Origin of the sequence: Catenulispora sp. EB89, from assembly GCF_041261445.1 — a bacterium.
Classification (GTDB): domain Bacteria; phylum Actinomycetota; class Actinomycetes; order Streptomycetales; family Catenulisporaceae; genus Catenulispora.
Map to the genome: position 1 here is coordinate 1 of NZ_JBGCCU010000016.1, position 57,290 is coordinate 57,290.

A 57,290-nucleotide genomic window follows, 5' to 3' on the forward strand; every position below is an offset into this window, starting at 1 on the left:
ACCCGGTACGACAAGCTCGCCTGCCGTTACCAGGCCACCGTCACCATCGCAGCCATCAACGGCTGGCTATGAACCACTTCTCAGACACGGCCTAGTAAGACTCCTGACTCAGGCGAGTAAGACCTCTTAGATATTTTCGCGCGGCCCGGGAACATTCCCGGGCCGCGCCGCCGTTGGAGCCGTTCATGGAGCCGATGGACATCATGGCCGCGCTGCTCACCGCCGAAGGCCGTGACAACCCCTATCCGCTCTACGACGAGGCGCACCGGCTCGGCGCCGTCATCGAGGCCGCGGACGGCTTCGTGATGGTGCCGTCCTACGACGAGTGCGACCAGGTCCTGCGCAACGCCTCGTTCGGGGTCTGGGACGTGGACTGGCGCGGCCGGGCCTGGGACGACGAACAACAGCGCAGGCCCTCGCTGCGCAGCATGGAGCGCTCGGTCATCTACGCCAACGCCCCCGACCACGGCCGTATGCGTGCCCTGATCTCCTCGGTGTTCACCCCGCGCCGGGTCGCGGCGCTGGAGCCGATGATCGAACAGGCCGTCGAGGCGCTGCTGGGCCGGGTGGCCGAGGCCGGGGCGGACGGCGCGGCCGTGGACCTGATGGACGACTTCGCCTATCAGCTCCCTGTTTCGGTGATCTGCGACCTGCTCGGCATCCCGCCCGAGGACCGCGAGACGTTCCGGGTGCTGGCCACGGAACTGGCCGCGGTGCTGGACTACGTCGACGACCTGAGCCGGCTGGACGGCGCCGACGCGGCGTGGCTGGAGCTGGAGCTGTACTTCGGCGGGCTGTTCGCCGAGCGCCGCAGGTGCCCGCAGGACGACCTCGTCAGTGCCCTGATCGCGGTGTGCGACGCCGACGGCTCCCGGCTGAGCGGGGCCGAGCTGCTGGGCAACCTGGCGTTGCTGCTCATCGCCGGGTTCGAGACCACGGCGAACCTGCTCGGCAACGGCGTGCGCCTGCTGTTCGAGCATCCGGAGGTCGACGCCGGCCTGCGGCGCGGGGACCTGCGCTACGCCGGCTTCGCCGAGGAGGTCCTGCGGTACGACTCGCCGGTGCAGCTGACGACGCGCATCGCACTGACCGACGGCCTGTCGGTCGGCGACGTCCCGGTGCGCCCAGGGACGGAGATCGCGCTGATGATCGGCGCGGCGAACCGGGACGCCCGGCGCTACGCGGACCCGGAGCGCTTCGACCCCACACGGACCGCGATCGGCCCGCTGAGCTTCGGGGCCGGAGCGCACTTCTGCGTGGGATCGGTGCTGGCCCGAACCGAGGCGGCGATCGGCTTCCCGCGGCTGCTGGAGCGGTTCCCGGCGCTGGCGGCGGCCGGGGCGCCGACGCGGAACCAGCGGTTTGTCCTTCGCGGGTTCGAGCACCTGCCTGTTACGGTGACTTGAGTTTTTCCGCTATCCGGGGGGGGGATGCCGCCATGACTCAGGCTGAAGGAACCATCGCCGACACCAGGCCGGACTTCGACCGCTTCGAGCCCGGCATCGTCCTGCTCTCCGGCATCGTCGGCTCCACCGCCTACGGCCTGTCCGGCCCGGACTCGGATGTGGACCGCCTCGGCATGTTCGCGGCCCCGACGCTGTCCCTGCTCGGCCTGCACACGCCGCGCGACAGCCACGTCACCTCCGCGCCGGACGTGACGTTCCACGAGGCGGCGAAGCTGGCCCGCCTGGCCCTCGGCGGCAACCCCACCGCCTCGGAACTCCTGTGGCTCCCCGACGACCTGTACGAACTGCGCACGCCCCTCGGCGACGAGGCGATCGCGCTGCGCACCTCGCTGCTGTCCGCACCGCGCGTCCACGACGCGTACCTCGGCTACGCGACCCAGCAGTTCCGCAAGCTCCTGTCCCGCGACCCCACCTGGACCCACCGCAAGATCGCCAAGCACGCCCGGCATCTGATGCGCCTGGTCGACCAGGGCCACGAGCTCTACACCACCGGCCACGTCACCATCCGCCTGGCCGACCCCGAGCGCTACCGCGCCTTCGGCGAACGCGTGGCCGCCGACCCCGAAGCCGCCCGCCCCTTCATGGCCGACGCCGAGGAGCGCTTCGCGACGGCGCGGTCGGTGCTGCCGACGGAGGCGGACACGGCGGCGGCCGAGGACTGGGTGCTGCGGGTGCGGAAGGCTTTCTGGGAGGGGTGAGCGGCCGCCGCCGGCGACCCTCATTCCTCCAGCGCTGCCATGAACTTCTGCCCGAGCCCCGGATCCTCCGGCAGGTCGAGCGCCGTGGTCAGCGCCGCCGCCCAACCGTGGCAGAACAATGACAAGCCGTCGTACACCCGCAGACCCCTCGCAGCAGCCTGCGATCGCGCGACCCGCAGCATGTGCAGGTCGCCGCGATAGTTCAAGTCCCACACGGTGCTCCGCGCCGGGAACTCAACCGCATCCGTCACCGGCGACCCTGGCCGGTCCTTTCCCGCACCCGTCGCGTTGACGACCAGCGCGCCGGGCGCCAGCGCGGCGACCGCCGCGTCGAACGGTCCGTCGCCGACCTCGGCACCGACCAACGGACTGTCGACCACAGCACGCAGCCGCGCGACCGCCGCCGGATCGCGGTCGACGAACCGCAGCCGGCCGCGGTGGCCGCGCCTGAGCAGGTACTCCCCCAGCGCGATGGCCGTACCGCCGCTGCCGAGGCACAGCAGGTCGCCGTCCCGCTCGGGCCAGATCTCCTCGATGACGCGTCCCACCGAGATCGGATCACGTGCGTACCCGTGCAGCCGTCCGCCGTCGTTGCGGATCGAGTTGATCTCCCGATACTGCCGCGCCAGCGGGTCCAAGGACTCGAAGGCGTCCGAGGCCGCGGCGAACAGCCCCACCTTGTGCGACGTGATCACCGCGCCGAGCACCGAAGGCTCCCGCAGCGAGTCCAGCACTGACCGGTACGCCTCCGCCGAGGCCCCGGCGGGCACGTCGACTCCGACGACCTCCGCCTCGACCCCTACGACCCGGGCCCAGCGCGGAAAGGCGGTGTGGATGCGCGACGCACCGGTCGAGATGCCGACGAACTTCACCACGCCCCCGGCGGAATCCGACCCGCTCACCTCGCCGACCACCTCCGCCTCACTCACCGATGCGCCGTCAGAATCGGCTGGTAGTACCCGGAATCCAGCGGCTCGATCCACTGCACGTCCCGGAACCCGGCCCCCGTCGCGAACTCCGCGAGCTGCGCACGCGTCAAAGCCCAGTACGTGGCGCGCCGCACCCGCACATCCCACTGATCGCCCCCGGACGGCGCCAGCTGGAAGTGCTCCAAGTCGTAGCGCTCGCCGTCGGGGTGCCAGTGCCACAGTTGGAACGCGATGGCGCGGCCGGCCTCTTGCTCGGAGACCTGCGGCGAGGTCGTCGCCGGACGCCTGGCACGCAGGTCGTCGTAGTCGCGCACGGTCAGGACCAGCAGGCCGTCGGGGCGCAGGACGCGGCGCATCTCGGCCAGGCCGGCGGTCAGCGCGTCCGGCGTCAGCAGGTGCGGCACCGAGTTGTCGGCGCTGAGCACCACGTCGAACACGGCCTCGGCGAACGGCAGCGCGCGCATGTCCGCGGCCGCGGTCGGCAGGCTCACGCCGCGCGCCGCGGCCTCGCGCCCGGCCCGGGTCGCGGCGCGGGGGCTCAGGTCCGTCCCGATCATGCTCGCGCCGCCGAGCCGCGCCAGGCCGATGGCCTGCGTCCCGATCCCGCACGAGCAGTCCAGCACCCGCCCCGCCGACCGTTTGGTGCCCGCCTCGATCACCGCGGACAGCACCGAGGCCTGGTACTCCATGCTGACGTCCCAGTCCCGGAACATCAGGTGGTAGTCGTCGGCCATGTCGTCGTAGAACGAGCGCATCTCAGTAGCCTGCCAATGCCGTCCGGTGGTGCCCCAGCGGTGCTCCATTCGTCGGCGACCGCAACCCCCACAGCCTCACACCAAAGGGACCGGATCGTCCAACGCCCCCTCGCTGCGCCACCGCTTCATCTCCGCGGCGGCGACGCGATGCCGTTCGGCCTGCGCCTGCGCGCTCGACTGCCCGGGCCGCACGTCGGCGCGGTCCGGGTCCAGATGGGCACCGCGGCCCGACCGGACCCCGCCGACGCGCCCCGCCGACCGGGCCGCCACCCGGCGCGCCGCCGCGGCCGCCGCCTTGTCCTCGCGGACGGCCGCGAGCATCGGCTGCGCCGTACCCTCGGCCATCGAGGCCCGGACCACCGGCATCATCCGCTCCAGCGAGCCGGCGCGGTTCAGCTCGACCGCCCACGCGACCTCCGGCGCGGACAGCTCGGCGAGCCGTACATACGCGCGCAGCCGGGTGGCCGGCGTCAGGTCGGGGCCGGCGGCGGCCACGACCGAGCGCACCCACGCGGCCTGTTCCTGGGGCGCGGCCTCGACCATCTCCAGGAAGGCCTCCTCCCCGCACAACCGCAGCATCGCCCGCAGCCCTCGCAGCACCGCCTCCGGCTCGTCGCGCACCGCCTGGAACGCCAGTCGGCGCGCCGTGCCGCCGGCGAACTCGTGCACCTGCACCGCGCGCGTGACCTCGGGCTCGGTGTCGTGCTCGCACGCCAGGCGGGCCAGCACGCTGTCCGGGGTGAAGGGGTTCTCGGCCAGCCGCATCCGCAGCGCGGTGTCCCCCAGCGAGCCGAACGCGTGCCCGACCAGCTCCCGGCACAGCGGCGCCTGCGAGGCCATGTCCAGGATCAGCGAAGCCTGCTCCCGCAACGCGGTCCGCTCCGCCTCCGACGGCTCCTTGTGCATCGTCGCGACCGAGGCCAGGAACGCCCGCGCGGCCAGCGGCGGGGCCAGCGCCAGCACCACGTTCGCCGCGCGCCAGCGCTGCCCCGACATGTCCGCCGCGGCGCGCTCGTCCTGCGCGGAGCGGCGCAGCCCGCGGGCCATGACGCCGCGCCCGGAATCGGGCCGGGCCTTCACCAGCGCGGCCAGCGGGGCGCGGGCGGTGTCCACCTCGCGCACCATCCGGGCCCAGTACTGCGGTCCGGCGCTGTCGCCGCGCAGGATGGCGCGCGCGACGGCGTCGCCGACCGTCACGATCTCCGGCTCCATCACCAGCGTCACGGCCACCGCGGCCGGCCGCACGTGCCGCACGATCTCCGCCGGCCGGATCGTGCCCAGCCGGGCCCCGACCAGCGCCACCTCGCGCAGGTAGCCGAACTCCACGGCCGGGTTCGGGCTCTGCCGGAAGGCCGCCACGGCCCGCTCGTAGTCGTCGATCGTGGGGTGCGAGGGCAGCGGCGGCGCCGCCGGCAGGCCCTGGGGGCGTCCGGGGCGTCCCCGGTCCTCGACTCGGTTCACGGCTCCCCCTCCGCAGCCTCCCCGGCACCGCCGCCGACCGCCTGGACCAGATCGACGAGCTGCGCGTATTCCAGGGGGCCGGCCTCCATCAGCCGGCGCACCATGATCCGCCACCGGTGTGCGTCGTTGTCAAGATGCTGCCGCACCGCGTTTTCCAAAGGCCAGCGTGCGGGATCGTCGGGATGCGGAGTGTACGCCAGATCCGGGTCCGGGACGGTCACTCCCGGGATGTCCAGCTCCGAGACCACCCCGGCGCCGGCCAGCAGGGGTGCGATGTCGCCGCTGGCAATCGAGGCCCGCACGAACGATCCCGCGTGCTCCAGACCGTTGGGCGCGGACATCGCGGCGTCCCAGACCGGCTCCGGTCCGGCCTCGGCCGCCAACCGCGCGTAGAGCAGCAGAGAGGTGTCAGGACCCAGATACCGGCCGAACTTCTTCAGCAGGAAGTGCAGACGCTCGGCGGTCGGCGCGGCGGCGATGAGCTGGTAGACGCCGGCTTCACCCAGGTTCGCGACGAAGTGCAGGATCTGGGGCCACGCGGTCCCGGACCGCTCCAGCATTTCCAGCGCGGCGTAGCGGAGGCCGGGGTCGGCGACGTCGTAGAGCATGGCCAACCGGGTGCCGATCGGGTCCACCGGATCGTGCAGCAGCCGCTGGAGCACCGCGACCGGCGTCACCGGGTTGGCGGCCAGGGCGCGCCGGGCGTCGAATCCGGCGTCGTCGGCGAGCGCGCGGGTCACCAGGCCGGGGGCCAACGGGCTGCCTTCCAGCAGGGCCAGCTCGAAGGGGTTCAGCTCTCCGGGGCCGTCGGACAGGACCTCCAGACCGACGTGCGGACGCGCGAAGGCGAGCAGCACGTTCGCACTCGGGACGTCTTCGACCGCCTCGTCGAGTTCGTCCTCGTCCGGGATGGCCTGCTGCGGACCGAGGACGGCGGTGGAATCGACGAGCTCTGCGACGGTGCCGGTCCAGATGAAGGAGCGGACGAGCAGGGCGGTCCACAGCGGCACGTCGTCGCCGAGCCGCCGGTCCAGCAGCGCGCGCAGCTCCTCGGCCAGGTCGGCGCGGCCCCGGGCGGCGGGCAGGATCTCGTCGGCGCGGCGTCGCCAGGCCAAGTCCAGGACAGCGCCGGCCGGGACGGCGTGCGCGATGACGTCGGACGCGGTGAGCGAGCCGAGAGACAGACCTCTGATGATCAGTTCACTGACGGACGCGCCGAACTCGGGGTCCTCGTCGAAGTCGTCCCATCGCCGCCGGAGTGTTTCCACGGCCGCGGCGATTCGGCGCAGCGTGGTGACGTCGGGCGCGCCGACGTGCCAGGCGGCCTGCGGGTAGCTGGCGAGCAGCTGGTGCCGGACGTCCGCGGGGATGTCCTCGCGCGCGGCGGCTTCGTCGAGCCCTGCGACGCGGCCGAGGAAGCGGCCGCGGTCGCCGGCCACCGCCTCGTGGTCGGCGGCCAGGGCCAGCACCTCGTCCCAGTCCAGCCGCCACGAGCGGGATCCGGCTCCGGGGCGGTCCCAGCGCTGCACCCAGGTCTGGTCGCGCCAGCCGGGCTGGTGCGCGGGGATCGGGCCGGGGAGGCCGAGGACGCGCGCCGCGGTGAGGGACAGGGCCGGGTCGTGGGCGGCGGCCAGGACGCGGAGGAGTTCGAACTCGGGGTCGCCGGTGTCGGTGTCGGCGAGGTGGTCCGGGGAGATCGGGAGGACGGCCGTGGCGAGGAAGGCGGCCAGCTTGGCGCGCAGGTCCGGCGGCACGATCGGCTCGCCGTCGGGCCCGACGCGGTCGCGCAGGATCGCCGAGCGGACCCAGGCGATGCCCACCTGCTCCAGCCGTCCGAACAGCGCGCGGTCGATGTCGGGATCGGCCAGGGCCAGCAGTCTGCGGCGGGCGGCGTCGTGCAGGGGCATGACGGACTTGGCGCGCTGAGCCTCGCGCTCGGCCTTCCGCCCGCGCTCAGCGTTCTGGTTGCCCGCGAAGGCGAAGCGCGCGGGAGCGGGCCGCGGCGGCTGCCGGAGCTGCCAGGCCAGGGTGGCGCGGGCGGTCCGCGGGCCGTGCGTGACGACGTGCTCGATCACCGCCGGCGGGAGTCGCGGGCCGAGCCGCGCGATGCCGGCGCAGAGCTCTGCGGCACTCAGGGCATTGATGATCAGCGGGACATCCGCAGGCCGCGCGACCTGCGTGAACTCCAGGACCCGCGCTGCCGCGTCCGGAACCGTCAGCGGCGTGGACCCGCCCTCGGCCGCGATGCTCATCGCCCCCGCCCTGCCTCCCGCCTGCCCACACGTGTGTGACATGACCATGATGCCGCACGCGCGGTGCGGGGACACGTAGGCGGAAGTCGTTGCGTGGTGTCAGGTGGGAGTCGGTTCGGGTCGGGGTGCTTTCAGGCGCTCCGGCCGAGCACCTCCAGGGCCTGATCGGCGATCTCGATCTCCTCGTCGGTCGGCACCACCAGGACCGCGGTCTCCGCCCAATACGGCGAGATGTAGCGCTCCTCCTTCGAATGCTGCGCGTTCCGCTTCGGACTCACCGCGATCCCCAGGTGGTCCAGGCCCGCGACCGCGCCGGCCCGCACCGTCGCCGAGTTCTCGCCGACGCCGGCCGTGAACACCACCGCGTCAACGCGGCCGAGCGCCGCGAGGTAGGCGCCGATGTACTTGCGGATGCGGTAGCAGTACGCGTCCAGCGCCAGGCGTGCGGCGTCGTCGCCCTTGGCCGCCGCGGCGTCGACGTCGCGCAGGTCGTTGCTGCCGGCCAGCGCGAGCAGCCCGCTCTCCTTGTTCAGCGTCAGGTCGATCTCCTCGGCGCTTCGGCCGGTCTGGCGGGCGATGTACGCCGAGACCGCCGGATCCAGGTCGCCGGAGCGCGTGCCCATGATCAGACCTTCGAGCGGCGTCATACCCATCGAGGTGTCAATGCTCTTACCCTCGCGGATCGCACAGACGCTCGCGCCGTTGCCGAGGTGCAGGACGATCATGTTCACCTCCTCCGGGCGGCGGCCCAGCATCGCCGCCGCGCGCCGGGAGACGTACTGGTGCGACGTGCCGTGGAAGCCGTAGCGGCGGACGCCGAGGTCTTCGCGCCAGGACTGCGGGACCGCGTAGGTGTAGGCGTGATCGGGCAGCGTCTGGTGGAACGCCGTGTCGAACACGGCGACCTGCGGCGTGTCCGGGAACGCCGAGCGCGCCGCCTCGATCAAGGTCAGGTTCGCGGGATTGTGCAGCGGCGCGAGTGGAATCAGTTCGCTGATGGCGTCGCAGACCTCGTCGTCGATCAGCGTGGGGCCGCGGAAACGGTCGCCGCCGTGCACGACCCGGTGGCCGACGGCGCCCAGCTGCGCGCGGTCCAGCTTGCCCTCCAGCTCGGTGAGCACCACGTCCATGCCGGCGGCGTGGTCGGCGACGGTGCCGGAGGCCTCGCCGATCCGCTCGATGATCCCGACGGCCAGCCGTGTGCGGTCGTCCATGTCGATCAGCTGGTACTTGATCGACGAGGAGCCGGAGTTGAGGACCAGGACCTGGTTCATCGCTGTCCGCCCGCTTCGCTCGTTTCGCCCGGTTCCCCCTGCGCCTGCACCGCCGTGATCACGATCGTGTTCACGATGTCCTGCACCAGCGCACCGCGCGAGAGGTCGTTGACCGGCTTGCGCAGCCCCTGCAGCACCGGTCCGACCGCGATCGCGCCGGCGCTGCGCTGCACCGCCTTGTAGAGGTTGTTGCCGGTGTTCAGGTCCGGGACGATGAACACCGTCGCGCGGCCGGCGACCGCGCTGCCGGGCAGCTTGAGCGCGCCAACCTCGGGGTCGGCGGCGGCGTCGTACTGGATCGGGCCCTCCAGCGGGAGGTCCGGATCGCGCTCGTGGGCCAGCTTCGCGGCCTCGCGGACCTTCTCGACGTCTTTTCCGGACCCTGATTCGCCGCTGGAGTAGGACAGCATCGCCACCCGCGGTTGCACACCGAAAGCCGCGGCGGTGCGGGCCGAGGAGACGGCGACGTCGGCGAGCTGTTCGGCGTCCGGATCGGGGATGACCGCGCAGTCGCCGTATACCAGGACCCTGTCGGCGAGCAGCATGAAGAAGACGCTGGAGACCACCGAGACGCCGGGCTCGGTGCGGATGATCTCGAAGGCCGGGCGGATGGTGTGCGCGGTGGTGTGTACGGCCCCTGACACCATGCCGTCGGCGCGGCCGGTGTGCACCATCATCGTGCCGAAGTAGGAGACGTCCTGGACGATGTCGCGGGCCCGGTCCAGGGTCATGCCCTTGTGCTCGCGCAGCCGGGTGTACTCGTGCGCGAACTCCTCGACCAGCACCGAGTCGGCCGGGCTGACCACCCGGACGCCGGCCAGGTCCAGGCCCAGGGCGTTGGCCCGGGCCCGGACCTTCTCCTCCTCGCCCAGGACCAGCAGGTCGGCGGCGCCGCGGCGGGCCACGATGTCGGCGGCGCGCAGGATCCGGTCGTCGGAGCCCTCCGGCAGCACGATGCGCCGGCGCTGCGAGCGGGCCCGCTCCAGCAGCTGCGCCTGGAACATCAGCGGCGTGACGGCCACCGAGCGCGTCACGTTCAGCCGGTTCAGCAGCGCCGAGGTGTCCACGCCGCGGGCGAAGGCGCCGAGCGCGGTCTCGACCTTGCCGGGGTGGTCGGCGGTGATCTCGCCGCGCACGGCGGCCAGGTGCAGCGCGGTCGGCAGGGTGTCCGCGCCGCTGGCGATGATGGGCAGGGGCGAGGACACGCCTTCCAGCAGCCGCGAAACGCTGGCCGGGAGGGTGAAGCCGCCGGTGAGGAAGACCCCTGACAAGGCGGGGAAGTTCGCGGCCTCGTGCGCGGCCAGCAGCCCGGGCACCAGGCCCGCGGTGCGGTCGCCGGGGGCGATGATCGCGACGCCCTCGGTGAGGCGGTCGAGGACGTTCGGCAGCGACATGGCCGCGACGACCAGGGAAGCCGCCTCGCGGTCGAGCAAGGCCTCGTCGCCGCTGATCAGCCGGCCGCCGGCGGCGCGGGCCAGGTCGCGGATGGTCGGGGCGGTCAGGCCGGGGACTTCGGGGATGGTGAAGACGAGGGGGTTCGCGGCCTGGTCGGTGGTGCTCGGTGTCGCAGCGGTCGGTGTCGCAGAGCTCGGCGTCTGCTCGCCGAAGCCCGCCGGACCGAACACCGTGGCGACCTCGCGCCGTACCGCGTCCTCTTCTCCGGGCGCCACGCGGTTCACGATCACCGCCAGCTCGGTGGCGTGCAGCCTCGTCAGCTCCTGCCGCGACACGCGCACCACGGCGGCCACGTCCTGCGGCGTGCGCTCCATCCCGCCGACCACCAGCAGCACCGGCAGCGCGAGGTTGGCCGCGACGTTCGCGTTGAAGCCGAACTCGGTGGTGTTCGCGGCGTCGGTGAAGTCCGAGCCGACCACCACCACGGCTTCGCAGCGTGCCGCCAAGGCCCGGTAGCGGTCGACGATCGTCTCGACCGCGCGCGCCGGGTCCAGGTGCACCGCGTCGTAGGTGGTGCCGACGCAGTCCTCGTAGGGCTCGTCGATCCGGTAGCGCGTCCGGATCAGGTCCACCACCGGGTCGACCGCCCCGCCGCCGGGCACCACCGGACGGAACACCCCGAGCCGCCGCACGCGTCGGGACATGGCTTCGGCCACGCCGAGCGCGACGACCGTCTTACCGCTGGCGGCATCGGTGGCCGTGATGTACAGGCCCTGTGCCGCCGTCTCGCCTTGGTCCGCTTGGTCCACGGGAGCGATGATGCCAGCGTGACCCGTCCGGCGCAGCCCAGGCGGCGGCGACAGCGGCGGACGTCACAGGCTGGAGTGGTGATCAAGAACGCGAGCAAGCCCAAAGGCCCGCTGTCCGCGAAGGACCTCGACGCGCTCAACGCCTACTGGCGCGCGGCCAACTACCTGTCGGTGGGCCAGATCTACCTGCTGGACAACCCGCTGCTGCACCGGCCGCTGACCCTGGACGACATCAAACCGCGGCTGCTGGGCCACTGGGGCACCACGCCGGGGCTGAACTTCATCTACGCGCACATGAACCGGGTCATCAAGGCCCGCGACCTGGACGCCGTCTACATCGCCGGGCCCGGGCACGGCGGTCCCGGCGTGCTGGCGAACGTGTATCTGGAGGGCACGTACAGCGAGTACTACCCGGGGATCGGCCGGGACGAGGAGGGCATGCGCAAGCTGTTCCGGCAGTTCTCCTTCCCCGGCGGCGTGCCCTCGCACGTCGCGCCGGAGACCCCGGGCTCCATCCACGAGGGCGGCGAGCTGGGCTACTCGCTGGTGCACGCCTACGGTGCCGCGTTCGACAACCCGGAGCTGCTGGTCTGCGCGGTGGTCGGGGACGGCGAGGCGGAGACCGGGCCGCTGGCCGGGTCCTGGCACTCGAACAAGTTCGTGAACCCGGTGCGCGACGGCACGGTGCTGCCGATCCTGCACCTGAACGGGTACAAGATCGCCAACCCGACCGTGCTGTCCCGGATCCCGCAGGCCGAGCTGGAGCAGCTGATGCGGGGCTACGGGTACGAGCCGTTCACGGTCGTCAGCGAGGAGGGTGCGGACCCGCTGGCGGCGCACCAGGCGATGGCCGGGACACTGGACCGGATCCTGGACCGGATCGCGGACATTCGTGCGAAGGCGGCCGGCGGCAAGGACAAGGGCGTGCGGCCCGCCTGGCCGATGCTGATCCTGCGCACCCCGAAGGGCTGGACCGGCCCGAAGACCGTGGACGGCAAGCGTGCGGAGGACTCCTGGCGCTCGCACCAGGTGCCGATGTCCGACGTGCACACCAACCCGGCGCACTTGAAGGTGCTGGAGGAGTGGATGCGCTCCTACCGGCCCGAGGAGCTGTTCGACCCGGCCGGCGCGCTGATGCCGGAGCTGGCGGCGCTGGCTCCGTCCGGGAAGCGGCGGATGGGGGCCAACCCGCACGCCAACGGCGGGGTGCTGCTGCGCGACCTGAAGATGCCCGACTTCCGCGACTACGCCGTCGACCCGGCCGGGCACGGCGTCGAACACGCCGAGTCCACCAAGATCCTCGGCACGTTCCTGCGCGACATCATGACGGACAATTCGGGTGCTGACAACTTCCGGGTCTTCGGCCCGGACGAGACCGCCTCGAACCGCCTGCAGGCGCTGTTCGAGGCGACGGGGCGGATGTGGAACGCCGAGACGGTGCCCTGGGACGACGAGCACCTGTCGACGGACGGCCGGGTGCTGGAGCCGCTGAGCGAGCACATGTGCCAGGGCTGGCTGGAGGGCTACCTGCTGACCGGGCGGCACGGGTTCTTCTCGTGCTACGAGGCGTTCATCCACATCGTCGACTCGATGTTCAACCAGCACGCGAAGTGGCTGAAGACGACACGGAACATCCCCTGGCGCGCGCCGATCGCGTCGCTGAACTACCTGCTGACGTCGCACGTGTGGCGGCAGGACCACAACGGCTTCTCGCACCAGGACCCCGGCTTCATCGACCACGTGGTGAACAAGAAGGCTGACGTCATCCGCGTGTACCTGCCGCCGGACGCCAACACCCTGCTGTCGGTGGCGGACCACTGCCTGCGCTCGCGGAACTACGTGAACGTCATCGTCGCGGGCAAGCAGCCGCAGCTGCAGTACCTGTCGATGGACGAGGCGATCGTGCACTGCACCCGCGGCATCGGCATCTGGGAGTGGGCCTCCACCGACGGCGACGGCGAGCCGGACCTGGTGATGGGCTGCGCCGGCGACGTCCCCACGATGGAGACGTTGGCGGCGGCGGACATCCTGCGCCAGCACTTCCCGGAGCTGAAGGTGCGCGTGGTGAACGTCGTGGACCTGATGCGCCTGCAGGGCAACGACGAACACCCGCACGGCCTGACGGACAAGGAGTTCGACGCCCTGTTCACGACGGCGAAGCCGGTGGTGTTCACCTACCACGGCTACCCGTGGCTGATCCACAGGCTGACCTACCGCCGCACCAACCACGTGAACTTCCACGTCCGCGGCTACAAGGAGGAAGGCACCACCACCACGCCCTTCGACATGGCGATGCTGAACGACATCGACCGCTTCCACCTCGCGATGGACGCCATCGACCGCGTCCCCGGCCTCGCCGAGCGCGCCGGGCACGTGCGGCAGCAGCTGCAGGACGCACGGCTGAAGGCGCGGCAGTACACGCGGGAGTTCGGGGAGGACGACCCGGCGATTTCGGGGTGGGTGTGGCCTTACTGAGGCGGCGGCTGACGAAGCGGCCCGAGGCTGGTGGCTCGGGCCGCCTCGTGCGGGCCGCTCGGGTGGTGGTCGATGTAGGTTCGGTGCTGTGGCGACGAACCGTGCGTATGGCTACGGGCGACCTGGTCTGCGTGTTCTGCGAAGCCGACCTGCCCGCCGCCTGGAACATCAGCCGCTGACCGCGGCCTGTTCCCCCACGCGCGGGAACTCGATCGTCTGCACCAGCACCGCGGCCATCTCGCTGACCTCGACCCAGGCCTCCATGTTGTACGTCCCCAAGGTCACGATCGCCATGAACGGCCCCGTCGGGAACGGGACGTAGACCTGGATCTGCCCCTGCACCAGCTCCGCGGCGGCGCCGCCGGTCAGGGCCGGGTCCAGGGGGAACCGGGTGACGGTGATGCGGGAGACGGCGGGGCCGGAGGGGAGGTTGAGCCAGCGGGAGTCGTTGAACTCGTCGCGGACCAGGACTTCGCGGATGGCCAGGGCCGCGGTTTCGGGGTCGGTGTGGTCGGAGGCGGTGGCGGCGATCGTGAGGTTGACGGTCGCGATGCCGCCGCGCTCGTTGTCGAAGACGCCCATGGCCGCGTACGCGACGCCGGTGGCGGCCGTCATCTCGCCCATGGCCGCGAACGCCGGGGCGTTGGTGCGCCACAGCTCCTCGTCACCGTTCGGGTAGAGCTCGCGGGCGAAGGCCTCGGCGGCCGCGGCACGGTCGGCCGAGTCCGGCTGCAACGGGAGCTCGTGGAAGCCGTCCGGGAGGACGAACAGCATCGGCGGGATGCCGGTGACGGCGCGCTCGAACGCCTTCGCCAGGTCGGCGCGCACAGCCTCGTCGGCGCCGGCTTCGTCGGCGACAAGCCCATCAGCCATGGGTTCGGCTACAGGAATCTGAGTCATGGGTTTTGGAATCCTTGGTTATGCGTCAAAAGATCAGAAAAGGCCCGCCGACCGCTCAGCCGCGCACCGGCTTGCCCTCGGCGTCCAGCGTGATGCTCCCGGCGTCGACCACCTTCTTGCCGACGTGTGCCTTCGCCTCGACCGAGACGATGCCTGCGGCCGCGTCGACCGAGTTCACCACGAAGTCCACCGGCTTCGGCAGCGCCGAGGACCAGCTGTCGACCGCGGCCTGCTGTGCGGCGTTCAGGACCACCGGCTCGGTCTGTCCGTTCAGGATCGCGACGGCCTTGGCCGCGCTGCCCCGGCTGCGCAGATCCAGCCGGATCCAGGAACCGTCGGCGAAGGTCACGCTGACGTCGGCGCCGAAGGTCGAGAAGGCGTGCTGCCGGGCCCCGGCCACCTGCTCCAGGGGCAGCTCCCACAGCACCTCGGCGGGCTGCTGCACCGAGGCGCTGCCGAGCACGAGCAGGCGCCGGTCGGTCAGCTGCAGATCGGTCCGGTAGGACCTGTTCGGGCGCCGGTCCGGGTCCAGCTGGTAGGGCGCCGAGCGGGCCGTGGAGCCCGCGGCCGCGCACATCACCGGGAAGTCCTCGACCTCCAGCGCCGGATCCACGGGCTCGGCGCCGTCGGGGCCCTTGAAGTTGATGTTGGAGCCGCCGCTCGGGCTCAGCAGCTCGACCGTGCCGGCCACCACGACCGCCGTGGCCTTGCCGAGGATGCCCAGGGTCCGGCCGGCCTTGGCCGCCTTGTCCCCCTTCTTCTTCGGCGTGGGCAGCTGCGGCCAGCCGGGAAGCTCCGCAGCGATGTCCCGGCCCTGGTCGTCACGGAACCAGCGCTTGTCCCGCACCTTGGGCGCCCGGCCCTCGGCGAACGTCGCGACATCGCGGAACAGCGGCGTCTCGCCGGATTCGGGATACCAGTCCATCAGTGGCTCCAAAGGTTCTGTGCGCCGGATACCTCCATGTCTTTACCCGAACAACGCGTGGAACGGGAAACCGGCGTTCATCTCCATGTCGTTGTGGACGCCGTGCGGCAGGAAGTACAACTTCGGCGCGACCTTGATCCCGGCGTCGATGGTCCGGCCCAGCCCGCTCATCGCGTCGATGCTGAACCTGGGCAGCTCCCGGCCGAAGATCTTGGCCCCGTCGCCCAGCATGTTCAGGCCCTTGGTGCCCAGCAGCTGGCCCGGCTTGTAGGCCTGTTCGACGATCATCTGCGCACGGCCCAGGAAGCTTCCGTCGTGCGAGATGAAGCCGCCGGCCTTGAGGCCCCAGAGCCCGATGCGCTTGCCGATCAGGATGTCCGCCCCCGAAGCGGCCTCCTTGCCCAGGCCGACGATGTTGCGGCCGATCGTGCTGACGCCCCGGAAGCCCTCGCCGAGCTCGCCGGCCCGGGCCACCGCGAGCGCCCCGTCGGCCACCTTCGCGCCCTTGGCGAACGCCCCGATGCCGGGCAGCGCGCCCAGGGCGTCCATGCCGATGCTCATCCAGCTCACGTTCGCCCCGGCGGCCTTGGCCAGCAGGTGCGTCAGGCAGGCGGCCGCGCTGGTGGCCACCGCGGCGACCGCGAAGATCGCGCCCAGCGGCTCGAACGGCGCGGTGATGATCGCCAGGATGCCCAGGATCCCGGACAGGTCGCTGAGCAGGTCGCCGATGAACTTGATCGCGTCGGCGTGCGCCTCGACCCAGTGCCAGGCCCCGGAGAAGGCGTTGCCGATGCCGTCCACGATGGAGTCGAACAGCCCCGGCTTGCCCGGCGCCATCTGGCCGGCGTGGTGCAGCTGGTCGGCGATCGTCTGCGCGGCACTGACGAACCGGTCGTGCAGCTCGTGCGCGCGCCGGATGATGTCGCTCAGACCGCTCTGGGCGTCGGTGACCGCCTGCTGGTTCTTGGTGGCGTCGGCGGCCTGCTGCGCGGCCTGCGGGCTGCCGGCCGGGGCCGCCGCCGGCTGGCCGGGCTGTCCGGGCTGGCCGCTGACCGTGGCCTTCGCCGAGGTGACGGCGCCCTGCTGGTGCTCGGCCTGCTGCTCCAGCCCGGCGGCCTCGGCCTGGAAACCGTCGAGCTGCCCGGCCCAGTTGTAGAGCAGGCTGCTGGCCTGCTGGAAGGAGTCGTGGCACTTCTGGACGGCCGGCTTGAGGTCGTCGTTCAGGTGGTCCATGAACGCGTTGGCGGCCTGGCCCTGCCAGGAGCCGCGGTCGGCGCCGGTGATGTTGGACAAGATGGTGCCGAGCTCGGTGCTCATGTCGCCCAGGGAGCGCCCCAGGTCACGAGTCTGCGATACGTCTCCGGGCGTCGGGTCGAAGCCCAGCGCCGGGAAGTTGCGTGCGGCCATGGCTGCTCCCCCTACGCCTTCGCCGGCTGCGTGAGCTGGCTCTTGAGCTTGCCGTCCAGGTCGTCGGCGGTCTTGCCGATGTTGTCCAGCATCTTCACGCAGTCGTCGGCGTGCTGGCCGATCTGCCCGATGCCGTAGTGCCACTCGTCGGCGAAGTCGTGCATGCGGTTGACCAAAGGATCCGCACCGACCCCGGTGGCGTCGGCACTTCGCAGCCGGCGGCACGCCCCGTCCAGGTCACCGCTGATTTTCGTCAGCGTCGCGCGCAGCTCGTTCAGGACCGCCGAGCTGATTTGCAGATCACTCATCGATGAGCACCTCCCCGTGTTCGCCCAGCACTATATCGATCCAGAACAGTTCCGCGGCGCGCGGAATTCACTCGATCCCCTGGTTTGGACGCCCCAGCTCTTCTGCACCGATCGCAGGGCACTTAGTTTCGAAGGCATGCCGAAGCCGTTCCAGCTGCCCGATTTCTACATGCCGTACCCGGCGCGCCTGAACCCGCATCTGGAGTACGCGCGCGTCCACTCCAAGGCGTGGGCCCGCGACCTGACGATGATCGAGGGATCCGGAATCTGGGACGAGGACGACTTCGACCGCCACGACTACGCGCTGCTGTGCGCGTACACGCACCCCGACTGCGACGCCGAGGAACTGGCGCTGGTCACCGACTGGTACGTCTGGGTCTTCTTCTTCGACGACCACTTCCTGGAGATCTACAAGAGGCCCCGCGACATCCCCGGCGCGCAGGCCTACCTCGACCGGCTGCCCGCCTTCATGCCGATCGGGGACCCGACGGCGATGCCGGAGCCGACCAACGCCGTCGAGGCGGGACTCGCCGACCTGTGGCTGCGCACGGTGCCGACCAAGACCGAGGCCTGGCGCCGCCGCTTCGCCGAGAGCAACCGGCATCTGCTCGAGGAGTCGATGTGGGAGCTGGCGAACATCACCGAGGACCGGGTGTCCGATCCGGTGGACTACATCGAGATGCGCCGCAAGGTCGGCGGGGCCCCGTGGTCGGCGCACCTCGTGGAGCACGCCAACGGCGTCGAGGTCCCCGACCGGGTGGCGGCCAGCCGTCCGCTGCGGGTGCTGAAGGAGACCTTCGCCGACGCCGTCCACCTGCGCAACGACCTGTTCTCCTACCAGCGCGAGGTCGAGCAGGAGGGCGAGAACTCCAACTGCGTCCTGGTCCTGGAGCGCTTCCTGGACTGCGATCCGCAGACCGCCGCCAACCATACCAACGAGCTGCTCACCAGCCGTCTGCACCAGTTCGAGCAGACCGCGCTGACCGAGCTGGTGCCGCTGTTCGCCGAGTACGGCGTCGGGCCGGTCGAGGCGTTGCAGGTCGGGCTGTATGTCAAAGGTCTGCAGGACTGGCAGTCCGGCGGCCACGAGTGGCACATGCGCTCCTCGCGCTATATGAACGACGCCTACGAGCCCGGCGCGGCCGCATCGACGCTTCCCGGGCCACTGGGTCTGGGAACGTCGGCGGCCCGCATCGCCGCCTCGATCGCGAGGACCATGCCCGCGCGTCTCAAGCGTCTGAGTCACCCGCTCTACGAACAGGTCGGACCCACCCCGATCCCCACCATCGAAGCCCCCTCCGAACTGCGCCTGAGCCCGCACCTGCCGGCCGCGCGCCGCCATGTCGCGGACTGGTGCCGGCACCTCGGCTTCTACGACGGCATCTGGGACGAGAAGCACCTCGTCGACGCCGACTTCGCACTCTGCTCCGCGGGCATCTACCCGGACGCCTCGTCCGAAGAGCTCGACCTCGCGACCGACTGGCTGGCCTGGGGCACGTACGCGGACGACTACTACCCGGCCGTCTTCGGGCCGACCAGCGACCGGGCCGGCGCCCGCCTCTGCAACGCGCGTCTCAGCTCCCTGATGAGCGACACTCCGCCGACCCCGGTATCAGCCCTCGAACGCGGGCTGGCCGACCTGTGGCGGCGCTCCACCGACGGCGGGTCGGCGACGGCCCGCGAGGCGCTGCGCCGGGGCACGCAGACGATGATCGACAGCTGGCTGTGGGAACTGGAGAACCAGGCGGTGCACCGGATCCCGGATCCCATCGACTACGTCGAGATGCGCCGCGCCACCTTCGGCTCCGACCTGACGATGGCACTGTCCCGCCTGGCCCACGACTCGATCCCGCCCGAGGTGCTGCGCAGCCGTCCGGTGAGCGCACTGGAGCATGCCGCGGCGGACTGGGCCTGTCTGGTGAACGATCTGCACTCCTACCAGAAGGAGATCCAGTTCGAGGGCGACGTCCACAACTGCGTGCTGGTCGTGCAGGACTTCTTCGACTGCGACCGCGACCGCGCCCTGCAGGTCGTCAGTGCCCTGATCGCCGCGCGGCTGGACACGTTCCGGCACGCCGCCGGCGTCGAGCTGCCGGCACTGGCCGACGCGATGCGGCTGTCGTCCACGACCCGCGCGGAGCTGGATCGGCACGTCCAGGAGCTGCGCGACTGGATGACCGCGATCCTCAACTGGCACCAGAAAAGCGGACGCTACCCGGAAGCGGAGCAGCACCGGCGGCGGATGGCCCGCGTCGGGCGGCCCGGCTTGGGCTCGCTCGGCAGCGGCGCCGTGCGCGTGCCGCTTCAGCACCAGCCGTCAGCTGACCGGGCCGTCAGCTGACCGGCCTCGCCGACTCGGCGAACACCCCGCCGTCCCCGAACACCAACCGAGCGAACCGTTCCCCGATCATCCGATACCCGGCCGGCGTCGGATGCAGCCCCTCCCCCAGATACTCGTCGGCCTCGTCCAACCCCACCAGCTTCAAGCCGTCGAGGTAGTGGATGTTCGGGTCCTGCTTCGCGCGCTCCGTGACGATCCGCCGCAGCTCCCGCCGCACCACCTGCAACGTCAGCGCCCCCTCGGCCACCCTGGCCGGGTCGCCGGTCGCGTACAGCACGTCGTCGCGCCACACCGTCGGCCCCGGCCGCTCCTCCAGCGCCGGGCACGCGATCGGCGACACCACCAGCAGTGGTGTGTCGGGGTGTCCTTCACGCACGGTGTCGAGGAAGCCGTGCACGGTCGGCCCGAGCGTGCGCAGCACGTAGCCGGCCTTGGCCGTGAAGTTGATCCCCAGCTTCAGGCTGATCACGTCGGCCTCGGCATCGCGGATCGAGCGCGCGACGTACGGGTCCAGGTAGCAGTTCCCTGACAGCCCGACATTCACCGGGTCCACGCCGGCGGACCGGGCCGCGATCACCGGCCACACCCCGAGCGGCGATTCGGCCTCGTTGCACTGGCTGATCGAGCTGCCGTGGTGCAACCACACGCGGCGGCCGGTCGGGGTCGGCGGCGCGACGTCGGCGTCCGCGCGCAGTGCCACGAGTTCGGTCTTCACCCAGTGCGGCAGCCAGATCTGGAGGTCCTTGACCCCAGGCGGCAGCCCCTCGAACCGCACCGTCGACGGCTGTCCCGGAACGAAGCCAGCCTGGGTCATGGTCTGGTCCATCAGCAGGACGTTGCCCACCGGGGCCGGCTGCGTGCCGCCGAAGAAGCTTTCGCTGCCGTCGTGGCCGTCCTCGAGGTCGTAGCCGTCGTACGTGATCGCGAAGGCCCCGGCGTCGTCGGGATGCGGCTCGTTCTCGGCCATCATCGGCACCGTGGTCAGCACGTCGAGCTCGATCACGGTCGCGGCGCTGCGGAACGCCAACCGCACCCCGGATCCGGCCGTGGCCTGCCGCTCCATCGAGGCGTCCGACTGCGCAACGGTCCACTGCGGCAACCGGCGCGGCAGCAGCCCAGTCTCGGTCGTGACGACCTCCAGCGCACCGCGGAGCTCGGCCGGGCCGTCGATGAGCGGCACCTGCCGCAGCACGTCTGTCATGCCGATCAAGGTAACAGCGCCGCGCGGATACGGGGGCCAGCCCTACCCCGACTCGGGTGGCAGCTCACTGACCTGGGGCACCGGCGCTCGGCGAGGGTAGAGCCATGCGAAAGACGTCAGCCCTCCTCGCCGCGACCGCGGTCGCCGCCACCATCGCCATCCCCGTCGACGCGAGCGCCGCCGCCACCCCGAGCACCCCGAGCAGCCCGAGCAGCCCGACCACGTCGACCGGTGCGACCGGCACGACCACCACCCCCGTGGTCCCGACCTTCGACTTCCGCGACTGCCCGCAGCTCCCCACCGGCGTCGACCCGACCAAGTGGCGCTGCGAAGTCCTGGTCGCCCAGGGCACCGCGACCATCGGCGGCGCCACCCTGCCGTTCGACTTCACCGCCGTCACCCACGCCGAGGGCCCGCTGCCCGACGGCACCCCCGGTCAGGTCATCGGCGGCTTCCGTGCCGCCCGCCTGCCGGTCCCGGGCCGCCAGTCCGGCGACGGCCACGGCCCCAAGCTCTGGATGCGGCCGCACCTGACCGCCGCCCCGGACTTCTACAGCCAGTCCGGCGCGATGAGCCTGACCTTCCAGCTCACCGGCCCGCGCCTCGGCGAGCACTGCTCGATCGGCACCGCTGCCGCACCGGTCCAGGTCGCTGCCGCGCGCGTCCCGGGCACCACGCAGTGGCTGTCGCAGAACCCGCCGATCATCACCTTCCAGGTGCTGGACCAGACCCTGGCCGTGCCGGAGGTGAGCGGCTGCGGCCGGGACGCCGAAGAGCTGAACCGCCGGTTCGCACTCCCCTCGCCCTCGGGCGCGAACCGGCTCAGCGGGACCGCCTTCTACTCCTTCAAGACCTACGACCAGCTCTAGAAACCCTTGCCGGGCCTCAGCCGAGCTCCAGCGTCGTCATCCCGAACACCTTGCCGTGGTCGACGTCGCGCACCGGCCCGGTGTACATCCGGGCCACCTCGAACGTCGGCTCCAGGCCCAGCGCGGCGACCATCGCCAGCGCCTCGCGGTTGGTCTCCGGCACGTCGATCACGATCCGGCCGCCGCCGGCCGCGCCGGGCCGGCCGCGGCCGGTGAACCCGGCGTCGCCGGCCGCGCCGGCGACCAGCGCGTCCAGGATCACCTCGGCGTAGACGCGGGAGTCGGCGAACAGCGGGCCGACGCGGTGGCCGTCGTGGGCGGCGCGCAGCACGCCGTAGCCGACCAGCCGGCCGTCGACGATCAGGGCCCTGCCGACGTGCCCGGGGGCGGCGAACCACTCGCGCAGGAACACCGCGCGGGGGGCCGGGAAGCACAGCGCGTCGTAGTCGGCGACCTCGGCGAACCCGGCCTGGGCCAGCGGGACCGCGGCGGCCGGGCCGGAGCCGTCGGAGGTCAGGTCGCCGACGTGGCGCACGGTGCGGTGCGCGTCCAGGAACCCGGACTTGCGGTAGTTGTCCTGCTGCGCGACCACGCCGTCGAGCCCGACGGTGCGCGCGCCGGCCCGCGGCAGGGCCGCCTTCCAGGTCGCCAGACCGTGGCCGCGGCCGCGGAACTCCGGCTTGACCAGATACAGCCCGAGGAAGGAGAAGGCGTCGCCGTAGTTCACCACGGACACCGCGGACACCGGTTCGCCGCCGATCCGCCCGACGAAGAAGCCCTCCGGGTCCTGCGCGAGGAAGCAGGGGCCGTCGTGGTTTCCGGGGTTCCATCCCTCGTCGGCGCACCAGCCCTGGATGATGGGCCAGTCGGCCAGGGACGCGCGGGTGATCTGCAGGCTGTCCGTCATGCTGACATCTTGGCGTGCCGCGGCCGCCGTGCCGGGTCCGACACGCGGGCCCCGGAAGGCGCGCGCCGGATGCCATGATGAGGCCATGACCAACCCCTGGAACGCCCTCATCACGCGCCTGGGCCGTCAGAAGTGGTTCGCGTCCGCCTTCAAGGAGGTGGCCCCGCGCGTCGACCGCTTCCTGGGCCGGGCCACCGGCGGCCGGGTGTTCATGCTCGCCGGCACCGGGATCCCGACGCTGCTGCTGACCACCACCGGCCGCAAGTCCGGGCAGCAGCGCACGGTGCCGCTGCTGTACAGCCGCCACGAAGGCGCGCTGGTGGTGGTCGGCTCGAACTGGGGCCAGCAGCAGCACCCGGCGTGGGCGCTGAACCTGCTGGCGAACCCGGCGGCGACGGTCGCGGTGCGCGGCAAGTCCGGACCGGTGCACGCGCGCGTCATCGAGGGTGAGGAGCGCGAGCTGGTCTGGAACACCCTCGTGACGAAGAACTGGCCCGGCTATGAGAACTACGCCGAGCGTGCGGGCCGTCACATCAACATCTTCGCGCTGGAGCCGGTGAAGCCGGTGACGAAGCCGCAGGACGGCCAGTGAGCGTGCGCACGCTCACCGAGCGCGAACTCAACCGGGCCACGCTCGACCGGCAGTTGCTGCTGCGGCGCTCGGACATGGACGCGGCCGAAGCCGTCGAGCATCTGGTCGGTCTGCAGACGCAGATCCCGCCGAACCACTATGTGGCTCTGTGGTCGCGGCTCACAGCGTTCGACGCGCAGGACTTCTCACGGCGTTTCGAGAACCGCGAGTTCGTCCGCATAAGCCTTCAGCGCTCGACGATCCACACGGTGACCGCGCGGGACTGCATGCCGCTGCGCCAGCTTCTCCAGCCGGTGCAGGACCGGAATCTTAAGGGCGCCTTCGGGAAGCGTCTGCAGGGCATCGACCTGTCGGAACTCGCAGAGCGCGCACGGAAGTTCGCCGAGGAAGAACCGCAGACGTTCAACGACCTCGGCAAGCTCCTCGCCGAGGCCTATCCCGACCACGACGTCCAGGCGCTCGGCGTCGCGGCGCGCAACAACCTCGCGCTGGTCCAGGTGACGCCGCGCGGGTTGTGGCAGCAGGGCGGACTGGCGAAGCACACCACTGCGGAGCACTGGTTCGGAAACGCTAAAGCGGTTCCCGCCATGGACGCCGAGGAGTTGGTCCTGCGCTATCTCCAGGCGTTCGGACCGGCTTCCGTGATGGACGCGCAGAGCTGGAGCGGACTCACCGGTCTGCGTGAGGTGTTCGAAAAGCTCCGCGCGCGCCTGGTGCTCTTCCAGAGCGAATCCGGAACCGAACTGTTCGACCTTCCTGATGCGCCGCGTCCTGGAGAGGACGTGCCGGCCCCGGCGCGGTTCCTGCCGGACTACGACAACGTCTTCATCGGGCACAAGGAACGCGGTCGCATCAACGACCCGCGGGTGCCCAAGGAGAAGGTCTTCTCCGGTAACACACCGATCTCCACCTTCACCGTGGACGGATGGATCCGTGGCGCCTGGAAGGTCGAAACAGACAAGAAACGCACTAAGGGAACTCTGAACCTCATCCCCCTGGTGCCGATCACCAAGGCGCAACGCGCGGATCTCGAATCCGAGGGAGCCAGGCTGCTGGAGTTCCTGGTGCCCGGCGCGGATCACGACCTGCGATGGCTTGAGGACGAGAACGGTTGAACCTTATGAGAACGCGTACAGCGCTGTGCGCAGGAGCGTCGGCGGCGCTGCTGCTCACCATGGCCGGCTGCGGCAGCTCCTCGTCGAGCCCGAGCGCGGCGTCGGCGGCGGCGTCCGGTACTGAGGCGAGCAGCGTTCCGACGACGCCGTCCGCGCCGGACTCCGGCTCCGCGTCGCCGCCTTCGACACCGTCGCAGACCCCCTCCAGCACCCCCAGCGTGGACCCCGGGACGCTCCCGCAGACGAAGACCATGCCGACCTCCACCGACCCGCAGTTCCAGGCTGGCATCGCGGCGCTGTGGCAGGGCATCGTGGACGACAACCCGCAGGAGGCCATGCCGTTCTTCTTCCCGAAGAGCGCCTATCTGCAGGTGAAGGCCCTCAGCAACGCCGGGGCGGACTATCAGAACCGGCTCATCGGGTTCTACGACCTCGACATCCACGCCGCGCACCGGCTGCTCGGCGCCGGGGCGAAGGACGCGAAGCTGGTCGGGGTGAGCGTGCCGGCCAAGGCCGCGGAGTGGATCCTGCCGGGCGAGGAGACGAACAAACTGTCGTACTACCGCGTGTACGGCTCCCGTCTGACGTACACCGAGGGCGGCAAGACCAAGTCCTTCGGGCTGTTCTCGCTGATCTCCTGGCGCGGGGAGTGGTACGTCGTGCACTTCGGGCCGAACCCGCGGCCGAAGCCGGTCGGGGTGGTCTACGAGCCACGTGGGTGAGCACCTTGTTCCCACCGACTACCTCCCACCTGCGCGGAGAGTAACCACCACGTAACACCCACCTGACACCCTCGCCCCGCCCTCAACAGGCGCCGCGGCTGCGCCTGTGACACTTTTGAGGAATGCGATCACCGTCGCTGCTGTCGGGCTGGCCGGGGCGGGAACGGCGCCTGCTCGGCGTCCTCACCGGCATGCTCGTGGTGATCCTGGCGGTGTTCTTCGCCTCGGAGACCATGCGCAGCGCGGCGTGGTTCGTCCTGGCCGCCTGGACGACCGCGACCATGGCCGTGGGGATCCGGGCGCACCGCCCCCCGTACGCGCACGCCTGGTACCTGCTGGCGGCCTCCGGCGGCCTGCTGATGGCCTCCAACCACTCCGACTTCGCCTACGCCCGGCACAGCCTGCCGGACTTCGCAGACTGGCTCGGGCTGTTCGGCTACCCGCTGGCGCTGGTAGGGCTGCGGCTGGTGATGAAGCACCGGCTGGTCGGCCGGGACTCGGCCGGCACGCTGGACGCGCTGATCGTGGTGTTCGCGGCGACCTACGCGGCGTGGGTCTACCTGATCGTGCCGTACTACCAGCAGGGCACCGAACCCTGGGACTACCGGCTGATCGCCATTCTGGACCCGCTCGGGGACCTGCTGCTGCTCGGCATGCTGCTGCGGCTGATCATCTCGCCGGGATCGCGCAACGTCGCGCTGTGGCTGCTCGGCGCCGGGGCGCTGTTCCAGACCGGGGCCGACGTCGTGGAGTCGGTGCTGCGGCTGAACTCCTCGAACTGGTTCGGCTCGCACGCCGGGAACATGGTGCTGGAGTTCTCCTGGCTGATGTTCGCGGCCTGCTGGGTGGCCGCGGCGCTGGTGCCCTCCGCCCACGACCTGACCAGACCGGTGCGGGAGACGGCCCGCGACGCGCTGCCGACCGCGTGGTCCCGGCCGCCGCGGATCTCCCCGCTGGTGCTGGCAGCGCTGGTGACGCCGCTCATCAACGCCGTCGAGCTGGCCCGGGGCACCCTGGCGACCGGCTGGGCCGGGCCGATGATCGGGCTCGGGGTGTACCTGATGATCCTGGCCCGGGTCGCGGTGATGGTGCGCTCGCACCGGCAGGCGCTGGCCCGCGAGTCGATCCTGCTGGCCGCCAGCGAGGGCCTGGGCGTGGCCGCCGGGAGCGGGCAGGTGGCCGCCGCGCTGGCCGACGGCGCCGCGGGGCTGTTCGCCGGGCGCGGGGCGGCGCACGCGGTGCTGGTGGCCGTGGACGGGAACGAGGGAGTGCGGGTCGCCGCGGCCGGGAGCGTGGACGGCGGGGCCGGGGACGTGCGCGCCACCGTCCCGGCTCCGCTGCCGCACCTGGAGTCCGCGGTGTGGCGCAAGACGCTGGCACAGGTGTGCGCTTCGGCGGCGGTGTTCATCTCCGAGGTGGACCTGCCCTACCGCACCGAGGCCGCCGGCCGGGCCGGGACCAAGCGGCGCGAGCACTTCCACCCGGCGAACGTCGTGCACACCACCGACCTGCCACCGCCGATGGCGGTCCGGCTGGGGCCGGAGGAGCACGCCGGGGTGGTGCCGCTGGACGGCGAGGTCGGGGTGCTGGTCGTGGCGGCGGCCGAGGAGGATCTGGCGGTGCTCGGCGGGGCGCTGGAGATCCTGGCGCGGCAGGCGTCGGCGGCGCTGGAGCGGATCACGCTGAGCCAGGAGATCACCCGGCGGGACAGCGAGGCGTACTTCCGGGCGCTGGTGCAGAACACGTCGGACACGATCCTGATCGTCGACACGGAGCTGCGGGTCCGGTACGCCTCGCCGTCCTCCACCGAGCTGTTCGGCGACCGGCCGGTGCGGGACCGGCCGCTGACCGAGGTGGTCGGCAAGGTCTACGCCGCCGAGGTCGCGGTGCGGGCGTCGGATCCGGCGCCGCAGCCGCCGGTGCAGCGGGACTGGGAGATATCGCCCGGCGGTGACGACGACGACGGTGGTCACGGCGCCCGTGACGGCGGCGGCAGCGGCGGCGGCGAGGGCGGCGTCGGGGGCAACCACGGCGGGAGCGGCGGGAGCGGCGGCCGGAACGGGGGCGGCGGCGACCCGCACGAGGTCGAGGCCACGATCGCCGACCTGCGCGCCGAGCCGACGGTCGGCGGTTTCGTGCTGTCGCTGCACGACGTGACCACCGCGCGCGGCCTGGAGCGCACGCTGCAACGGCACGCGTACCGCGATCCGCTCACGGACCTGCCGAACCGGCTGGCGTTCATGCGCGGCCTGGAGGACGCGGTCCAGCTGGCGTCGCCGAGCGTGTCGGTGACCGTGATGCTGCTGGACCTGGACCGGTTCCGGGAGATCAACGACTTCCACGGCCGCGAGGCCGGGGACGAGGTGCTGCGCGACGTGGCCGAGCGGATCCGCTCCCGGCTGGGCCCCGGCGACGTCCTGGCCCGCACCGGCGGCGACGAGTTCGCGGTGCTGGCCGTCCGGCGCGCCGAGGAGTCGCCGACGCTGCCGGTCGGGATGCCCGGCGAGGACAAGCCGTTCTACGTCGGGCCGATCGCCGTCACCACCTCCGGCGCGGTCGCCACCTGCACGGTCGGCGCCACCGGGGCCTCGCTGCTGGCCGACGCCGAGATGACCCTGCACGCGGCGCGCGGCGGCGGCCCCAACACCTGGCGCATGTACGACCCCCGGCTGCGCGCCGAGCTGGCCCGCAGCGCCGCCCGCCGCTCCGGCCTGGACCGAGCGATGGCCGAGGGCGCCTTCGAGCTCTACTACCAGCCCATCGTCTGGCTCGACGACGGCGACATCGGCGGCTTCGAGGCGCTGGTCCGCTGGCCGCAGCCGGACGGCACGATCATCCCCCCGGACGAGTTCATCCCGCTGGCCGAGGCCACCGGCCAGATCCTGCCCCTGGGGCGCTGGATCCTGCGCACGGCCACCGACCAGACGGCCCGCTGGAACGCCACCCGCCTGGCCCAGGGCCTGGCCCCGGTGAAGATCTCGGTGAACGTCTCCGCGCACCAGCTCCGCGACCCGGGCTTCCCCGACGAGGTCGGCAAGGCCCTGACCGACGCCGGCCTGGACCCGGCGTTCCTGATGGTGGAGGCGACGGAGAGCGCGCTGATCGACCGCGCGGGCACGGCGCTGGCGAACCTCAGAACCCTGACGAAGCGCGGCGTGGGCGTGTCCCTGGACGACTTCGGGACCGGCTACTCGTCCCTGTCGTACCTCCGGGACCTGCCGGTCAGCGCCCTGAAGATCGACAAGGCCTTCGTCGACGGCGTCCCCGACGAGCCCCGGCAGACCGCCCTGGTGAAGGGCATCATCGGCATCGCGAAGTCGCTGACCCTGATGGTGGTCGCCGAGGGCGTGGAGACCTCCCAGCAGCGCCGGGCACTGGCCCGCATGGGCGCCGACCTGGGGCAGGGCTACCTCTACGCGCGGCCGATGCCGGTCCGCGAGGCCACGGCGCTGATGCGCGCGGGGCGGGTGAAGCTGCCGTACGGACTCGCGGCGCTGGAGCAGGACGAGGGCTTGGACGACGACGGGCCCGAGCCGGACGACGAGGACGACGCCGACGAGCCGCACATCCACGGCACGCTGCCTGAGACGGAATCATGAGCGCCGAGCGGCCGGGCGCGGCTGACGACGGGACGCCGGTGCGGGATCGGGATCGGCGGTGGGTGGCGCCGGAGCAGCCGACCTCGCCGGAGCAAGCCGCCTCCGACCAACCGACCGCTCAGCCGCCGCGCACGATGCCAAGCCCTGAGCCCACCACCACCGAGCCGCAATCCCCCAAGCCCAAGCCCCAGCCCGAGCCCGACCACGCCGCCAGCCGCCCCGCCGACCGCTTCCCCAAAGACCCGGCCTCCCCCGCGCCCCACCCGCGGCATCGGTACCGCCGCTTCCGCCGCGCGCAGCCGCATCCGCACCATCCGTCCGTCACCGCCATCTGGGAGCGCAGCGAGCTGGAGCACCGGCGCTTCGCCACCCGCTTCGCCGGCCAGCTCCTGCTCGTCGGCGCGGGCCTGGGCACGTTCCTCACGCTCGTGCTCGGGCCGCCGCAGGGTGGTGTGTTCTCCGCCAGCTGGTTCGAGTTCCTCGGCGCGTGTGCCGTCGCGGCCGTCTGGGGCCTGGTCTACGTGCTGCTGCCCAGTCCCGCGCCCGACCTCGTCCTGCGCGCCACGCCCGCGGTGTCCGCGCTGCTCATCACGCTCACGCTGGCGCTCAACCACAGCAACGCCGCCGACGGCATGCTGCTGCTCAACTGGCCTCTGCTCTTCGCCGCGTACCTGCTGCCGCGCCGTACCGCTTACTGGACGCTCGCCATCGTCGCGGTGTGCCTCACCGTCATCCTCGCCGCGGGTTCCGGGCCCGACCGGTTCGCCACGTGGGTCGAGATCACCACCTCGATGGTGCTGACGCTGGTCGTCATCCGCCGGGTCCGGGACCAGGCCGACCGCCTCAAGCAGGCGCTCGCCGAGCAGGCCAGCACCGATCCGCTCACCGGGCTGAGCAACCGCCGGGCCTTCGACGAGGCGCTGGAGCGCGAGGTCACGCGCCAGCGCCGGACCCGCGCGCCGCTCTCGCTGCTGGCGGTCGACGTCGACCACTTCAAGACGATCAACGACACCTGGGGCCACGCCGCCGGCGACGACACCCTCGCCGCCCTCGGCGACCTCCTGCCCCGCCTGGTCCGGGCCAGCGACACCGTCAGCCGGGTCGGCGGCGAGGAGTTCGGCGTCCTGCTCCCGGACTGCCCCGCCCCGCAGGCCCGGGCCCGCGCCGACGCGCTGCGCGCCGAGATCTGGGCCGCCTCCCGCGACTGGAAGCACCCGGTGACGGTCAGCGTCGGCGTGGCCACCCTCCCGGACTCCGCCGACGCCCTCAACGACCTGCTGGTCGCCGCCGACATGGCCCTTTACGCGGCCAAGGAGTCGGGACGCGACCGGGTCCGCGTGGCTCCGAACCGGCCCCGCGACGACGTGCCCTGACACGGACACCGAGCCATAGCCGTCGCAGAAACCTCAGCTCTCAGGCTCGCGCCGGATCAAGCAGTAGAACCCCCCTCCGGGATCCCGCATCACCAGCCAGTTCGCCTGCTCGCCGACGAACTCCGCGCCCAACGACTCGTGCCACACCCGACTGGCGTCGGCGTCCGAACTGCTGACGTCCAAATGCGCCGCCGTCGGCCGCTCCTCGCCAATCCGCTGGAACAACACCCCCACCGGAAACCCCGCCATCGGCTCCAGCCAGCTGAACTCCTCCCACCTCCGACTGACCTCCACGGGCAGCCCAGTGAGATCGCTCCAGAACGCGACCTCCGCATCATGCACAGACGGCGCGATATCGATGCACACCTGATCCAACCGGCTACGCGTCCCGTCCGAAGCCACGAACGGCCGCGCCACCCGCGTCGCCCCGTGCCACGCGGTGACGCAGAGCCCGTATCCACTCGGCGACGTCACATGAGCCCACTCGCCGTCCCGCTCCACCACGGAACCGCCGAGCGCGGCGGCCCGCGCCAAGGCCGCCTCGAAGTCCTCGAATTCCAGGTCGATGTGCGCGCCGTTCCCGCTCAGCAAACCCTGCAGCTTCACCGACGCATCGCCGTCTCCCTCCGCCGGCACCAGCGTCGCGAACTCCTCGCGCCCACCCCGGCGCGCGGACAGCGTCGTGCCCGTGACCGCCGTCCAAAAACGCGCACTTTCCTCGAACGTTCGTTCCGGACGGTCAATAAAAGACCAAGCCCACTTCAGCATCCCACCAGGCTATTCCCAACCGTTGACGGGGACCCGTAATCTGCCGCAGTGCAGAGCGACGACGACCTCCCGGAACCGGCCTCGGCCACGGACGCAGCCCCTGACGCCACAACGGAATCCGACCCCCGGCCCGAACCCGGACCCGGACCCGAGCTCGGACCCGAAACCGGACCCCGCCCCCGTCGCCGCCTCCGCAAAACGAAGATCACCGCCGCCGTCCTCGCCACCCTGCTCGTGGTCCTCCTCGGCGCCGGCACCTGGTGGGTGAACACCTCGCTGCACGCTTCCTACCCGCAGACCACCGGCACCCTCCACGTCCCCGGCCTCCAGGCGACCGTCGAGGTCGACCGCGACGCCCAAGGCGTCCCCCAGCTCTACGCCTCCACCTCCCACGACCTCTTCTTCGCGCAGGGCTACGTCCAGGCCCAGGACCGCTTCTGGCAGATGGACGTCTACCGTCACGTCACCGCCGGCCGCCTGTCCGAGATGTTCGGCTCCGGCCAGATCGACACCGACAAGTTCATCCGCACGATGGGCTGGCGCGACGTCGCCCAGCAGGAGTACGACGGCCTGAGCCCCGAGACGAAGGCGTACCTGAACGCCTACTGCGATGGCGTGAACGCGTATTTGAAGGATCACAAGGGTTCCAAAGCGTCTGTGGAGTACGCGGTCCTCGGCCTGCAGACCGACTACACCCCCTACACCTGGACCCCGGTCGACTCGCTGTCCTGGCTCAAGGCCCTGGCCTGGGACCTGCGCGACAACATGCAGTCCGAGATCGACCGCGCCCTGTCCTCCCAGACGGTGACCAAGGCCCAGGTGGACCAGCTGTTCCCGCCCTACCCGGCCGACCACCCGACGATCATGCATCAGGGTGCTGTCGTGAACGGCGCCTTCGACCAGAACGCCACCCCGGCCGCCGACAACCCGCTGTCCGGCACCGCGCTCCCGGCCTCCGCGGCCAGTGCGCTGGCGAACCTCTCGCACACCGTCTCCGCCCTGCCCGGCTTTCTACAGCCGACCGTCGAAGGCGTCGGCTCCAACTCGTGGGTGGTCTCCGGCGACCTGACCACGACCGGAAAGCCGCTGCTGGCCAACGATCCGCACCTGGCCCCGCAGCTGCCGTCGATCTGGTACCAGATGGGCCTGCACTGCACGACCGTGGACGCGGCGTGCCCGTACGACGTCACGGGCTTCACCATGCCCGGCACGCCCGGCGTGGTGATCGGCCACACCCCGACCGTGGCCTGGGGCTTCACCAACGGCACCGAGGATGTCAGCGACCTGGTCCTGGAGAAGATCTCCGGCAGCACCTACGAATACGACGGCCACCAGGTCCCGCTGACCGTGCGCCAGGAGACCATCAAGGTCGCCGGCGGCAAGTCGGTCCCGCTGACCATCCGCTCGACGAATCAGGGCCCGCTGGTCTCCGACGCCGACAAGGACATCGCCAGCGCGGGCAACGGATACGCCGTGGCGCTGCGCTGGACCGCACTCACGCCGGGGCACACCGCAGACGCCTTGTTCGCCCTGGACCGCGCGACCGACTGGAACTCCTTCCGAGCCGCCGCCGCCAACTTCGCGGTGCCCTCGCAGAACATGATCTACGCCGACACCTCCGGCAACATCGGCTACCAGACTCCCGGCCAGATCCCGATCCGCAAGAACGGCGACGGCACCTGGCCGGTGCCGGGCTGGACCGACGAGTACGAGTGGACCGGCTACATCCCCTTCGACCAGCTGCCCCACGTCCTGAACCCGACCGACAAGTTCGTGGTCACGGCCAACAACCCGATCATCGGGTCGCAGTACCCGTACTTGATGTCGAAGGACTTCGACTACGGATACCGCGCGAACGAAATCACCCAGCGCCTGCAAGCGGCCACCGCCGACGGCAAGAAGATCGACGCCGACGGGATGCGGGCGATCCAGTCCGACACCCGCAACGAGTTCGCGTCCGCGCTGGTGCCGTACCTGACCCGGCTGCCGGCGTCGTCGAAGAAGCAGACGCAGGCGGCGCGCGCGTTGTTCGACGGCTGGGATTACACGACCCCTGACACGTCGGCCGCCGCGGCGTACTTCTACGAGGTCTGGAAGTTCATCTGCAAGGACGCCTTCGAGGCGAAGCTGCCGTCCTCGGTCGACGTGGACGGCGGCGACCGCTGGTTCGCCGTGGCCACCACGCTGCTGCCGGACGCGTCCGACTTCTGGTGGAACGGCGACCGGGACGCGATGCTGGCGAAGGCGATGGACCAGGCTTCGGCAGAGCTGACCTCACAGCAGGGTTCTGATGTGAAGCAGTGGCAGTGGGGCGCCCTGCACAAGCTGACGCCGACCAACCAGACCCTGGGCACCGGCGGCCCGTGGTTCGTGAAGTGGCTGGTGAACGGCGATCCGGTCCCGGTGTCCGGCGGCTCGTCGGTCGTGGACGCCACCGGCTTCGACATCGCCAAGGACTTCTCGGTCGACGAGCTCCCGTCGATGCGGATGCTGGTGGACCTGTCGAACCTGGACGCGTCGACGTGGGTCAACCTCACCGGCGCCTCCGGGCACGTCGACGACCCGCACTACCTGGACCAGCTGCCGCTGTGGCGGACGTTCCGCACGTTGCCGTGGCCGTATACGAGGACTGCGGTACTCGCGGCCAGCAAGGACAAGTTGACGTTGACGCCTTAGCACAGGCGCCCTGGCAGCCGAGCCGGGATCACCGGCGCTCCGACGATGCGCAGGGTAACTGCAATGCCCCGGCCGCGCGCGACGCGGAAGCGCGGCCGCCCGGCGAACGTCACCTAAATGCAGTAGCCCGATCGCCGGGTGGCTCCGACAGCGGCTTCAATGGAAGGGAGGCCGCTCCGGCGTGCTGTCGGGGAGGCGACGGCTCGTGGAAAGGGGGCATTCGCATGTCCCGCAAGGTTGCCGACTGCCGACAGTTCCCCAGCGAGGTCGGCTGCACGTTGACGATTTCCGGCGAGGAGCAGGAAGTCATGGACGCCGCAGCCATGCACGCGGTCGCCGTTCACGGCGAGACCGATACGCCGGAGTTCCGGGAGCAGCTGAAGTCGTTCCTGGTCGAGGAGAAGGTGCCGGTCAGCCACTAGGGGCCGGTGCCGGCCGACCGGCCGGTACGGGCCGAGGCGTCCGGCTCCTCAGCGGGGCCGGGCCCGAGTCTTGGAGGATCTATGACAGGCCTCTTGCACAAGTCACTCGACGCGCCGGAGGAGACCCGCTCCTTCGAGCAGGGGATGGGGCATCTCGACCTCGTCGCCATGGACGAGGGCGGTTTCGGCCGCGCCGTCTTCGAACCGGGGTGGCAGTGGTCCAAGCACATCAAGCCGATGGTGCACACCGAGAGCTGCCAGGCCGCGCACATCGGCTACTGCCTGTCCGGCCACATGCACGTGGTTATGGACGACGGCGAGCAGGCCGACATCGGGCCCGGCGAGTTCCTCGAGATCGCGCCCGGGCACGACGCCTGGGTCGTCGGCGGTGAGCCCTGCGTGATGATCGACTGGCAGGGGTTCACCGACTACGCCAAGGAGAAGTGAGGGAGACGCGAGGAAGCCGTGAGGGCGGAGCGGCGCCGACCGGTCCGGCGCCGCTCAAGCTTCAGGGCTTCGTGGCTTCACGGCTTCACGGCTTCACGGCTTCAGGGCTTCAGGGCTTCCGACCGATGGCACCCAGCACCGCCAGCTCCACCGGCGTCCCGATGTCCATCGTGTCCGGCCGCCGCAGCGGGCACGACACCAGACCCGGCTCCACGAGCTCCAGGCCCTCGAGGTACCCGGCGATCTCCTCGGGACTCCGCAGGTTGTACGGAACCGCGCCGCTCTGGTTGTAGCGGCTGATCGCCTCGCTGTACGCGGCGTTGGTGTCCGTCCCGTCCCGCACCACCAGGTAGCTCCCCGACGGGACCGCGTCCATCAGCTGCCGCACGATCGCCAACGCGCGGTCGTGTTTCTCGATGTGCGCCAGGATCCCCATCAGCACGATCGCGACCGGCTCGTTCAGGTCCAGCGTCTTGGCCGCCTGCGCCAGGATCGCCTCGGGGTCGTCGAGGTCGGCCTCGATGTAGTCCGTGGCCCCTTCCGGCGTCCCGACCAGCAGCGCCTGCGCGTGCGCCAGGACCAGGGGGTCGTTGTCGACGTACACGATCCGCGACTCGGGCACGATCCCCTGCGCGATCTCGTGCGTGTTGTTCGCCGTGGGCAGGCCGGTCCCGACGTCCAGGTACTGGCGCACGGGGGTCTCGGTCGCCAGGTAGCGCACGGTCCGCACCAGGAACTGCCGGCCGCTGCGGGCCAGGTCCACGATCTCGGGGAAGACCTCGCGGAACCGGTCGCCCGCCGCACGGTCCGCGGGGTAGTTGTCCTTGCCGCCCAGCCAGTAGTTGAAGATCCGCGCCGAGTGCGGAACGCTGCTGTCGATCTGGGACACCGGCCGGTGCTGCGCTTCGTCGGTCATGGAGCCCACCTGTGTTCGCCGTGTTTCGCCGTTTGTGGAGGCCACCATCCTGCCTTGAGACCCACGGCGAGCGGAATACGAGACCTGCGAAAGTGACGGACTAGTACGCGTCGAAGATCCGGGTGAGGAATCCGATGGTCTCCGAGGGCGTCAGCGCCTGCACCGCCAGCTGGTCGACCACGGTCGTGTACGCGTCCAGGTCCTCGCGCTTGTCCAGATACGCCGCACCGGTGAGCTGTTCCAGATACACGATGTCCGGCAGGGCCGGCTCGGCGAAGCGCAGGATGGTGAACGGACCGGCCGCCGCCGGACCGCCGCGCGCGAACGGCGCGACCTGCACCGTGACGTGCGGCAGCCGGCACAGCTCCAACATGTGCTCCAGCTGCGCGCGCATGACGGCCGCGCCGCCCGGTTGGCGCCGCACGGCGGCCTCGTCGATGATCGCCCAGATCCGCGGCGGCTCGGGGCTGTAGACCAGCCGGGCCCGGTTCATCCGCAGCCGGACGCGGCGCTCGATCTCGTCGGGGGTGGCAAGCGGATAGCCGTCCCGGATGACCGCGCGCGCGTAGTCCTCGCTCTGCAGCAGGCCCGGAATGAACTGGGCCTCATAGGAGCGGATGACCGAGGCGGCCTCCTCCAGCCCGACGTAGACCTCGAACCAGCCGGGCATCAGATCGGCGAAGTTGTGCCACCAGCCGCGCGCGTTGGCCTGCGCCGTCAGGCTGAGGATGGCCTCGCGCTCGGTGTCGTCGCTGACGCCGTACAGGGTCAGCAGGTCGGCCACGTCCCGCCGTTTGAAGCTGACCTGTCCCAACTCCATGCGGCTGATTTTGGTGTGCGAGCAACGGATCTCGTAGCCGGCGGCGCCGCGGGTGACGCCGGCGGCGATGCGCAGCCGGCGAAGCTGGGAGCCCAGCACCATGCGCAGGACGGTGGGGCCGCTGTCCTCGGATCCCACAAGCGGATCCACCGAGTGCTCCGCCGGTAGCGAGCTCATCCGTGCTCCCAGTGCTGGTCTGTAGCGGTCCGACCCGTGCCCCGTAAGCCTTCCGCCGCCGTGTGTCCCCTTAAGGGTAGACCGTGAAGACCGGAAGCGTGAGTGGGTACCTAAAGCCACTTAGTAGCTGGCACTCTCGATCTGAGAGTGCTAATTCTGGAAGCCTACGGAAGCACTGACCGCAGGGGGCTCCAGGGTGAACGGTTCGCAGGAAACGAACGTCGGAACGGCCGCGGAGGGGGACCCTGAGATCGCCGAGAAACGCGCCAGCATGCTCGGCACCCTGCGCAACCGCGACTACCGCCTCATCCTCACCGGCCAGCTGCTCTCCAGCATCGGCACCTGGCTCCTGCTCGTCGCAGCCCCCTTCTTCGTCTTCCGCCTGACCGGCTCGACGATGGCGACCGGGCTGTCCATGGCGGCCGAAACCGTGCCGGCCGTGCTGCTCGGACCGGTCGCAGGGGTCTTCGTCGACCGGTGGGACCGGCGCTGGACGATGATCGCGACCGATGTCCTGCGCGCCGGCGCCGTACTGCTCCTGCTGCTCGTCCAGACGCGCGGCGAGGTGTGGATCGTCTACGCCGCGCTCGCCCTGGAGTCGGCGTTCGGGCAGTGCTTCGGGCCCGCGCAGTCGGCGCTGATCCCCAACCTCGTCGGGCGCGGACCGGAGCTGAGCGCGGCGAACTCGCTGGGCCAGCTCGTCGGCGGGACGATCCGGCTGGTCGGCGGGCCGTTGGGCGGGGTGCTGTTCGCGGTCGCCGGATTCCGCGCCGTGGTGACGATCGACGCGGCGAGCTACCTCGCGTCCGCGTATCTCATAGCCATGATTCGGTTCCGGGCGAGTCGCGGGGCGCGCGATGCGGGGGCTCAGGCCAGCGACAAAACCGGCGGCGCGGCCCGACTCCTGTCCGAAGACCTCCGCCACGGTCTCGGACACCTCGGCCGCACGCCGGGAATCCCCATGCTCTTCGGCGTCGCGGCCATCTTCTTCACCGGCAACGCCATCCTGACCGCGCTGCTCGTCCCCTACCTCGGCACAGTTCTGAACAGCGGCGCGCAGAGCCTTGGCGTCCTGTTCGGCACCCTCGGCGTGGGGTTCATCATCGGCGCACCGGCCAGCCGCCTGGTCGCCGGACGCCTGTCGGACCGCACCACGATCGTGGCCAGCCTCGGCGCGCTGGCCGCGGTCTTCGCGCTGACGTTCAACACCCCGTATCTGGCCGGCGACATCGTCCTGTTCGCCCTCATCGGCCCACCCGCCACCTGCTTCCTCGTCACCGCCGACACCGCGATCACGCGCCGGACGCCGGACCGGCTCCAGGGGCGCGTCAGTTCCACGTACCTGGCGCTCCAAAGCTTGGCGACGCTCGTCGGCATGGTCGCCGGCTCGTTGCTGGGGCAGCAGATCGGGATCGTCACGACCATGGACGCCGCCGCTGTGCTGGTCGCGGTATCGGCAGGAGCAGCGCTGTGGTTGCCAGGGGCCTGATACCCCTCTCCCTTTGTGGTTGCGAAACAAAACCAGTTTCCCTAGGGTGGTTTCGATCCACTACCACCTTGGGGGGTACGGAATGGGCTTCGCCCTGCTCCTGGCCACAGCCGCCGGACTGTCGGTCGCGAACATCTATTACGCACAGCCGCTGCTCGACCAGATCGGCGCCGCCCTGCACGTGAGCGCCGGGAACCTGGGCCTGACCACCGCCATCACGCAGCTGGGATACCTGCTCGGCCTGATCCTGCTGGTGCCGCTCGGCGACCTGGTGGATCCGCGGCGGCTGATCAGCTGGATGACACTCACCGCCGGCGCCGGGCTGACCGCCGCCGGCCTGGCCGGCGGACCGGCGGCGTTCTTCGCCGCCTGCGCGGTCGTGGGGGTGGCCTCGACGGTGGTCCAGGTCATCACCGCCTACGCCGCGGCGCAGAGCGCGCCGGACCAGCGCGGCCGCGTGATCGGCGTGGTGACCAGCGGCGTCGTGCTCGGAATCCTGTTGGCACGCACGGTTTCCGGAGCCGTCGCCGAGTCCTTCGGCTGGCGCGCGGCATTCCTGCTGCCGGCCGTGCTGATGGCCGCGACGGCCGCGGCGCTGAACCGGCTGCTCCCCCGCCGGCCGGCGAAGCGGGCGGCCGTCCCCTACCTCCGGCTGATCTCCTCGGTGTTCATGCTCACCAGGCACGACCGCGTCTTCCGCACCAGGAGCCTGCTGGCGCTGTTCCAGTTCGGGTGCTTCGGCGTGCTGTGGGGCTCCGTGGCGCTGCCGCTGTCCGCGGCCCCGTGGCACCTGTCGACGTCGCAGATCGGCTTGTTCGGCATCGTCGGCGCCGCGGGAGCACTCAGTGCGAACGGCGCCGGGCGGCTCGCCGACCGCGGCCGCGCGTCGACGGTCACCACCGTCATGCTGGTGCTGCTCGTGCTGTCCTGGGCCGCGATCCGCACGGCGCCGTTCTCGCTGGTCCTGCTGACCGTCGGCATCGTCGTGCTGGACTTCGCCGGCCAGGCCCTGCACGTGACCAACCAGCACCTGATCGTCGCCGGCAACCCCGAGGCGACCAGCCGCGTCATCGGCGGCTACATGGTCTACTACTCGATCGGCGTCGGCGGCGGGGCGATCGCGGCGACGAGCCTTTACAGCGCCTACGGATGGGGCGCTGTGTGCAGCTTCGGCGCGGCGTTGGCGGTACTGGCGCTGGTGGTGGGTAGCCTGGGCAAAACCAGCCAAACCAGGACTCACGCAAGGAGCTGACCATGCCGGGCATCTACCGTCGGTTCGCGATCGCCGGGGCCGTCACCGCGACCACGGCGACCACGGTGCTCACGCCGGGCGTGGCCAGCGCCACGGCGCCGTCGGGGGTGTCGGGCACGATCATCAGCAAGTCGACGTTCCTCGGGACGGACTACATCCGGCGGCAGATCACGATCGAGCCCGGCGGGAGCACGGGGTGGCACTGGCACGACGGGACGCTGTACGCCTACGTCGAGAAGGGCACGTTGACGCACAACGACGCGGACTGCACGACGACCGAGGTGTACAGCGACAACACGTCGTTCACGGAGCCGAGCGGTGCGGACAACGTGCACATCGGGCGGAATCTGGGAACGACGCCGGTGGTGTTGGACGTGCTGTATGTGGACCCGGCCGGGAGCCCCCTGTCGGAGGACGCACCGAATCCCGGGTGCAGCTTTCAGTAAGCTCGTCAACGGCCGACGTCGTCCGGCTCCACCCAACCCGGCCTGTCCCTACCTAAGGCGGACTCTGACATGCCCCGCACCATCGCCACCAACACCTCCGTCGACCTCGACGCACTGCTGGAGTTCGTCCGACCCCGGCACCGCGCCCTGCTGATCACCCGGCGCGCCGACGGCTCGCCGCAGGCCTCGCCACTGACATGCGGCGTCGACGACTCGGGCCGCCTGGTCATGTCCACCTACCCGGAGCGCGCGAAGACCACCAACGCCCGCCGCGAGGCCGCGGTGAGCGTGGTCGTGCTGTCGGACGAGTGGAACGGCCCGTGGGTGCAGATCGACGGCGACGCGGAGGTCCTGGACCTGCCGGACTCCGTCGAGCCGCTGGTCGAGTACTACCGGAACATCTCCGGCGAGCACCCCGACTGGGACGAGTACCGCGAGGCGATGGTGAAGCAGGGGAAGTCGATCATCCGGGTCACGCCGCGGCGGTGGGGGCCGGTGGCGACCGGGGGGTTCCCGGCGCGGCTGGCGGACTGAGGGACTGAGGGCTGAGGGACACCCGGCGGCCAGGCAGCTACGGCACAATAGCCAGGTTTGCCGGGCGGCTCGCAGCGAAACAGCCGGGTTGCCGGGCGGCTCGCCACGAAGCAGCCAGGCTTGCCGGGGCGGCTCGCAGCGAAACAACTGGGGTTGCCGGGCAGTCGGATTTGCCGGGCAGTCAGGGTTGCCGAGCAGCCAGGCTTGCCGCGCAGCCAGGGTCGCCGGGCACTCGGATTTGCCGAGCAGTCAGGGTTGCTGGGCAGCCGGGGTTGCCGGGCAGTCGGATTTGCCGGGCGGCCCAGGTTTGAAGTGCAGCAGGGCTGAGGCTCGGCAAGCCCGCCGGCGCCACCGATCTCGTGCGGCGCGCGCAGATCCGCGGGCCAGGCGATCAGCTGAGTCATTCCGCAGCGCTGACTGGCCACCGCAGTTGGATCCCCGGCACGGCGCCAAGCTTGAGCCGGCTTGCGGCGGGCCCCTGCTCCCGTCGCAAGCCGGCTTTCCCCTCACTCCACCGGCATGCCGTTCGGCGCAAAGCGGGCGAGGCGCGTCGTTCCGTACCACAGCTCCTTGCTGCCGTCGGGGTGGTAGACCACGGTGCCGCCGCCCGGTTGGGCGGCGGCGGTCGGTTCCGCCGGGTGCCATTGCGGGACCGGGGGTTCCTGCCAGGCGTGCACGACCGCGCCGGAGGGGGCCAGGCGCCAGCAGCTTCCGTCGGGGGCGCGGACGTCCTGCGTTCCGTCGGGGTAGTGCGTGCTGCTGGTGCCGTCGGGGTTGAGGATCGTGCTGTTGGTGAAGGCGTGCGTCCAGGTCTGCGCGGGCACGGCCGGTTGCGGCGGGATGAGGGTGGCGGTCGGGGGTTCCGGCGGCTGCCAGTCGTCCGGGACGCTGCCGAGCCACGCGGTCGTGTGCGGCCCCGGCGCCTCGCCATCGGCGCCCTCTCCTCCCTCTACCCCGTCCACAGTCCGTCGCCTCCGATCCCGATCGTGGTGAAGTGGCGGGCCGACGGCGGCGGATTGCCTTCGGACCGCACGGTGATGGTCATTGCGAGTCGAGTGCGCAGTGCGCGGACTGCCACGTGCTGATGTTGCCGACGGCGGTGAGGAAGGCCGGATCCTGCGTCTGGGTCTGGGCGTCGCCGCCGTCGGCGATCTGGCCGACGACCGTGGCGGCCTCCGTCACGTCCGGCGCGATCTCCGGCGGCGTGGCCTGCTTCATCTGCTCCATGGTGGTCTTGAGCTTGGCCACGCTCGCCGGGGTGTTGTCGATCTGGGTCAGCTCGGTCTCGAAATCGTTGAGCACCGCGCAGTAGCCGTCGCCGGAGGCGGGCGGTGCGCTCGAATCCGCTGACGATGCCCCGTCGCCGTCGGCCGTCGAGGCGCTGGTGCCGGCGCTCGCGCTGGTATCCCCGCCCGATCCCGAGCCCGCATCCGCACTGCTCGGATCGCCGCTCGGCACCGAGGTCGCAGACGGCGTCGTGGCCCCGGCCGCCCCCGCAGCCGAACTCGATACCGAACTCGAAACCGCCCCACCACTTGGCGCCGAAACCGACACCGAACCCCGCCCGGCCCCCGCCCCGAAAGCAGTCCCGCTCACCGACGTCCCACCGGTGGAACACGCCGCCAAACCCAGCGGCAGCAACGGAACAGCGACCGCGACCGCGATCTTTCGCCTGATCGGCATGACATCTCCCCTAGCGTCGAACGAACACGCCCGACGCTAGGGACTTCGATGTCTCATTTAACCCGTGGAACTACGCGTATCCCGTCCCTACTGAGGGAACCGCCCCGCCAACTCCGTCCGCGACCGCACCCCGAGCTTGCGGAACACCGAGGCCACATGGCTCTCGACCGTCCGCACGCTCATCGACAACCGCGCCGCGACCTCCCGGTTCGTGTACCCGCCGGCCACCAGGTCCGCGACCCGCTGCTCGGACGCCGTCAGCACCGAGCCGGCCCCGGCCCGCTGCCCGCGCGCCAGCTCCGCCTCCGCGAGCTGCGCGAACGGCCGGTGCCCGTGCGCGTCGAAGCAGTCCAGCGCGTCCTGCAACGCCTGCCGCGCCTCCGTCTTCGCCTTGCGCCGCCGCTGCACCTGCCCGAGCGCCAGCAGGCTCCGCCCGCGCTCGATCGGCATCGGCGACGCCTCGTGCGCCTGCACCGCGCGCGTCAGCAGCTCCGCCGCCTCGTCCAACTCCCCCTGCGCCGCGGCGATCATTCCCCGCACCCGCAAGGCGATCCCGCTCAGCGTCGGACGCCCCAGCCGCTCGCCGATCTCGGCCAGCTCGCTCGCCACCGCCTCGGCCTCGGCCAGCCGCCCGGCCGTGACCAGCGCCTGTCCGAGGTCGCCCTCGGGACGTCCGCGCGCCGCGGGCTCGTGCACGTACACCGCTCGTGCCTGCTCCAGCACCCCGTCGAGCAGCGTGATCGCCTGCCCGACGTCCCCGCGCAGCAGCGCGATCGTGGCCAGCGGCGTGTCCATGATCACCCGGACCAGCGGGATCGGCGGCAGCCGCTCCAGCGCGGCGCGCAGGGTCGCCTCGGCCCCGTCCAGGTCGCCGTCCATGATGCCCAGCAACGCGCGCGCGACGGTGAGCGAGGCCGGTTCGCCGATGCCCGGTCCGGCTTCCCGCGCCGCGTCCTCGAAGGCCGTCAGAGCCGCCCGCGCCGCTCCGGGCCGGCCGGCCTGCACCTCGGTGTACGCGAGGTGCGCCTGCAGGACGAGCGTCGCAGAGGTCTCCCCCATGTCCTGCGCCGTCTGCACCATCCGGGTCAGCACCGCGCGCGAGGTGTCGAGGTCGTCCACGTACTTCACGCTGAGCCCGAACCGCACCTCGGCCCGCTCGATGAACGGGATCCAGCGCCGGTCGGCCTGCGCCGCCCCGGCCCGCTCGACCAGAGACCGGTCCAGGCCGCGACCGTCGAACATGTCGATCTCGACCAGTGCCAGCAGCGCCGTGGACAGTGCGGTCGGGTCGGCCTCGGCGCCGAGCCGGTCGCAGATCTCGATCGCCTCGACCGCCGAGCGCCGGGCGTGCGGCGGGTCGCTGGCGACGTTGAAGTCGGCCGCGAAGGCCAGCGCGAGCGAGCGCAGCCACGGGTCGTCGGCCGTCTCGGCCAGTGCCTCGTCGACCACCTTCTGCGCGGCTGCCGCACCCTGCGTGTAGAGCGACGTGTGGGTGAACAACGCCATGGCACGCCGGCGCACCGACGGTTCGGCGGAAGACGCGGCCCAGGCGGTGGCCGCCAGTTCGCGGGCCTTCTCGGTGTCGCCGCGCATGTAGTACAGCTCGGCGGTGTCGACCAGCCGCTGTGCCAGAACGCTGACAAGGTCCGGCGGCGTGAACCGGATCGCCAGATCGGCGAGCTCGATCGCACCCGACACCGCACCCCGGCCGCGTGCCGCCTCGGCGCCGGCCGCGAGCCGATCGGCCGTCTCGGCGTCCGGCGGTTCCCCGGCGGCGAGCATGACGTGCCGGGCCCGCTGCTCCGGATCGTCGACGAGTTCGGCCAGCCGCCGGTGCAATCCGGCGCGGGCCAACGGCAGCAGCGCGTCCAGCGCCGCCGCGCCGAGCAGCGGATGCGCCGGCCGCAGCCGCTGCGACTCCGAGACGGTCAGCACGCCGTCCGCCACCGCGCGCTCCACTGCGGCGATCGGGTCGTCAGTCTGCTTCGACAGCGCGCGGATGACCAGCGCCGGGCTCGGCTGGGGCAGCGCCGCGGTGACGACCAGAGCCTGCCGGGCATCCGGCGGCAGGCTGCCGAGGCGTTCGCGCACCAGGTCGGTGAGCGCGGTCGGGATCGGCAGCTCGGCCCGGTCGCCGTCGCCACGCCGCAGGGCCGCGCCGAACTCGAGGATCCAGAACGGATTCCCGCCGCTGTGCTCGACCAGTCCGCGCAGCGTGGCCGCGGGCAGCCGCAGCTCCAGCCGGCCGGCGAGCAGGTCGTCGGCGGCGGTGACGTCGATCGCCGCGACCGGCACCGAGCGGACGTCGTCGGCCGGCAGCAGCTCCGGCGCGGGCGGCGCGGCGGCCAGGGTGCTGGCCGTGCGCCGGGTGGCGAGCACGCGCAGACTCTCGCCGCCCAGGCGGGACAGCGCGTATTCGAACGCTGCGACGGTCGCGCCGTCGATCCACGGCAGGTCGTCGATCGCCACCAGCAGCGGCCGGTCCCGGGACAGCTCCCGGATCGCGGCCGCGACGGCGTTCCCGATCTCGTTCGGACCGAGCCGGCTGCCGTCGGGCAGCCGCCGGACCATCGCGACCTCCAACGCGATCCGCTGCGCGGCCGGCAGCCGGTCCAGCACCTCGTCGAGCACCGGATCGAGCAGGTCGGTGAGGCCGGCGAAGGAGAGCCCGGTCTCGGTCTGGTCGCCGCGCGCGGACAGCACGCGCCATCCGGCTTCGCGCGCCAGCTCGACGCCGGCGGACCAGACCGTGGACTTGCCGATCCCGGCCTCGCCGGTCAGCACCAGGGCGCGGGGACGGTCGGCCGGGTCGGCGATCAGCTCGCGCACGGCGGCCAGCTCGGCGGGCCGCGAGATCACCATCTGCGGCGCCGTGACGGCGGTCTGCGGCATCTCGTGCCCCGGGATCTCCGACCGCTGTGTCTCGGACCGCGATGTCTGGGGCTGCGGTGTCTGCGGAGTCTGAGCCTGCGGAGTCTGAGCCTGCGGGGTCTGAGGCTGCGGAACATCGGACCGCGGTATCTCGGGCTGCGACGTCTCGGGCTGGGCGATGCTCGGTCGGTTCATGGTGTGCACTGTCATTTCTTGCGGTGGCTGCACTGGCGATATCAGGTCCGGCCCGGAGCGAGCCGACGGGCGAGCTCGGTGCGCGAGCGCACACCGAGCTTGCGATAGATCGAGCCGAGGTGACCCTCGACCGTGCGCACACTGGTCACCAGCTGCTCGGCGACCTCGCGGTTGCTCAGGCCGCCGGCGACCAGTTCGGCCACCGTGGTCTCGGTGGCGGTGAGGACGTCGCCGGTGCGCGAGCGCTGGACGCGGTCGAGCTCGGCCTGGGCCTGCGCGGCGAACGGAGCCGCGCCGGCGGTGGTGAACAGCTCGACGGCGGCCTGGAGCACCGGCTGCGCCTCGGATTTGGCCCGCCGCCGGCGGTAGGCGTCCCCGAGGGCCAGCAGGCTGCGACCGAGTTCGAGACGCAGCGGCGACTGCTCGTGCGCGGCCACCGCCTGCCGCAGCGCGGTGATCGCGCCGTCGAGGTCGTCGCGGGCGGCGAGCACCGATCCGTCCAGGCGGTGGGCGATGCCGATGAGCGTCGGCCGCAGCATCCGCTCGCCGAGTTCGCGCTGCTCGGCGGCCAGTTCGACGGCGGCGTCGAGGTGTCCGGTGGCGACCAGGGCCTGTCCGAGGTCGGGCTCCAGCCGCTGCCGCCGCCCCGGTTCGAGGATGTCAGCGTCCTGCGCCAGGCGGTAGGCGTGCAGCAGCCGCGTCCGGGCGTCCTCGGGATCCCCGTCGAGCAGTGCGGCCAGGCCGAGCACGTGCTCGTAGAAGATGTCGCCCTGCGGCTGGATCGTCTCCCGGCCGCCGGCGCGCTGCTCCGCGATCAGGGCCCGGGCCCCGTCGAGGTCGCCGGTGAGGACGCGCAGCATGCCGTCGGCGGCGTAGATGGTCAGCGGGGCGACGCCGCCGGGCGCGGTCAGCCGCAGGCCGTCGGCGACGGCCCGCCGGCCCGCGGTCAGATCGCCGGCCCAGCACTCGGTGATCGCCAGGTGGCTGAACAGCGTCGGCAGCACGGCGTCGTCGCCTTCGGCCTGGGCCTGCGCGATCGCGGCGTTCAGCGCGTCGCGGGAGCCGTCCAGGTCGTCGACGGCCTTGCGCCAGAAGCCGAGCACCACTGAGAGCCGGGCCCAGCTGGCCTGGTTCGCCGCGCGCCCCTGTAACGAGGCGATGCGGACCACGACCTGCTCCGGGATCCCCTGCCCGGAGTCCAGGCTGACGCCGACCTCGTAGCGCAGGGCCGAGCAGAGCGCGACCGCGTCGGCGTCCGCGCCGACCCGGTCGAAGGACGCAAGCGCCAGCCGCACCAGCTCCGGGCGCGGCGTGTCCAGGCCGTCGCCGTAGTCCGCGGCGAGGGAGAGCGCGACGGCGCGCAGGTGTTCGTCGGCGGCCGGGCCGGTCAGGTGCGGACGCAGCACGGCCTGCGCGGCCTGGCGTCCCTCGGTCCAGTACGTCGCCTCGACCAGCAGCGCCAGGGCCCTGCGGGTGGTGTCGACGTCGGCGCCGTCGCTCACATCGCGGGCCAGCCGGACCGCGCGGGCCATGTCCCCGATGCGGTGGGTCAGCCGGGCGGCGGCCAGGCGGCGACGGCGCAGATCGTCGTGGTCCTCCGGCGCGGTGAAACCGACCGCCAGTTCGGCGAGTTCGGCCGCCGAGGCGAGCGCGCCGCGTCCCTCGGCAACGGCGACCCCGGCGTCGACCGCCGCGGCCGTCTCGGAATCGGGGCCGGTCTCGACCGCCCGGACCAGATGCCGGGCCCGCTGCTCGGGATCGGTGACGGTCTCGGCGAGCCGGCGATACAGGCTCCGGCGCCGCTCCGCGGTGAGGCCGTCCAACGCGGCGGAACCGAGCAGCGGATGCGCGGGGCGCAGGTGGCTGCCCTCGGCGGTGACCACGCCGGAGGCGACGGCGTCGTCGATCGCCGCCTCGGGCCGCGCGACCTCCGCCTGCAGTGCCCGCACGGCCAGCGCCGGCGTCGGCTGCGGCAGCGCCGCGACCACCAGCAGCGCCTCCACCACCTCGGCCGGCAGCTTCGCCAACCGGTTGGCGACCAGCGACGACAGCGTCGGCGGGATCGGCAGGTAGCCGTCGAGCTCGGGGGTCTGGGCCAGCGCGGCGCCGATCTCCAGCGCCCAGAAGGGATTGCCGCCGGTCTGCTTGACCACGCCGGACAGCACCGCCACCGGCAGCTGCAACTGGTGCCGCTCCAGGAGCAGGTCCTTGATCGTCGTGCGATCGACCGGACCGAGCGCCAGGGTCTGGAAGGTTCCGGCCGGCAGGACATCGTCGGCGGCCTTGTAGGAGGCGGGTTCCTCGATCGCCCCCGACGTCCGCCGCGAAGCCAGGATCCGCAGCCGGCCCTCGCCGATCCGGCGCAGCGCGAAGCGGAGCGCGTCGAGGGTCGCCAGGTCGAGCCAGGGCAGGTCGTCCACGACGATCAGCGCAGGTCCCAGCCGGCGCAGGACGGCGAGCAGCCCGGCCGCGATCTCGCGCGGCCCGACCGCTCCGGCCTGGGCTTCGGCCGGAGTCCGCCCGAGGGCGACGTTCAACGCGAACCGCTGAGGCTCGGGCAGGCCCGCGAAGTCCTCCTCGGCCAACGGCCGCAGCAGGTCCACCAACCCTCCGAACGAACGCTGACCGCCGGCCAGGCTGCCGCGCATGGTGAGCGTCAGGAGACTGTTCTCATGTGCCAGGCCGACGCCTGCTTCGAGCAGCGTCGACTTTCCGATTCCGGGCTCTCCGACGACGAGGACGGCGCGTAGGCCGGCGGCCGGGCTCGCAACGAGTTGCGCGATGGTGCGCAGCTCGGCGATGCGGCCATGGACCGTGGACGCCGTCCCGACGTCATTGCGACGTTCCACGCCTGGATTATGTCAGCGGGACGCGCCGGAATGCCCGGAAATAAAGATGTCGTCACGGCCGGGAGAAACCCGCCCTTGTCAATGGGTGCGGGCCGGCCGCGCCCGAAGCGGCCGGCCCGCGCGGAGGCGTCGCCAGCTATTGGCTGTCGACGCAGGTCCAGGTGACGGTGCCGGAGATTTTCCCGGTGTCTCCCGTCAAGTCCTTGAAGCTCAACGACCCTGAGCCATCGGGGTTAACCTGCACGGAACCAGTGCTCGCGGTGGCGTTGTTGACGTCCACGGCGACATCCTGGAAGCCGGCATTATCGACGTTGATTCCGTTGGTTCCCGCATATTTGGAGATGTCCGTGGTTCCCACCCCCGCGGGGAACTGCCAGATCATCTGCAGCTTGTGGCCGCCCACCGGGTCGGTGGGAAGCGCCAGCCTGTGGTCGTCAGTGTTCTGCGGCTGGTACGTCGGCCAGGTGGCGCAGGTCTGCTTCAGCCCGGCGGCGTCCTGGTCGAACTCCGGGATCGCCGACGCGGTGCCGCTGACGGTCACCGCGCCGGTGATGTCGATCTTCTCGCAGAACGAGACCACGAACTGCTTCTGACACGGCCCGGCGGCGCTGCTGCTGGCAGCAGCGCCGCCGAGGGGTCCCCCGCTGGCGGCCCCCGCCTCCTGGGACGTACGACCTCCGAGCGGCGCGGGCAAGCCGACCCCCGTCGACTTGCCGCTCGAACCGCAGCCCGCCAACGCCGCCGCCATGACGACGACGCCCACCCCGGGCAGGATTGCCTTGCGCATCGGATTCCCCTCGTATACGTCCCGTTTGACCGAGCACGACGTTACGGAGGTCGGGCATGCGCGCGTATCCGCGAAACCACGTGAATCAGCAAGATGGCTGTCCCGTTTGGACAGCCGCCGTTAACGTGGCGTTCGGATGGCGTTCCAGCTTGTCGGCGCCGCCGCGCCTAGCTTGCCGATGCAGATGATCAGCGACACGCCGAGGGACGGTAGCCATATGACGAACCCCGATCCGGGATCAGCGGACATCCTTGTCATCGGGGCCGGCATCGTCGGGCTGGCGTGTGCCTACGAGGCCGCCGAGCGCGGGCTGTCGGTGATCGTCGTCGAACGCGACGCCCAGGCCACCGGCGCCTCCATCCGCAACTTCGGCCACGCCTGCGCGACGGCACAGTCCGGCAAGGCGCTGGAGTACGGACGCATAGCCCGCACGACCTGGCTCCGCCTCGCCGAGGAGGCCAAGTTCTGGGCGCAGCGCACCGGAACCCTGATGGTCGCGCGCGCCGAGGACGAACTCGCCGTGCTGGAGGAGTTCGCCGGTCTGCGCGCCGACGAGGCCCGGATGCTGACCCCCGCCGAGGTCGCCGAGCACGCCTCGTTCGGCCCCGGCGTCGTCGGCGGCGCGTGGCTGCCCGAGGACCTGCGCGTGGATCCGCGCGAGAGCGTGCCGAAGATCGCCGAATACCTCGCCGGGCGCGGGGTCCGGTTCCACTGGTCCACGACCGCGCACGAGATCGCGCCCGGGAAGGTCGCGACCAGTCGGGGCGTGCTGCGTGCCGAGCAGATCATCGTGGCGACCGGCCACGACGTCGACCGCCACTTCCCCGGCCTGGCCGCCGAGCACGGGGTCCAGCGCTGCGCGCTGCGGATGCTGCGCGTCGACAACCCCACCGGCCGCGCCGTCGAACCCGCGGTGCAGACCGGTTTCTCGATGCTGCGCTACGGCGGCTTCGCCGAATGCCCCGCGCTGCCGGCGCTGCGCGACCGGCTCACCCGTGAGACGCCCGAGCTGGTCGGCATCGGCCTGAACCTGATGTTCACGCAGCGCCCCGACGGGACGCTGACCATCGGCGACACCCACAGCTACGCCACGACGCTGCTTCCGTTCGAGGACGAGGAACTCGACGCGGCCGTGCTGCGCGAGACGGCGAAGCTGCTCGGCGTGGAGCGGTTGACGGTGCGCGAGCGCTGGCGCGGGGTCTACGCCTCGGCGCCGGAGCCGTTCCTGGCCGCGACGCCGGCCGCGGGCGTGCATGTCGCGGCGGTGACGGCCGGGGTGGGGATGACGACGGGGTTCGGGTTCGGTCGGGAGATCGTCGAGCGGGTCGCCGGCCGCTGAACGGGCCGCGAGCCGGCCCCGCCCGGCCCGGCCCGGCCGTTGAGCGGCAGGTCGGCCGCGACGGGACCGGCCGGCTCGCGGCCCGCGACGGAACCAGGCCCTGGCAGGCAGGGTCTGACAGGGCCTGGCTGACCCCTCCCGTGCTACCTAGGCTCGGGATCATGACCAGTACGCAACAGCCGATCGGCAGCGGATTCGGTGCTGCCAGCACGACCAGCGAGGTGTTGGCCGGACTCGACCTGACCGGCCGGTTCGCCGTCGTCACCGGCGGCGGCTCGGGGCTGGGCCTGGAGGATGTCAGGGCCCTGTCCGCGGCCGGCGCGACCGTGCTCGTCCCGGCGCGCCGCCCCGACGAGGCGCGCGCGGCCCTGGCCGGAGCCGGGATCGCTGTCGGGACCGGGGCCGGGTCCGACGCCGGGCGCGTCGAGGTGGACCAGCTCGACCTGTCGGACCTGGACTCGGTGCGGGCGTTCGCGTCCCGCTTCCTGGACAGCGGCCGCGGCATCGACTACCTGATCAACTGCGCGGGCGTGATGGCGCCGCCGCTCACCCGCGTCGGCCCCGGCTGGGAGCTCCAGTTCGCGACCAACCACCTCGGCCACTTCGCCCTGACGAACCTGCTGTGGCCGGCCCTGGCCGCCGGCGGCGGAGCCCGGGTCGCGGCGTTCTCCTCGCGCGGCCACAAGTTCTCCGACATCCGCTGGGAGGACCTGCAGTTCGAGAAGGAGTACGACCGCTGGCAGGCCTACGGGCAGTCGAAGACCGCGAACATCCTGTTCGCGCTGCACCTGGACCTGCTCGCCGAGGCGTCCGGGGTGCGGGCGTTCTCGCTCAACCCCGGCGGCATCCGCACGAACCTGCAACGGCACGTCGTGCCCGAGGACCAGCTCGCGCTCGGCTGGATCGACAACGAGGGCAACTCGCTCATCACGTGGAAGTCGGTGGAGGCCGGCGCGGCGACGGCGGCATGGGCCGTGACCTCGCCGGCGCTGGACGGCATGGGCGGCGTCTACCTGGAGGACTGCGAGGTCGCGCCGATCGTCGATCCGGAGGATCCGAACGCGATCCGCACCGGGCTGAACCCGTGGGGAGCCGACGCGAAGGCCGCGTCGCGGCTGTGGGATCTGTCGGCGGAGCTCACGGGGATCAACGCGTTCTGATTCGGTGGCCCACGGTCTCTAACTGTGCCGGTGGTAGGCCTTGTTGGCGATCCGCCATCCGTCATCGGCCCGCACCAGCAGAAAGATGTCCGTGAAGGTGTCGGCGCCGTGGTGCAGCGTCATACTCGCCGAGGCCACAGTCCCGTGGACGCGGACGCTGTCGATACGACGCGTCCGCGTCGCCTCGTCCTCGGCCGGCTCACCGGTGAACAGAGAGCAGTACTTCTCCAGCGGCCAGGAAACGAAGGCCCCGCCTCGGATTCCCTCCACGTGCGCGCTGGGGAGGAACGCCTTGCGGAAGTACGCCGGGTTGCCGGTCGCGTGGCCGCTGATGTAGGCGTGGAGTGGTTCGAGAACCGCCTCGTCTACAGCGGGAGCTGTCGCGGCGACGATGATGTCGGCCTCGGAAGCTGCGGCGGCATCGGCAAGCTCGGCGGCCGTCAGCAGCGGCGTACCCGATGCGGCGGCCAGCACTGCCATGTCCTTGGCCAGCGCGCCGATCGTGAACTCCGCACCGGCCGTCGGCGACGTCGTGGGCGGCTCGGTCAGAAAGCTCCGCTTGCGCGCGACGAGCCCGCCGAGCTGGCCGAGTTCGAGCACGTCCAAAGCCTGCTCCCGCGACAGGCCCAGCGCCTCGGCCTGTTGGAGCGCGTCGCGGAGGGTGAGAACCGCACCGGCGAGGCTGGCGTTGGCGATCAGCTTCAGCGCCGCCGAGGTGGCCGCGTCGTCGACGCGCACCACGTCGCCGAGCGCTTCCAGGACCGGCTGGACCTTGTCGAAGGCCCCCGCATCGCCGGCGGCCAGGATCTTCACGGCCCCGGCCGCCACGGCCCCCACCGACCCCAGCACCGGCGCGTGGACGTAGTCCGGGCCGAACCGCCGCGCGAACTCGGCCGCCTCCCCGGGAGCGATGGTGCTGGTGTTGAGCACCACGGCGGCTGTCCGCAACGATCCGCCGATCTGGTCGAGTACTTGCCGACAGGCCGGTCCGTCGAACAGGCACAACAGGACGACGTCGGCCTTCTCTACCGCCTCCTTCAGGTCGGCGGTGGTCTCCAGGCCCGCTACCGGACGTCCGGAGCGCGTCCAGCCGATCACGTGCTGGTCCTGGCCGGTGAGTCGGGTCGCGATCGCGGAGCCCAGGTGGCCCAGTCCGAGGACGGCGGTGGTGTGCGGTGTCTTCATATGCCGAGCGTGCTGCATCGCCAGATCTGCGACAAGCGCAGGTTTCGCAGACTGGCTATGCGTGATCCGCATATCGTGCGGCATGCTGGAGAGATGGCGCTGACTCCGTGGCGGACGTTCCTGACAGTCTGCCGACTCGGCTCGCTCTCGGCGGCGGCGGCCGAGCTCGGCTACACGCAGTCGGGCGTGTCCCGGCAGATCGCCGCGCTGGAGCACGAGGTCGGCGTGGCGTTGGTCGAGCGGCACGCGCGCGGCGTCCGGCCGTCGCCGGCCGGCGAGGTGTTCCGCCACCACGCCCAGGCGGTGCTGAACGAGGCCGATCGCGCCATCCGGGCCGCGCGCGAGGCCGGCGACGGTGCGCCGGGGCGGCCGCTGCGGGTCGGTGCTACGCCGTCGCTTGCTGCGGGGATCGTTCCGGCCGCGATCCGCCGCCTGCTGGACAGCGCCGGGCCGCTGACCTGGAGCCTGCTGCCCGCGCTGACCCCGAAGCTGCACGAGCGCGTGATCGCCGGCGAGCTCGACGTCGGTGTCGTCACCGACGCACCGCCCGGGCTTCCGGACGACGCGCGCCTGGACCGACGGCTGCTCGGGATCGACGAGATGGTCGTCCTGGTCCCGCCGGGCCATCGGCTGGCCGCGCGCGACCGCGTGGACATCCGGGAGTTGGCCGACCAGACGTGGGCCGAGGACAACGACGGCTCGGCCGAGCTGCTGCGGCGGCACGCCGCGCGCGCCGGCGTCAGTGCCCGGATCGACCTGAACGCGGCCAGTTTGCTGGGGAAGACCGCCCTCGTCGCGACCGGGCACGCGATCGCGCTGATACCCGGCGTGCTGGTGAGCGCCCTGCGGCCGGATGTCAGGGTGCTGGCTCTCGCCGATCCTCCGACGCGCGGGATCTACGCGCTGACGCCGCGGCGGGACCCGCATCCGTCCGCCGTGCTTCTGCTCGATCAGCTCGCGGCGGCCTTCACCGCGCCGCTTTGAGCGCGGCGGTCACGAACGCGGCGACCGAGGGCCGCCGGTCGTGGTCGTTCCACGCCAGCACGATGTGGCTCGGCGGCGCGTCGAGAACCGGGACGCAGACCACGCCGGGCGGCAGGGATGAGACGAGCGAGCGCGGGAGGACTTCGATGACGCCGGCCGCGGCGATCATGTGGAGCATCTGGACGACGTCGATGACTTCGCTTCCGGCGCTTCCGGCGCTGGCGCTGCTCCTGCTGCCCCCGCTGTCTCGGGTGCCACCGGTCGCGCTGGTCGTGCCGGTGCCCAGGATGATCCCGGTGCTCCCGTCCTGCGGAACGCCTTTCCACAGCGGCCGTTTCTCGCCTTCGAGGTCGGCCATCCGCACCGACTCGCGCTTCGCCAGCCGATGCCCGGCCGGGATGATGACGACGCGGTCCTCGGTGTACAGCCGCTCGTGGGCCAGGCCGTTCAGCGGGTCGAAGGGCGCGTAGAGCAGGCCGACGTCGGCGCGGCCGTCGAGGAGGAAGTCGGCGCGATCGGCGGGGCCGCTGAACAGGATGTCCACGTGCCGGGCGTCGGGCTGCTCGGCGTAGGCGGCGAGAATGTCGGAGAGCAGGCCGCCGTCGCCGCCGGGCTTGAGGACGAGCCGCAGGTGCGTCTGCACGCCGCCGGCGCTCTGCGCGTGGCGGACCGCGGCGCTGACCGCGTTGAGCGCGTGCCGGCCGTGCTCCTGCAACGCCTTGCCGGCCGGCGTCAGCTCGACGTGGCGGCTGGAGCGGACGAACAACGGCACGCCGAGCCGGTGCTCGATCCGGCGGATGGCCTTCGACAGCGCGGGCTGCGCGATCGAGAGCCGGACGGCGGCCCGCCCGAAGTGCAGCTCGTCGGCGACCGCCAGGAAGTACTCCAGCTCGCGGGTCTCCAGATCACTCATGCCTCCAGGTTATCGCTGAAGATCGAACGGGTCTTGGACACCGGCGCCCCGCGCTGCCGAGAATCGGTGCATGATCTACCACACGATGATTGTCTCGTTCACCGACCCGCTACCCGACACCGAACTCGATCGATACCTCGCGGACATCGAACGCGTGCTGCGCGAGACCGGTGTCGTCCAGTCCTTCGCCGCCGCGCGCCACATCCCGGTGCCCGGCGAGGAGGAGATCCCGGCGCTGATCGCGACCGCGGTCGTGCAGATCGCCGTCGCCGACGCCGACGCGCTGGCGAAGGCGTTCGCCGCGCCGGGGATCGAGGAGGTCATCGGGCACTGGCAGGCTCGGCATCCTTACAAGGTCGGGTGGGCGAACCACCCGGCTTTGGTGTGAGGGGAACCTACTTCCCGGTGGCCTGCTTCCCGTTGCCCTGAAACGGATCCTCGGATCCGGCCCGGCCGGCCAGATGGCCGAGGACCCGCTCGTTGACCGCGATCAGCGTCTCCAGCTCTTCGGGCGTGATCAGGTCGATGAAGTCCTGCCGGACATGCTGGACGTGCCAGGGCGCCGCCTCCTCGATGGTGCGGCGCCCTTTGGGTTCCAGGCGCACCAGGCAGCTGCGCGCGTCGGCCGGGTTCGGGTCGCGGGCGACCAGCCCCTGGTCCTGCATGCGGCGGACCTGGTGCGACAGCCGGCTCTTCTCCCACCGCAGCTGGCTGCCGAGTTCCTGCGCCGACATGACGCCGTCAGGGTGCTGCGACAGCACGACGAGGACCTCGTACTCGGCCGGGATCAGGCCGGAGTCGGCCAGCATGTGCCGCTGGAGACGGAGCATCAGCTCGTGGTGCGTGTGGAGGAAGGTCCGCCAGGCGTGCTCCTCGCGGGTGTCGAGCCACTTCGGTTCTGCCGTCACGCGGCCATCCTAGCGAAAGGTTGACTACTCAACCAAGGCCTGCCTATGGTTGAGTAGTCAACCAATGCACGCGAAGGGAAGCGCATCATGGGTACTGTCAGCGTGATCGGGCTGGGCACCATGGCCCGCAGCATCGCCACCCGCGCCCTCGCCGCCGGGAACACCGTCGAGCTGATCGGGCGCGACCCGGCCAAGGCCGCTGCGCTGGCCGCCAGTCTTGGCGGCGACGTCACTACCGGAACTCTGGGCCAGCCCCCGCTCGGCGACATCGTGATCCTCGCGCTGCCGTACGACAGCTCCCTGAAGGTCGTCGGCGAGTACGGGGATTCGTTGCGCGGCAAGGTCCTCGTCGACATCTGCAATCCCTTCAACCGGACCACGCTCACCGACCTCGTGACGCCGGACGGCAGCTCGGCGGCGCAGCAGATCGCCGAGGCCGCGCCCGGCGGAGCCCATGTCGTGAAGGCGTTCAACACCCTGTTCGCCTCCTCGATCGACGCCGGCGAGGCCCACGGCCGTCCCGTCGACGTGTTCATCGCCGGCGACGACGCCGACGCCAGGAAGGCGGTGTCAGAGTTCGTCGAAAGCCTCGGCCTGCGCCCCCTGGACACCGGGGAGCTGAAGATGGCGCGCTGGCTGGAGGGCTTGGGCCTGCTGCTGCTCGGCCAGGCCCGCAGGACCGAGAACTACTCCCTGACCGTCAACATCCTGGGCTGAAGACTCGCACGCACGGCCAGGACCAGCGCGATCACCGTCGCCACCACGGCCGCGCCGAACGCGGCGTGGTACCCGGCCGCCGCCGCAACCGACCCGCCGAGCGGCCCCGCGACCAGGATCCCGAGATCCCAGAACGAGGTCATGGCCCCCACCGCCGCCCCCGCCGACCCCGACCGCGCCCGCTGAAGCGTCATCGCAGCGGTCGCAGGATAGATGAGGCCGAGGCCGGCGCCGGTAACCGCGGCACCGGCCAACGTCACACCCAACCCCGGCGCCGCTGCCAACAGCATCAGCCCCCCAGCCTGCACCCCCAACGTGACCCGCGCGACAACCGCACCCCCGTGCCGGTCAACCAGCGGACTCCCGAACCCGCGCACCACGAGGAACGCACACGCGAAGACCGGCAGCGCCACGACCCGGCCGGCGGAGTGGCCGAGCGAGAGGACGAGGAGGGCCGCGAGCGTGCCGTAGCCGTAGGCGGCCAGGCCGATGATCGCGCCGGGGAGGGCTACGCCGGAGGGGATGAGGCGGGACGGTGGTTTTGGGGCTGCCGCTGGCGCGGTCGGCCGCCTGGTTGCTTGCGTCGGCACTATCGACACGATGGCTGTCACTGGCGCGATTGCCGGAGCAGGCACTGGCACGGCAGTCGCTGATGCTATCGCCAACCCGGTCGACGCGGTCGCTTTAGCTGGCTCAGTCACCGCAGCTGGTACTGCTGCTGGTGTTGCTCTCGCTGTAGCCGCCAGCGCCACCGACACCAGCGGCAGCACGGCGACCGTCCACCACACCGCATCGGCGTCCGCGACCTCCCCGATGCCCGCCGCCAGCACCGGGCCGAGCGTCAGGCCGCCCCACATCGACAGGCCGAACCACCCGGCGACCCGGCCGCGCTGGTCGGGCGGCGCGTCGGCGAGTACCCAGGGCAGCGCGCCGGAGAACAGGGCCGCCTCGCCTGCGCCCATCACCAGGCGGCAGAGTAAGAGTGCTGCGATGTTCGGGGCGAAGACTGTGCCCGCGCCCGCGGATGCCGCCAGCAGGCCGCCGGCGACGACCACCGCGCGCGAGTGGCCGGCGTCGCCCCAGCGGCCGGCGAAGGGGCGGCCGGCGGCGGTGGCGGCGAAGGCGGCGCCGACGACCAGGCCGGTCGCGGCGGGGCCGACGTGGAACTTCGAGGCGAGGAAGGGGGGCAGCTCTTGTAGGGTCGCGCCGAGTGCGAGGTAGCCGCACAGGACCGCCAGCCAGAGTCGTCGGGTCGGAGCCACGTGTCGACAGTACCGATCGGTATCGCGACAGTACAAGTCTGTATCCTGAGGGCGAGGAGGTGCGATCGATGGCCAAAGGGGTGCTGCCGAACCCGTCCGCGACCCGCGCACGGATTCTGGAGACTGCGACGTCCCTGTTCTACGAACGCGGCGTGCACGCGGTCGGCGTCAACGAGATCGCGGCCGCCGCGGGCGCCTCGAAGCTGAGCCTGTACCGCTACTTCCCCTCGAAGGCAGAGCTGGTCCGGGCGATGCTCAGCGAGCACAGCGACCGCATCCACGCCTGGCTCGACCGCAAGACGGCGACCGCGACGGCGACGACGCCCGGGCCCGAGCGCGTCCTGGCCGTGTTCGACGTCCTCACCGAGTGGTTCGCGCAGCCCGGCTACCACGGATGCGCGATCGTCAACGGCGTCACCGACACCCGCGCCGACCCCGAAGTGGCGGCGATAGCGCGCACGCACCTCCACCGGTATCGAGGCCTGCTCGAAGACCGCCTTTCGAGCCTGAACGTCGAGGACCCCGCATCGCTGGCCCGGCGCCTCCTCCTGCTGATCGAGGGCGCGAGCGTCGTGGTCACGATCGAGGGAAACACCGACGCCGGCGCCGACGCCCGAGCCGCCGCGGCGACGCTACTGGCAGCGGCAACAGCACCGGCGTGAACGTCGAGCAAGGCCCGGCAGTCGGCGCAGATGCGGCTATCGAAACGTACTTCAA

General features: G+C 71.5%; 47 protein-coding genes. 23 read left to right on the plus strand and 24 right to left on the minus strand.

Going from position 1 to position 57,290, the window contains the following annotated elements; all coding sequences use genetic code 11:
• Positions 1-185: 185 nt before the first annotated feature.
• Both ABH920_RS29725 and ABH920_RS29730 read left to right on the plus strand, forming a co-directional pair.
• Positions 186-1,406 carry a cytochrome P450 gene (locus tag ABH920_RS29725; RefSeq protein ID WP_370352487.1) on the plus strand — a complete coding sequence of 407 codons (1,221 nt, stop codon included), beginning with the start codon at positions 186-188 and terminating at the stop codon, positions 1,404-1,406.
• Positions 1,407-1,438: 32 nt separating this feature from the next.
• Complete coding sequence (locus tag ABH920_RS29730) at positions 1,439-2,164, plus strand: DNA polymerase beta superfamily protein (RefSeq protein ID WP_370352488.1); 726 nt, start codon at positions 1,439-1,441, stop codon at positions 2,162-2,164.
• A gap of 20 nt (positions 2,165-2,184) precedes the next feature.
• Here ABH920_RS29730 and ABH920_RS29735 read toward each other — a convergent pair whose 3' ends face one another.
• From ABH920_RS29735 to pta, 6 genes are all read right to left on the minus strand, one after another.
• Complete coding sequence (locus ABH920_RS29735; protein WP_370352489.1) at positions 2,185-3,093, minus strand: shikimate dehydrogenase; 909 nt, start codon at positions 3,091-3,093, stop codon at positions 2,185-2,187.
• Complete coding sequence (locus ABH920_RS29740; protein ID WP_370352490.1) at positions 3,090-3,848, minus strand: methyltransferase domain-containing protein; 759 nt, start codon at positions 3,846-3,848, stop codon at positions 3,090-3,092. Before ABH920_RS29740 ends, ABH920_RS29735 begins: the two co-directional genes overlap by 4 nt.
• 75 nt (positions 3,849-3,923) lie before the next feature.
• Positions 3,924-5,309 (minus strand): hypothetical protein, encoded by a 1,386-nt coding sequence (locus ABH920_RS29745; protein WP_370352491.1) that lies wholly within the window; start codon positions 5,307-5,309, stop codon positions 3,924-3,926.
• Entirely contained in the window at positions 5,306-7,561 is a 2,256-nt protein-coding gene (locus ABH920_RS29750) for a hypothetical protein (RefSeq protein WP_370352492.1), read from the minus strand. The genes ABH920_RS29745 and ABH920_RS29750 overlap by 4 nt, the downstream gene beginning before the upstream one ends.
• Before the next feature lie 131 nt (positions 7,562-7,692).
• Positions 7,693-8,835: an acetate/propionate family kinase gene (locus ABH920_RS29755; protein ID WP_370352493.1), complete on the minus strand. Its 1,143-nt coding sequence runs from the start codon at positions 8,833-8,835 to the stop codon at positions 7,693-7,695.
• Positions 8,832-11,039: a phosphate acetyltransferase gene (gene pta, locus ABH920_RS29760; protein WP_370352494.1), complete on the minus strand. Its 2,208-nt coding sequence runs from the start codon at positions 11,037-11,039 to the stop codon at positions 8,832-8,834. Before pta ends, ABH920_RS29755 begins: the two co-directional genes overlap by 4 nt.
• Positions 11,040-11,114: 75 nt before the next feature.
• On the opposite strand from pta, the gene ABH920_RS29765 reads away from it, so the two are divergent.
• Complete coding sequence (locus tag ABH920_RS29765; protein WP_370352693.1) at positions 11,115-13,514, plus strand: phosphoketolase; 2,400 nt, start codon at positions 11,115-11,117, stop codon at positions 13,512-13,514.
• Between the two features lie 168 nt (positions 13,515-13,682).
• Here ABH920_RS29765 and ABH920_RS29770 read toward each other — a convergent pair whose 3' ends face one another.
• From ABH920_RS29770 to ABH920_RS29785, 4 genes are read right to left on the minus strand one after another with little or no spacing between them, the layout of a single operon-like run.
• Entirely contained in the window at positions 13,683-14,414 is a 732-nt protein-coding gene (locus tag ABH920_RS29770; RefSeq protein WP_370352495.1) for a hypothetical protein, read from the minus strand.
• Between the two features lie 55 nt (positions 14,415-14,469).
• The gene (locus tag ABH920_RS29775) at positions 14,470-15,339 is read right to left on the minus strand and encodes a hypothetical protein (protein WP_370352497.1); all 870 of its coding nucleotides are present in this window, start codon (positions 15,337-15,339) and stop codon (positions 14,470-14,472) included.
• A 42-nt stretch (positions 15,340-15,381) separates the two neighbouring features.
• Positions 15,382-16,746 carry a hypothetical protein gene (locus ABH920_RS29780; RefSeq protein ID WP_370352498.1) on the minus strand — a complete coding sequence of 455 codons (1,365 nt, stop codon included), beginning with the start codon at positions 16,744-16,746 and terminating at the stop codon, positions 15,382-15,384.
• An 11-nt stretch (positions 16,747-16,757) separates the two neighbouring features.
• Entirely contained in the window at positions 16,758-17,054 is a 297-nt protein-coding gene (locus ABH920_RS29785; RefSeq protein WP_370352499.1) for a hypothetical protein, read from the minus strand.
• Between the two features lie 136 nt (positions 17,055-17,190).
• On the opposite strand from ABH920_RS29785, the gene ABH920_RS29790 reads away from it, so the two are divergent.
• Entirely contained in the window at positions 17,191-19,395 is a 2,205-nt protein-coding gene (locus ABH920_RS29790) for a germacradienol/geosmin synthase (protein WP_370352500.1), read from the plus strand.
• On the opposite strand, the gene ABH920_RS29795 is transcribed toward ABH920_RS29790, so the two are convergent.
• Complete coding sequence (locus ABH920_RS29795) at positions 19,388-20,596, minus strand: GDSL-type esterase/lipase family protein (RefSeq protein WP_370352501.1); 1,209 nt, start codon at positions 20,594-20,596, stop codon at positions 19,388-19,390. The genes ABH920_RS29790 and ABH920_RS29795 overlap by 8 nt on opposite strands.
• Before the next feature lie 104 nt (positions 20,597-20,700).
• Between ABH920_RS29795 and ABH920_RS29800 the strand changes: the two genes are divergently transcribed.
• Positions 20,701-21,465: a hypothetical protein gene (locus ABH920_RS29800; RefSeq protein ID WP_370352502.1), complete on the plus strand. Its 765-nt coding sequence runs from the start codon at positions 20,701-20,703 to the stop codon at positions 21,463-21,465.
• 16 nt (positions 21,466-21,481) lie between these two features.
• Here ABH920_RS29800 and ABH920_RS29805 read toward each other — a convergent pair whose 3' ends face one another.
• The gene (locus ABH920_RS29805) at positions 21,482-22,372 is read right to left on the minus strand and encodes a GNAT family N-acetyltransferase (RefSeq protein WP_370352503.1); all 891 of its coding nucleotides are present in this window, start codon (positions 22,370-22,372) and stop codon (positions 21,482-21,484) included.
• Positions 22,373-22,457: 85 nt separating this feature from the next.
• Between ABH920_RS29805 and ABH920_RS29810 the strand changes: the two genes are divergently transcribed.
• From ABH920_RS29810 to ABH920_RS29830, 5 genes are all read left to right on the plus strand, one after another.
• Positions 22,458-22,964, plus strand: coding sequence for a nitroreductase family deazaflavin-dependent oxidoreductase (locus tag ABH920_RS29810; protein WP_370352504.1), 507 nt, complete (start codon positions 22,458-22,460; stop codon positions 22,962-22,964).
• Positions 22,961-24,079, plus strand: coding sequence for a winged helix DNA-binding domain-containing protein (locus tag ABH920_RS29815; RefSeq protein WP_370352505.1), 1,119 nt, complete (start codon positions 22,961-22,963; stop codon positions 24,077-24,079). Before ABH920_RS29810 ends, ABH920_RS29815 begins: the two co-directional genes overlap by 4 nt.
• Positions 24,080-24,084: 5 nt before the next feature.
• On the plus strand, positions 24,085-24,801 hold the full coding sequence (locus ABH920_RS29820; protein WP_370352506.1) for a hypothetical protein: 717 nt from the start codon (positions 24,085-24,087) through the stop codon (positions 24,799-24,801).
• 122 nt (positions 24,802-24,923) lie between these two features.
• On the plus strand, positions 24,924-28,400 hold the full coding sequence (locus ABH920_RS29825) for a putative bifunctional diguanylate cyclase/phosphodiesterase (protein WP_370352507.1): 3,477 nt from the start codon (positions 24,924-24,926) through the stop codon (positions 28,398-28,400).
• Positions 28,397-29,773 carry a diguanylate cyclase gene (locus tag ABH920_RS29830; protein WP_370352508.1) on the plus strand — a complete coding sequence of 459 codons (1,377 nt, stop codon included), beginning with the start codon at positions 28,397-28,399 and terminating at the stop codon, positions 29,771-29,773. Before ABH920_RS29825 ends, ABH920_RS29830 begins: the two co-directional genes overlap by 4 nt.
• 33 nt (positions 29,774-29,806) lie before the next feature.
• On the opposite strand, the gene ABH920_RS29835 is transcribed toward ABH920_RS29830, so the two are convergent.
• Positions 29,807-30,541, minus strand: coding sequence for a VOC family protein (locus ABH920_RS29835; RefSeq protein WP_370352509.1), 735 nt, complete (start codon positions 30,539-30,541; stop codon positions 29,807-29,809).
• A gap of 48 nt (positions 30,542-30,589) precedes the next feature.
• Here ABH920_RS29835 and ABH920_RS29840 point away from each other — a divergent pair, with 48 nt between their 5' ends.
• The 3 genes from ABH920_RS29840 (at position 30,590) to ABH920_RS29850 (ending at position 34,086) form a co-directional block, all read left to right on the plus strand.
• On the plus strand, positions 30,590-33,217 hold the full coding sequence (locus ABH920_RS29840) for a penicillin acylase family protein (RefSeq protein WP_370352510.1): 2,628 nt from the start codon (positions 30,590-30,592) through the stop codon (positions 33,215-33,217).
• A 224-nt stretch (positions 33,218-33,441) separates the two neighbouring features.
• A complete protein-coding gene (locus tag ABH920_RS29845) occupies positions 33,442-33,639 on the plus strand; it encodes a DUF1059 domain-containing protein (protein ID WP_194913005.1) in 198 nt (65 codons plus the stop codon).
• A gap of 81 nt (positions 33,640-33,720) precedes the next feature.
• Positions 33,721-34,086, plus strand: coding sequence for a cupin domain-containing protein (locus ABH920_RS29850; protein WP_370352511.1), 366 nt, complete (start codon positions 33,721-33,723; stop codon positions 34,084-34,086).
• Between the two features lie 109 nt (positions 34,087-34,195).
• Here the strand turns inward: ABH920_RS29850 and ABH920_RS29855 are convergent, their stop codons facing one another.
• The gene (locus tag ABH920_RS29855) at positions 34,196-35,002 is read right to left on the minus strand and encodes an SAM-dependent methyltransferase (protein WP_370352512.1); all 807 of its coding nucleotides are present in this window, start codon (positions 35,000-35,002) and stop codon (positions 34,196-34,198) included.
• A 100-nt stretch (positions 35,003-35,102) separates the two neighbouring features.
• The gene (locus ABH920_RS29860) at positions 35,103-35,999 is read right to left on the minus strand and encodes a helix-turn-helix domain-containing protein (RefSeq protein ID WP_370352513.1); all 897 of its coding nucleotides are present in this window, start codon (positions 35,997-35,999) and stop codon (positions 35,103-35,105) included.
• Positions 36,000-36,195: 196 nt separating this feature from the next.
• Here ABH920_RS29860 and ABH920_RS29865 point away from each other — a divergent pair, with 196 nt between their 5' ends.
• The 4 genes from ABH920_RS29865 to ABH920_RS29880 all read left to right on the plus strand — a co-directional run bounded on the left by ABH920_RS29865 (position 36,196) and on the right by ABH920_RS29880 (position 39,720).
• Positions 36,196-37,488, plus strand: coding sequence for an MFS transporter (locus tag ABH920_RS29865; RefSeq protein WP_370352514.1), 1,293 nt, complete (start codon positions 36,196-36,198; stop codon positions 37,486-37,488).
• 82 nt (positions 37,489-37,570) lie between these two features.
• Positions 37,571-38,740 (plus strand): MFS transporter, encoded by a 1,170-nt coding sequence (locus tag ABH920_RS29870; RefSeq protein ID WP_370352515.1) that lies wholly within the window; start codon positions 37,571-37,573, stop codon positions 38,738-38,740.
• Between the two features lie 2 nt (positions 38,741-38,742).
• Positions 38,743-39,186: a cupin domain-containing protein gene (locus tag ABH920_RS29875; protein WP_194913013.1), complete on the plus strand. Its 444-nt coding sequence runs from the start codon at positions 38,743-38,745 to the stop codon at positions 39,184-39,186.
• A 69-nt stretch (positions 39,187-39,255) separates the two neighbouring features.
• On the plus strand, positions 39,256-39,720 hold the full coding sequence (locus tag ABH920_RS29880; protein WP_370352516.1) for a PPOX class F420-dependent oxidoreductase: 465 nt from the start codon (positions 39,256-39,258) through the stop codon (positions 39,718-39,720).
• Between the two features lie 506 nt (positions 39,721-40,226).
• Here the strand turns inward: ABH920_RS29880 and ABH920_RS29885 are convergent.
• The 5 genes from ABH920_RS29885 to ABH920_RS29905 form a co-directional block, all read right to left on the minus strand.
• Positions 40,227-40,682, minus strand: coding sequence for a hypothetical protein (locus ABH920_RS29885; RefSeq protein WP_370352517.1), 456 nt, complete (start codon positions 40,680-40,682; stop codon positions 40,227-40,229).
• 79 nt (positions 40,683-40,761) lie between these two features.
• The gene (locus ABH920_RS29890) at positions 40,762-41,403 is read right to left on the minus strand and encodes a hypothetical protein (RefSeq protein WP_370352518.1); all 642 of its coding nucleotides are present in this window, start codon (positions 41,401-41,403) and stop codon (positions 40,762-40,764) included.
• A gap of 87 nt (positions 41,404-41,490) precedes the next feature.
• Positions 41,491-44,469: an AAA family ATPase gene (locus ABH920_RS29895; protein WP_370352519.1), complete on the minus strand. Its 2,979-nt coding sequence runs from the start codon at positions 44,467-44,469 to the stop codon at positions 41,491-41,493.
• 41 nt (positions 44,470-44,510) lie between these two features.
• Positions 44,511-47,318, minus strand: a complete 2,808-nt coding sequence (locus tag ABH920_RS29900) for an AAA family ATPase (RefSeq protein WP_370352520.1) — start codon at positions 47,316-47,318, stop codon at positions 44,511-44,513.
• A 136-nt stretch (positions 47,319-47,454) separates the two neighbouring features.
• The gene (locus ABH920_RS29905) at positions 47,455-48,105 is read right to left on the minus strand and encodes a hypothetical protein (RefSeq protein ID WP_370352521.1); all 651 of its coding nucleotides are present in this window, start codon (positions 48,103-48,105) and stop codon (positions 47,455-47,457) included.
• Positions 48,106-48,322: 217 nt separating this feature from the next.
• Between ABH920_RS29905 and ABH920_RS29910 the strand changes: the two genes are divergently transcribed.
• Together ABH920_RS29910 and ABH920_RS29915 are read left to right on the plus strand one after the other, a co-directional pair.
• Positions 48,323-49,444, plus strand: coding sequence for a TIGR03364 family FAD-dependent oxidoreductase (locus ABH920_RS29910; RefSeq protein WP_370352522.1), 1,122 nt, complete (start codon positions 48,323-48,325; stop codon positions 49,442-49,444).
• 161 nt (positions 49,445-49,605) lie between these two features.
• Positions 49,606-50,604 carry an oxidoreductase gene (locus tag ABH920_RS29915; RefSeq protein WP_370352523.1) on the plus strand — a complete coding sequence of 333 codons (999 nt, stop codon included), beginning with the start codon at positions 49,606-49,608 and terminating at the stop codon, positions 50,602-50,604.
• Between the two features lie 18 nt (positions 50,605-50,622).
• Here the strand turns inward: ABH920_RS29915 and ABH920_RS29920 are convergent, their stop codons facing one another.
• Positions 50,623-51,789 (minus strand): nuclear transport factor 2 family protein, encoded by a 1,167-nt coding sequence (locus ABH920_RS29920; RefSeq protein WP_370352524.1) that lies wholly within the window; start codon positions 51,787-51,789, stop codon positions 50,623-50,625.
• Between the two features lie 93 nt (positions 51,790-51,882).
• Here ABH920_RS29920 and ABH920_RS29925 point away from each other — a divergent pair, with 93 nt between their 5' ends.
• Positions 51,883-52,773 carry a LysR family transcriptional regulator gene (locus ABH920_RS29925; protein ID WP_370352525.1) on the plus strand — a complete coding sequence of 297 codons (891 nt, stop codon included), beginning with the start codon at positions 51,883-51,885 and terminating at the stop codon, positions 52,771-52,773.
• Here the strand turns inward: ABH920_RS29925 and ABH920_RS29930 are convergent.
• Complete coding sequence (locus tag ABH920_RS29930) at positions 52,757-53,686, minus strand: LysR family transcriptional regulator (RefSeq protein ID WP_370352526.1); 930 nt, start codon at positions 53,684-53,686, stop codon at positions 52,757-52,759. The two genes, ABH920_RS29925 and ABH920_RS29930, sit on opposite strands and share 17 nt — an antisense overlap.
• A 70-nt stretch (positions 53,687-53,756) precedes the next feature.
• On the opposite strand from ABH920_RS29930, the gene ABH920_RS29935 reads away from it, so the two are divergent.
• Positions 53,757-54,074, plus strand: a complete 318-nt coding sequence (locus ABH920_RS29935; RefSeq protein WP_370352527.1) for a hypothetical protein — start codon at positions 53,757-53,759, stop codon at positions 54,072-54,074.
• Between the two features lie 7 nt (positions 54,075-54,081).
• Here ABH920_RS29935 and ABH920_RS29940 read toward each other — a convergent pair whose 3' ends face one another.
• Positions 54,082-54,594 carry a MarR family winged helix-turn-helix transcriptional regulator gene (locus ABH920_RS29940; RefSeq protein ID WP_370352528.1) on the minus strand — a complete coding sequence of 171 codons (513 nt, stop codon included), beginning with the start codon at positions 54,592-54,594 and terminating at the stop codon, positions 54,082-54,084.
• A gap of 87 nt (positions 54,595-54,681) precedes the next feature.
• On the opposite strand from ABH920_RS29940, the gene ABH920_RS29945 reads away from it, so the two are divergent.
• Positions 54,682-55,311, plus strand: a complete 630-nt coding sequence (locus ABH920_RS29945) for an NADPH-dependent F420 reductase (protein ID WP_370352529.1) — start codon at positions 54,682-54,684, stop codon at positions 55,309-55,311.
• Here ABH920_RS29945 and ABH920_RS29950 read toward each other — a convergent pair.
• On the minus strand, positions 55,281-56,573 hold the full coding sequence (locus tag ABH920_RS29950) for an MFS transporter (RefSeq protein ID WP_370352530.1): 1,293 nt from the start codon (positions 56,571-56,573) through the stop codon (positions 55,281-55,283). The two genes, ABH920_RS29945 and ABH920_RS29950, sit on opposite strands and share 31 nt — an antisense overlap.
• Positions 56,574-56,641: 68 nt before the next feature.
• Between ABH920_RS29950 and ABH920_RS29955 the strand changes: the two genes are divergently transcribed.
• Positions 56,642-57,235 (plus strand): TetR/AcrR family transcriptional regulator, encoded by a 594-nt coding sequence (locus ABH920_RS29955; protein ID WP_370352531.1) that lies wholly within the window; start codon positions 56,642-56,644, stop codon positions 57,233-57,235.
• Positions 57,236-57,290 lie beyond the last annotated feature (55 nt).

Coding starts and splice junctions, on each gene's coding strand:
- ABH920_RS29725 (WP_370352487.1), top strand. CDS start 186: ATGGAGCCGATGGACATCATGGCCGCGCTGCTCACCGCCGAAGGCCGT.
- ABH920_RS29730 (WP_370352488.1), top strand. CDS start 1,439: ATGACTCAGGCTGAAGGAACCATCGCCGACACCAGGCCGGACTTCGAC.
- ABH920_RS29740 (WP_370352490.1), bottom strand. CDS start 3,848: ATGCGCTCGTTCTACGACGACATGGCCGACGACTACCACCTGATGTTC.
- ABH920_RS29750 (WP_370352492.1), bottom strand. CDS start 7,561: ATGAGCATCGCGGCCGAGGGCGGGTCCACGCCGCTGACGGTTCCGGAC.
- ABH920_RS29755 (WP_370352493.1), bottom strand. CDS start 8,835: ATGAACCAGGTCCTGGTCCTCAACTCCGGCTCCTCGTCGATCAAGTAC.
- ABH920_RS29770 (WP_370352495.1), bottom strand. CDS start 14,414: ATGACTCAGATTCCTGTAGCCGAACCCATGGCTGATGGGCTTGTCGCC.
- ABH920_RS29775 (WP_370352497.1), bottom strand. CDS start 15,339: ATGGACTGGTATCCCGAATCCGGCGAGACGCCGCTGTTCCGCGATGTC.
- ABH920_RS29780 (WP_370352498.1), bottom strand. CDS start 16,746: ATGGCCGCACGCAACTTCCCGGCGCTGGGCTTCGACCCGACGCCCGGA.
- ABH920_RS29785 (WP_370352499.1), bottom strand. CDS start 17,054: ATGAGTGATCTGCAAATCAGCTCGGCGGTCCTGAACGAGCTGCGCGCG.
- ABH920_RS29790 (WP_370352500.1), top strand. CDS start 17,191: ATGCCGAAGCCGTTCCAGCTGCCCGATTTCTACATGCCGTACCCGGCG.
- ABH920_RS29795 (WP_370352501.1), bottom strand. CDS start 20,596: ATGACAGACGTGCTGCGGCAGGTGCCGCTCATCGACGGCCCGGCCGAG.
- ABH920_RS29800 (WP_370352502.1), top strand. CDS start 20,701: ATGCGAAAGACGTCAGCCCTCCTCGCCGCGACCGCGGTCGCCGCCACC.
- ABH920_RS29805 (WP_370352503.1), bottom strand. CDS start 22,372: ATGACGGACAGCCTGCAGATCACCCGCGCGTCCCTGGCCGACTGGCCC.
- ABH920_RS29810 (WP_370352504.1), top strand. CDS start 22,458: ATGACCAACCCCTGGAACGCCCTCATCACGCGCCTGGGCCGTCAGAAG.
- ABH920_RS29820 (WP_370352506.1), top strand. CDS start 24,085: ATGAGAACGCGTACAGCGCTGTGCGCAGGAGCGTCGGCGGCGCTGCTG.
- ABH920_RS29825 (WP_370352507.1), top strand. CDS start 24,924: ATGCGATCACCGTCGCTGCTGTCGGGCTGGCCGGGGCGGGAACGGCGC.
- ABH920_RS29830 (WP_370352508.1), top strand. CDS start 28,397: ATGAGCGCCGAGCGGCCGGGCGCGGCTGACGACGGGACGCCGGTGCGG.
- ABH920_RS29835 (WP_370352509.1), bottom strand. CDS start 30,541: ATGCTGAAGTGGGCTTGGTCTTTTATTGACCGTCCGGAACGAACGTTC.
- ABH920_RS29845 (WP_194913005.1), top strand. CDS start 33,442: ATGTCCCGCAAGGTTGCCGACTGCCGACAGTTCCCCAGCGAGGTCGGC.
- ABH920_RS29850 (WP_370352511.1), top strand. CDS start 33,721: ATGACAGGCCTCTTGCACAAGTCACTCGACGCGCCGGAGGAGACCCGC.
- ABH920_RS29855 (WP_370352512.1), bottom strand. CDS start 35,002: ATGACCGACGAAGCGCAGCACCGGCCGGTGTCCCAGATCGACAGCAGC.
- ABH920_RS29860 (WP_370352513.1), bottom strand. CDS start 35,999: ATGAGCTCGCTACCGGCGGAGCACTCGGTGGATCCGCTTGTGGGATCC.
- ABH920_RS29870 (WP_370352515.1), top strand. CDS start 37,571: ATGGGCTTCGCCCTGCTCCTGGCCACAGCCGCCGGACTGTCGGTCGCG.
- ABH920_RS29875 (WP_194913013.1), top strand. CDS start 38,743: ATGCCGGGCATCTACCGTCGGTTCGCGATCGCCGGGGCCGTCACCGCG.
- ABH920_RS29880 (WP_370352516.1), top strand. CDS start 39,256: ATGCCCCGCACCATCGCCACCAACACCTCCGTCGACCTCGACGCACTG.
- ABH920_RS29890 (WP_370352518.1), bottom strand. CDS start 41,403: ATGCCGATCAGGCGAAAGATCGCGGTCGCGGTCGCTGTTCCGTTGCTG.
- ABH920_RS29895 (WP_370352519.1), bottom strand. CDS start 44,469: ATGAACCGACCGAGCATCGCCCAGCCCGAGACGTCGCAGCCCGAGATA.
- ABH920_RS29905 (WP_370352521.1), bottom strand. CDS start 48,105: ATGCGCAAGGCAATCCTGCCCGGGGTGGGCGTCGTCGTCATGGCGGCG.
- ABH920_RS29910 (WP_370352522.1), top strand. CDS start 48,323: ATGACGAACCCCGATCCGGGATCAGCGGACATCCTTGTCATCGGGGCC.
- ABH920_RS29915 (WP_370352523.1), top strand. CDS start 49,606: ATGACCAGTACGCAACAGCCGATCGGCAGCGGATTCGGTGCTGCCAGC.
- ABH920_RS29920 (WP_370352524.1), bottom strand. CDS start 51,789: ATGAAGACACCGCACACCACCGCCGTCCTCGGACTGGGCCACCTGGGC.
- ABH920_RS29925 (WP_370352525.1), top strand. CDS start 51,883: ATGGCGCTGACTCCGTGGCGGACGTTCCTGACAGTCTGCCGACTCGGC.
- ABH920_RS29930 (WP_370352526.1), bottom strand. CDS start 53,686: ATGAGTGATCTGGAGACCCGCGAGCTGGAGTACTTCCTGGCGGTCGCC.
- ABH920_RS29935 (WP_370352527.1), top strand. CDS start 53,757: ATGATCTACCACACGATGATTGTCTCGTTCACCGACCCGCTACCCGAC.
- ABH920_RS29945 (WP_370352529.1), top strand. CDS start 54,682: ATGGGTACTGTCAGCGTGATCGGGCTGGGCACCATGGCCCGCAGCATC.
- ABH920_RS29955 (WP_370352531.1), top strand. CDS start 56,642: ATGGCCAAAGGGGTGCTGCCGAACCCGTCCGCGACCCGCGCACGGATT.